At 60.6% G+C, this 54259-nt stretch carries 67 protein-coding genes and 1 tRNA gene (2 of these 68 running past the window's edge); 57 read left to right on the top strand and 11 right to left on the bottom strand.

Annotation, left to right across the window (positions count from 1 at the left end; all coding sequences use genetic code 11):
• The 32 genes from fusA to bfr all read left to right on the top strand — a co-directional run.
• Positions 1 to 2038: the 3' portion of an elongation factor G gene (gene fusA / locus B2J77_RS18765; RefSeq protein WP_058606003.1), read on the top strand. 107 nt of this gene lie to the left of the window's left edge; the window shows 2038 of its 2145 coding nt (coding positions 108-2145); its start codon lies beyond the left edge, outside the window; its stop codon occupies positions 2036 to 2038.
• A gap of 31 nt (positions 2039 to 2069) precedes the next feature.
• Positions 2070 to 3263 (top strand): elongation factor Tu, encoded by a 1194-nt coding sequence (tuf, locus tag B2J77_RS18760; RefSeq protein WP_078479202.1) that lies wholly within the window; start codon positions 2070 to 2072, stop codon positions 3261 to 3263.
• Between the two features lie 142 nt (positions 3264 to 3405).
• On the top strand, positions 3406 to 3717 hold the full coding sequence (rpsJ, locus tag B2J77_RS18755; protein ID WP_003186070.1) for a 30S ribosomal protein S10: 312 nt from the start codon (positions 3406 to 3408) through the stop codon (positions 3715 to 3717).
• 80 nt (positions 3718 to 3797) lie between these two features.
• Positions 3798 to 4433 (top strand): 50S ribosomal protein L3, encoded by a 636-nt coding sequence (gene rplC, locus B2J77_RS18750; protein WP_003257089.1) that lies wholly within the window; start codon positions 3798 to 3800, stop codon positions 4431 to 4433.
• A gap of 12 nt (positions 4434 to 4445) precedes the next feature.
• The gene (rplD, locus tag B2J77_RS18745) at positions 4446 to 5048 is read left to right on the top strand and encodes a 50S ribosomal protein L4 (protein ID WP_003255485.1); all 603 of its coding nucleotides are present in this window, start codon (positions 4446 to 4448) and stop codon (positions 5046 to 5048) included.
• On the top strand, positions 5045 to 5344 hold the full coding sequence (gene rplW / locus B2J77_RS18740; RefSeq protein ID WP_003255484.1) for a 50S ribosomal protein L23: 300 nt from the start codon (positions 5045 to 5047) through the stop codon (positions 5342 to 5344). Before rplD ends, rplW begins: the two co-directional genes overlap by 4 nt.
• A gap of 14 nt (positions 5345 to 5358) precedes the next feature.
• Positions 5359 to 6183: a 50S ribosomal protein L2 gene (gene rplB, locus B2J77_RS18735; protein WP_027915105.1), complete on the top strand. Its 825-nt coding sequence runs from the start codon at positions 5359 to 5361 to the stop codon at positions 6181 to 6183.
• A gap of 16 nt (positions 6184 to 6199) precedes the next feature.
• On the top strand, positions 6200 to 6475 hold the full coding sequence (rpsS, locus tag B2J77_RS18730; protein WP_003255482.1) for a 30S ribosomal protein S19: 276 nt from the start codon (positions 6200 to 6202) through the stop codon (positions 6473 to 6475).
• A gap of 11 nt (positions 6476 to 6486) precedes the next feature.
• Positions 6487 to 6819, top strand: coding sequence for a 50S ribosomal protein L22 (gene rplV / locus B2J77_RS18725; protein ID WP_003103908.1), 333 nt, complete (start codon positions 6487 to 6489; stop codon positions 6817 to 6819).
• Between the two features lie 13 nt (positions 6820 to 6832).
• Positions 6833 to 7519, top strand: coding sequence for a 30S ribosomal protein S3 (gene rpsC, locus B2J77_RS18720; RefSeq protein ID WP_003255481.1), 687 nt, complete (start codon positions 6833 to 6835; stop codon positions 7517 to 7519).
• 12 nt (positions 7520 to 7531) lie between these two features.
• Positions 7532 to 7945 carry a 50S ribosomal protein L16 gene (gene rplP / locus B2J77_RS18715; RefSeq protein ID WP_003255479.1) on the top strand — a complete coding sequence of 138 codons (414 nt, stop codon included), beginning with the start codon at positions 7532 to 7534 and terminating at the stop codon, positions 7943 to 7945.
• Positions 7945 to 8136 (top strand): 50S ribosomal protein L29, encoded by a 192-nt coding sequence (rpmC, locus tag B2J77_RS18710; RefSeq protein ID WP_002555481.1) that lies wholly within the window; start codon positions 7945 to 7947, stop codon positions 8134 to 8136. Before rplP ends, rpmC begins: the two co-directional genes overlap by 1 nt.
• A gap of 2 nt (positions 8137 to 8138) precedes the next feature.
• A complete protein-coding gene (rpsQ, locus tag B2J77_RS18705) occupies positions 8139 to 8405 on the top strand; it encodes a 30S ribosomal protein S17 (RefSeq protein WP_023534981.1) in 267 nt (88 codons plus the stop codon).
• Between the two features lie 23 nt (positions 8406 to 8428).
• Positions 8429 to 8797: a 50S ribosomal protein L14 gene (gene rplN, locus B2J77_RS18700; RefSeq protein WP_002555479.1), complete on the top strand. Its 369-nt coding sequence runs from the start codon at positions 8429 to 8431 to the stop codon at positions 8795 to 8797.
• An 11-nt stretch (positions 8798 to 8808) separates the two neighbouring features.
• A complete protein-coding gene (gene rplX, locus B2J77_RS18695; protein WP_003255476.1) occupies positions 8809 to 9123 on the top strand; it encodes a 50S ribosomal protein L24 in 315 nt (104 codons plus the stop codon).
• Positions 9124 to 9143: 20 nt separating this feature from the next.
• Positions 9144 to 9683 (top strand): 50S ribosomal protein L5, encoded by a 540-nt coding sequence (rplE, locus tag B2J77_RS18690; protein ID WP_023535025.1) that lies wholly within the window; start codon positions 9144 to 9146, stop codon positions 9681 to 9683.
• A 13-nt stretch (positions 9684 to 9696) separates the two neighbouring features.
• Positions 9697 to 10002 (top strand): 30S ribosomal protein S14, encoded by a 306-nt coding sequence (rpsN, locus tag B2J77_RS18685; protein ID WP_023534988.1) that lies wholly within the window; start codon positions 9697 to 9699, stop codon positions 10000 to 10002.
• Between the two features lie 209 nt (positions 10003 to 10211).
• Positions 10212 to 10604, top strand: a complete 393-nt coding sequence (gene rpsH, locus B2J77_RS18680) for a 30S ribosomal protein S8 (RefSeq protein WP_008089805.1) — start codon at positions 10212 to 10214, stop codon at positions 10602 to 10604.
• Between the two features lie 12 nt (positions 10605 to 10616).
• Positions 10617 to 11150 carry a 50S ribosomal protein L6 gene (gene rplF / locus B2J77_RS18675; RefSeq protein ID WP_009681972.1) on the top strand — a complete coding sequence of 178 codons (534 nt, stop codon included), beginning with the start codon at positions 10617 to 10619 and terminating at the stop codon, positions 11148 to 11150.
• 10 nt (positions 11151 to 11160) lie between these two features.
• Positions 11161 to 11511 carry a 50S ribosomal protein L18 gene (gene rplR / locus B2J77_RS18670; RefSeq protein ID WP_008089801.1) on the top strand — a complete coding sequence of 117 codons (351 nt, stop codon included), beginning with the start codon at positions 11161 to 11163 and terminating at the stop codon, positions 11509 to 11511.
• Between the two features lie 3 nt (positions 11512 to 11514).
• A complete protein-coding gene (rpsE, locus tag B2J77_RS18665) occupies positions 11515 to 12015 on the top strand; it encodes a 30S ribosomal protein S5 (protein WP_003255465.1) in 501 nt (166 codons plus the stop codon).
• 2 nt (positions 12016 to 12017) lie between these two features.
• Positions 12018 to 12194 carry a 50S ribosomal protein L30 gene (gene rpmD / locus B2J77_RS18660; protein ID WP_023535007.1) on the top strand — a complete coding sequence of 59 codons (177 nt, stop codon included), beginning with the start codon at positions 12018 to 12020 and terminating at the stop codon, positions 12192 to 12194.
• A gap of 3 nt (positions 12195 to 12197) precedes the next feature.
• Positions 12198 to 12632 carry a 50S ribosomal protein L15 gene (rplO, locus tag B2J77_RS18655; protein WP_023535012.1) on the top strand — a complete coding sequence of 145 codons (435 nt, stop codon included), beginning with the start codon at positions 12198 to 12200 and terminating at the stop codon, positions 12630 to 12632.
• Entirely contained in the window at positions 12633 to 13964 is a 1332-nt protein-coding gene (gene secY / locus B2J77_RS18650; protein WP_003257108.1) for a preprotein translocase subunit SecY, read from the top strand.
• Positions 13965 to 13992: 28 nt separating this feature from the next.
• Positions 13993 to 14109, top strand: coding sequence for a 50S ribosomal protein L36 (gene rpmJ, locus B2J77_RS18645; protein WP_002555468.1), 117 nt, complete (start codon positions 13993 to 13995; stop codon positions 14107 to 14109).
• Positions 14110 to 14240: 131 nt separating this feature from the next.
• Entirely contained in the window at positions 14241 to 14597 is a 357-nt protein-coding gene (rpsM, locus tag B2J77_RS18640; RefSeq protein ID WP_009681976.1) for a 30S ribosomal protein S13, read from the top strand.
• An 18-nt stretch (positions 14598 to 14615) separates the two neighbouring features.
• Positions 14616 to 15005, top strand: a complete 390-nt coding sequence (gene rpsK / locus B2J77_RS18635) for a 30S ribosomal protein S11 (RefSeq protein ID WP_003255454.1) — start codon at positions 14616 to 14618, stop codon at positions 15003 to 15005.
• A 15-nt stretch (positions 15006 to 15020) separates the two neighbouring features.
• Complete coding sequence (gene rpsD / locus B2J77_RS18630; RefSeq protein ID WP_003257114.1) at positions 15021 to 15641, top strand: 30S ribosomal protein S4; 621 nt, start codon at positions 15021 to 15023, stop codon at positions 15639 to 15641.
• 22 nt (positions 15642 to 15663) lie between these two features.
• Complete coding sequence (locus B2J77_RS18625; RefSeq protein ID WP_003255452.1) at positions 15664 to 16665, top strand: DNA-directed RNA polymerase subunit alpha; 1002 nt, start codon at positions 15664 to 15666, stop codon at positions 16663 to 16665.
• A gap of 42 nt (positions 16666 to 16707) precedes the next feature.
• A complete protein-coding gene (gene rplQ / locus B2J77_RS18620) occupies positions 16708 to 17094 on the top strand; it encodes a 50S ribosomal protein L17 (protein WP_003255451.1) in 387 nt (128 codons plus the stop codon).
• A gap of 171 nt (positions 17095 to 17265) precedes the next feature.
• Positions 17266 to 18705 carry a catalase gene (locus B2J77_RS18615; protein WP_078479201.1) on the top strand — a complete coding sequence of 480 codons (1440 nt, stop codon included), beginning with the start codon at positions 17266 to 17268 and terminating at the stop codon, positions 18703 to 18705.
• 163 nt (positions 18706 to 18868) lie between these two features.
• Positions 18869 to 19333 carry a bacterioferritin gene (gene bfr, locus B2J77_RS18610; protein WP_078479200.1) on the top strand — a complete coding sequence of 155 codons (465 nt, stop codon included), beginning with the start codon at positions 18869 to 18871 and terminating at the stop codon, positions 19331 to 19333.
• Between the two features lie 95 nt (positions 19334 to 19428).
• Here bfr and uvrA read toward each other — a convergent pair whose 3' ends face one another.
• A complete protein-coding gene (gene uvrA / locus B2J77_RS18605) occupies positions 19429 to 22263 on the bottom strand; it encodes an excinuclease ABC subunit UvrA (protein ID WP_078479199.1) in 2835 nt (944 codons plus the stop codon).
• 129 nt (positions 22264 to 22392) lie between these two features.
• On the opposite strand from uvrA, the gene B2J77_RS18600 reads away from it, so the two are divergent.
• From B2J77_RS18600 to B2J77_RS18555, 9 genes are all read left to right on the top strand, one after another.
• A complete protein-coding gene (locus B2J77_RS18600) occupies positions 22393 to 23787 on the top strand; it encodes an MFS transporter (protein ID WP_058603951.1) in 1395 nt (464 codons plus the stop codon).
• 9 nt (positions 23788 to 23796) lie between these two features.
• Positions 23797 to 24345: a single-stranded DNA-binding protein gene (locus B2J77_RS18595; RefSeq protein WP_058638686.1), complete on the top strand. Its 549-nt coding sequence runs from the start codon at positions 23797 to 23799 to the stop codon at positions 24343 to 24345.
• 254 nt (positions 24346 to 24599) lie between these two features.
• The gene (gene fdnG / locus B2J77_RS18585; protein WP_153302521.1) at positions 24600 to 27668 is read left to right on the top strand and encodes a formate dehydrogenase-N subunit alpha; all 3069 of its coding nucleotides are present in this window, start codon (positions 24600 to 24602) and stop codon (positions 27666 to 27668) included.
• Positions 27668 to 28618 carry a formate dehydrogenase subunit beta gene (fdxH, locus tag B2J77_RS18580; protein ID WP_078479197.1) on the top strand — a complete coding sequence of 317 codons (951 nt, stop codon included), beginning with the start codon at positions 27668 to 27670 and terminating at the stop codon, positions 28616 to 28618. Before fdnG ends, fdxH begins: the two co-directional genes overlap by 1 nt.
• Positions 28615 to 29271, top strand: coding sequence for a formate dehydrogenase subunit gamma (locus B2J77_RS18575; RefSeq protein ID WP_058638684.1), 657 nt, complete (start codon positions 28615 to 28617; stop codon positions 29269 to 29271). Before fdxH ends, B2J77_RS18575 begins: the two co-directional genes overlap by 4 nt.
• A gap of 4 nt (positions 29272 to 29275) precedes the next feature.
• Positions 29276 to 30196, top strand: a complete 921-nt coding sequence (gene fdhE / locus B2J77_RS18570; protein ID WP_078479196.1) for a formate dehydrogenase accessory protein FdhE — start codon at positions 29276 to 29278, stop codon at positions 30194 to 30196.
• Positions 30197 to 30351: 155 nt separating this feature from the next.
• The gene (selA, locus tag B2J77_RS18565) at positions 30352 to 31779 is read left to right on the top strand and encodes an L-seryl-tRNA(Sec) selenium transferase (protein ID WP_058638682.1); all 1428 of its coding nucleotides are present in this window, start codon (positions 30352 to 30354) and stop codon (positions 31777 to 31779) included.
• Positions 31776 to 33683 (top strand): selenocysteine-specific translation elongation factor, encoded by a 1908-nt coding sequence (gene selB / locus B2J77_RS18560; protein ID WP_058638691.1) that lies wholly within the window; start codon positions 31776 to 31778, stop codon positions 33681 to 33683. Before selA ends, selB begins: the two co-directional genes overlap by 4 nt.
• A 21-nt stretch (positions 33684 to 33704) precedes the next feature.
• A tRNA-Sec gene (locus tag B2J77_RS18555) sits at positions 33705 to 33800 on the top strand.
• Between the two features lie 3 nt (positions 33801 to 33803).
• Here the strand turns inward: B2J77_RS18555 and B2J77_RS18550 are convergent.
• Both B2J77_RS18550 and B2J77_RS18545 read right to left on the bottom strand, forming a co-directional pair.
• Positions 33804 to 34790: an asparaginase gene (locus tag B2J77_RS18550; RefSeq protein WP_058638681.1), complete on the bottom strand. Its 987-nt coding sequence runs from the start codon at positions 34788 to 34790 to the stop codon at positions 33804 to 33806.
• 134 nt (positions 34791 to 34924) lie between these two features.
• The gene (locus tag B2J77_RS18545; RefSeq protein ID WP_058638680.1) at positions 34925 to 36367 is read right to left on the bottom strand and encodes an alanine/glycine:cation symporter family protein; all 1443 of its coding nucleotides are present in this window, start codon (positions 36365 to 36367) and stop codon (positions 34925 to 34927) included.
• 178 nt (positions 36368 to 36545) lie between these two features.
• Between B2J77_RS18545 and B2J77_RS18540 the strand changes: the two genes are divergently transcribed.
• The 3 genes from B2J77_RS18540 to B2J77_RS18530 all read left to right on the top strand — a co-directional run bounded on the left by B2J77_RS18540 (position 36546) and on the right by B2J77_RS18530 (position 39316).
• Positions 36546 to 37355 carry a helix-turn-helix domain-containing protein gene (locus B2J77_RS18540; protein WP_058638679.1) on the top strand — a complete coding sequence of 270 codons (810 nt, stop codon included), beginning with the start codon at positions 36546 to 36548 and terminating at the stop codon, positions 37353 to 37355.
• Positions 37356 to 37503: 148 nt separating this feature from the next.
• Positions 37504 to 38388 carry a sugar nucleotide-binding protein gene (locus B2J77_RS18535; protein WP_058638678.1) on the top strand — a complete coding sequence of 295 codons (885 nt, stop codon included), beginning with the start codon at positions 37504 to 37506 and terminating at the stop codon, positions 38386 to 38388.
• Entirely contained in the window at positions 38381 to 39316 is a 936-nt protein-coding gene (locus B2J77_RS18530) for an NAD-dependent epimerase/dehydratase family protein (RefSeq protein WP_058603962.1), read from the top strand. The genes B2J77_RS18535 and B2J77_RS18530 overlap by 8 nt, the downstream gene beginning before the upstream one ends.
• 87 nt (positions 39317 to 39403) lie before the next feature.
• Here B2J77_RS18530 and B2J77_RS18525 read toward each other — a convergent pair whose 3' ends face one another.
• The 5 genes from B2J77_RS18525 to B2J77_RS18505 all read right to left on the bottom strand — a co-directional run bounded on the left by B2J77_RS18525 (position 39404) and on the right by B2J77_RS18505 (position 43371).
• Entirely contained in the window at positions 39404 to 40087 is a 684-nt protein-coding gene (locus B2J77_RS18525) for an OmpW/AlkL family protein (protein WP_078479195.1), read from the bottom strand.
• Between the two features lie 108 nt (positions 40088 to 40195).
• The gene (locus B2J77_RS18520) at positions 40196 to 40681 is read right to left on the bottom strand and encodes a DUF3299 domain-containing protein (RefSeq protein ID WP_416231928.1); all 486 of its coding nucleotides are present in this window, start codon (positions 40679 to 40681) and stop codon (positions 40196 to 40198) included.
• A 135-nt stretch (positions 40682 to 40816) separates the two neighbouring features.
• A complete protein-coding gene (locus B2J77_RS18515) occupies positions 40817 to 42082 on the bottom strand; it encodes an ABC transporter permease (protein WP_078479193.1) in 1266 nt (421 codons plus the stop codon).
• Positions 42082 to 42792, bottom strand: coding sequence for an ABC transporter ATP-binding protein (locus B2J77_RS18510; protein WP_058638674.1), 711 nt, complete (start codon positions 42790 to 42792; stop codon positions 42082 to 42084). Before B2J77_RS18510 ends, B2J77_RS18515 begins: the two co-directional genes overlap by 1 nt.
• A complete protein-coding gene (locus B2J77_RS18505) occupies positions 42793 to 43371 on the bottom strand; it encodes a DUF2796 domain-containing protein (protein WP_058638673.1) in 579 nt (192 codons plus the stop codon).
• Positions 43372 to 43497: 126 nt separating this feature from the next.
• On the opposite strand from B2J77_RS18505, the gene B2J77_RS18500 reads away from it, so the two are divergent.
• Positions 43498 to 43857: a hypothetical protein gene (locus B2J77_RS18500; protein WP_058638672.1), complete on the top strand. Its 360-nt coding sequence runs from the start codon at positions 43498 to 43500 to the stop codon at positions 43855 to 43857.
• Positions 43858 to 44037: 180 nt separating this feature from the next.
• Here the strand turns inward: B2J77_RS18500 and trxA are convergent, their stop codons facing one another.
• Genes trxA through B2J77_RS18485 form a run of 3 tightly spaced genes read right to left on the bottom strand, consistent with a single transcriptional unit; the run spans position 44038 to position 46054 of the window.
• Positions 44038 to 44910, bottom strand: coding sequence for a thioredoxin (gene trxA / locus B2J77_RS18495; protein ID WP_058603969.1), 873 nt, complete (start codon positions 44908 to 44910; stop codon positions 44038 to 44040).
• 31 nt (positions 44911 to 44941) lie between these two features.
• Positions 44942 to 45601: a class I SAM-dependent methyltransferase gene (locus B2J77_RS18490; protein ID WP_078479192.1), complete on the bottom strand. Its 660-nt coding sequence runs from the start codon at positions 45599 to 45601 to the stop codon at positions 44942 to 44944.
• Positions 45602 to 46054: a YbaY family lipoprotein gene (locus B2J77_RS18485; protein ID WP_058638671.1), complete on the bottom strand. Its 453-nt coding sequence runs from the start codon at positions 46052 to 46054 to the stop codon at positions 45602 to 45604.
• Positions 46055 to 46159: 105 nt separating this feature from the next.
• On the opposite strand from B2J77_RS18485, the gene nrdR reads away from it, so the two are divergent.
• From nrdR to B2J77_RS18425, 12 genes are all read left to right on the top strand, one after another.
• On the top strand, positions 46160 to 46624 hold the full coding sequence (gene nrdR, locus B2J77_RS18480) for a transcriptional regulator NrdR (RefSeq protein WP_027915127.1): 465 nt from the start codon (positions 46160 to 46162) through the stop codon (positions 46622 to 46624).
• Between the two features lie 2 nt (positions 46625 to 46626).
• The gene (gene ribD, locus B2J77_RS18475; RefSeq protein ID WP_058638670.1) at positions 46627 to 47757 is read left to right on the top strand and encodes a bifunctional diaminohydroxyphosphoribosylaminopyrimidine deaminase/5-amino-6-(5-phosphoribosylamino)uracil reductase RibD; all 1131 of its coding nucleotides are present in this window, start codon (positions 46627 to 46629) and stop codon (positions 47755 to 47757) included.
• Between the two features lie 40 nt (positions 47758 to 47797).
• Positions 47798 to 48463 carry a riboflavin synthase gene (locus tag B2J77_RS18470; protein ID WP_078479190.1) on the top strand — a complete coding sequence of 222 codons (666 nt, stop codon included), beginning with the start codon at positions 47798 to 47800 and terminating at the stop codon, positions 48461 to 48463.
• A gap of 18 nt (positions 48464 to 48481) precedes the next feature.
• On the top strand, positions 48482 to 49573 hold the full coding sequence (gene ribBA, locus B2J77_RS18465; RefSeq protein ID WP_023535004.1) for a bifunctional 3,4-dihydroxy-2-butanone-4-phosphate synthase/GTP cyclohydrolase II: 1092 nt from the start codon (positions 48482 to 48484) through the stop codon (positions 49571 to 49573).
• A gap of 92 nt (positions 49574 to 49665) precedes the next feature.
• Complete coding sequence (gene ribE, locus B2J77_RS18460) at positions 49666 to 50142, top strand: 6,7-dimethyl-8-ribityllumazine synthase (RefSeq protein WP_023534949.1); 477 nt, start codon at positions 49666 to 49668, stop codon at positions 50140 to 50142.
• A complete protein-coding gene (gene nusB / locus B2J77_RS18455) occupies positions 50139 to 50639 on the top strand; it encodes a transcription antitermination factor NusB (RefSeq protein ID WP_058603973.1) in 501 nt (166 codons plus the stop codon). The genes ribE and nusB overlap by 4 nt, the downstream gene beginning before the upstream one ends.
• 18 nt (positions 50640 to 50657) lie before the next feature.
• Positions 50658 to 51632: a thiamine-phosphate kinase gene (thiL, locus tag B2J77_RS18450; RefSeq protein WP_058638690.1), complete on the top strand. Its 975-nt coding sequence runs from the start codon at positions 50658 to 50660 to the stop codon at positions 51630 to 51632.
• The gene (locus B2J77_RS18445; RefSeq protein ID WP_023535011.1) at positions 51629 to 52132 is read left to right on the top strand and encodes a phosphatidylglycerophosphatase A; all 504 of its coding nucleotides are present in this window, start codon (positions 51629 to 51631) and stop codon (positions 52130 to 52132) included. Before thiL ends, B2J77_RS18445 begins: the two co-directional genes overlap by 4 nt.
• Before the next feature lie 13 nt (positions 52133 to 52145).
• Positions 52146 to 52886, top strand: coding sequence for a substrate-binding periplasmic protein (locus B2J77_RS18440; RefSeq protein ID WP_058603974.1), 741 nt, complete (start codon positions 52146 to 52148; stop codon positions 52884 to 52886).
• A gap of 133 nt (positions 52887 to 53019) precedes the next feature.
• Positions 53020 to 53637 (top strand): GTP cyclohydrolase II, encoded by a 618-nt coding sequence (gene ribA, locus B2J77_RS18435; protein ID WP_023534989.1) that lies wholly within the window; start codon positions 53020 to 53022, stop codon positions 53635 to 53637.
• A complete protein-coding gene (locus tag B2J77_RS18430) occupies positions 53634 to 54053 on the top strand; it encodes a hypothetical protein (protein ID WP_058603975.1) in 420 nt (139 codons plus the stop codon). The genes ribA and B2J77_RS18430 overlap by 4 nt, the downstream gene beginning before the upstream one ends.
• Positions 54053 to 54259 carry the start of a cobalamin-binding protein gene (locus tag B2J77_RS18425; protein WP_078479189.1) on the top strand. It continues 612 nt past the right edge of the window, so only the first 207 of its 819 coding nucleotides appear in the window; it begins with the start codon at positions 54053 to 54055; its stop codon lies beyond the right edge, outside the window. Before B2J77_RS18430 ends, B2J77_RS18425 begins: the two co-directional genes overlap by 1 nt.

Below are 54259 nucleotides of genomic sequence, written 5' to 3'. Positions count from 1 at the left end.
GAGCCACAAGATGGGCGAGGTGCATGATGGCGCCGCGACCACCGACTGGATGGTGCAGGAGCAGGAGCGCGGTATCACCATTACCTCCGCTGCCGTTACCACCTTCTGGAAAGGTTCCGTTGGTCAGTACGACAACTACCGCGTAAACGTCATCGATACCCCCGGCCACGTTGACTTCACCATTGAAGTAGAACGTTCGCTGCGCGTACTCGACGGCGCGGTCGTTGTGTTCTGCGGCACCTCCGGTGTCGAGCCTCAGTCCGAAACCGTATGGCGTCAGGCCAACAAGTACGGTGTTCCACGTGTTGTTTACGTGAACAAGATGGACCGTGCCGGTGCCAACTTCCTGCGTGTCGTAGGTCAGATCAAGAACCGTCTGGGCCACACCCCGGTTCCGGTTCAGCTGGCCATCGGTTCGGAAGATAACTTCCAGGGTCAGGTCGACCTGATCAAGATGAAGGCTATCTACTGGAACGACGACGACAAGGGCACCACCTACCGCGAGGAAGAAATTCCTGCGGACATGCTTGAGCTGGCTCAAGAGTGGCGCAACAACATGGTTGAAGCTGCTGCTGAAGCCAACGAAGAGTTGATGAACAAGTACCTGGAAGGCGGTGAGCTCACCGTTGACGAGATCAAGGCAGGCCTGCGCGCGCGCACCCTGGCCAGCGAGATCGTTCCAGCTGTTTGCGGTTCGTCGTTCAAGAACAAGGGTGTTCCCCTGGTTCTCGACGCCGTCATCGACTACCTGCCTGCTCCTACCGAGATTCCTGCCATCCAGGGTATCAACCCGGACGACAAGGATCTGGACAAGGAAGACCCGGCTGTTCGTAAAGACGAGCGTCACGCTGACGACAACGAACCCTTCTCGGCCCTGGCGTTCAAGATCGCGACCGACCCGTTCGTAGGTACTCTGACCTTCGTTCGTGTCTACTCGGGTGTTCTGAGCTCCGGCGACTCCGTGATCAACTCGGTCAAAGGCAAGAAAGAGCGCGTTGGTCGTATGGTGCAGATGCACGCCAACCAGCGTGAAGAGATCAAGGAAGTGCGCGCTGGTGACATCGCCGCCCTGATCGGTATGAAAGACGTGACCACCGGTGAAACCCTGTGCAACGCCGATCATCCAATCATCCTTGAGCGTATGGACTTCCCTGAGCCGGTAATCTCCCTGTCCGTCGAGCCGAAAACCAAGGCCGACCAGGAGAAGATGGGTATCGCACTGGGCAAGCTGGCCCAGGAAGACCCGTCGTTCCGCGTCAAGACCGACGAAGAAACCGGCCAGACCATCATCTCCGGTATGGGTGAGCTGCACCTGGACATCCTCGTTGACCGCATGAAGCGCGAATTCAACGTCGAAGCCAACATCGGTAAGCCTCAGGTTTCGTACCGCGAGAAGATCACCAAGTCCAACGTCGAGATCGAAGGCAAGTTCGTTCGTCAGTCGGGTGGTCGTGGTCAGTTCGGTCACTGCTGGATCCGTTTCTCGGAGCCGGAAGTGGACGAAAAAGGCAATATCACCGAAGGTCTGGTGTTTACCAACGAAGTCGTTGGTGGTGTGATTCCGAAGGAGTTCATCGCCCCGATCCAGAAGGGTATCGAAGAGCAGATGAAGAACGGCGTTGTTGCCGGCTATCCTCTGATCGGCCTGAAGGCCACGGTATTCGACGGTTCGTACCACGACGTCGACTCCAACGAAATGGCGTTCAAGATCGCTGCATCGATGGCAACCAAGCAGCTGGCCCAGAAGGGTGGCGGCGTGGTTCTCGAGCCGATCATGAAGGTCGAAGTTGTAACCCCGGAAGACTACCTGGGTGACGTGATGGGTGACCTGAACCGTCGTCGTGGTCTGGTACAGGGTATGGATGAGTCGGTCTCTGGCCGCGTCGTCCGCGCTGAAGTTCCGCTCGGGGAAATGTTCGGTTACGCGACCGACGTTCGTTCCATGTCTCAGGGTCGCGCAAGCTACTCCATGGAATTCTCCAAGTACGCTGAAGCTCCGTCGAACATCGTCGAAGCTCTCATTAAAAAACAAGGCTGATTCAGCCCCTTTAGGCTAGGAGTTCACTGTCGTGGCTAAAGAAAAATTTGATCGTACCCTTCCCCACGTTAACGTCGGCACTATCGGCCACGTTGACCACGGTAAGACCACTCTGACCGCAGCTCTGACTCGCGTCTGCTCCGAAGTATTCGGTTCGGCAGTCGTTGAGTTCGACAAGATCGACTCGGCTCCGGAAGAAAAAGCGCGCGGTATCACCATCAACACCGCTCACGTTGAGTACAACTCGACCATTCGTCACTACGCTCACGTTGACTGCCCAGGTCACGCTGACTACGTGAAGAACATGATCACCGGTGCTGCCCAGATGGACGGCGCGATCCTGGTTTGCTCGGCCGCCGATGGTCCGATGCCACAAACCCGTGAGCACATCCTGCTGTCCCGTCAGGTAGGCGTTCCGTACATCGTGGTCTTCCTGAACAAGGCTGACCTGGTAGACGACGCTGAGCTGCTGGAACTGGTCGAGATGGAAGTTCGCGACCTGCTGTCCACCTACGACTTCCCAGGCGACGACACTCCGATCATCATCGGTTCCGCTCGTATGGCCCTGGAAGGCAAAGACGACAACGAAATGGGTACTACCGCTGTCAAGAAGCTGGTAGAAACTCTGGATGCCTACATCCCTGAGCCAGTTCGTGCCGTTGATCAGCCGTTCCTGATGCCGATCGAAGACGTATTCTCGATCTCGGGTCGTGGTACCGTTGTGACCGGTCGTATCGAGCGTGGTATCGTTCGCGTTCAAGATCCACTGGAAATCGTTGGTCTGCGTGACACCACCACCACCACCTGCACCGGTGTTGAGATGTTCCGCAAGCTGCTGGACGAAGGCCGTGCTGGCGAGAACTGCGGCGTTCTGCTGCGTGGTACCAAGCGTGACGACGTTGAGCGTGGCCAGGTTCTGGTCAAGCCAGGTTCGGTCAAGCCGCACACCAAGTTCACCGCAGAAGTCTACGTTCTGTCGAAAGAAGAAGGCGGTCGTCACACTCCGTTCTTCAAAGGCTACCGTCCTCAGTTCTACTTCCGTACCACTGACGTGACCGGTAACTGCGAACTGCCGGAAGGCGTTGAAATGGTAATGCCAGGTGACAACATTCAGATGACTGTTACCCTGATCAAGACCATCGCAATGGAAGACGGTCTGCGCTTCGCTATCCGTGAAGGCGGTCGTACCGTCGGCGCCGGCGTCGTAGCCAAAATCATCGAGTAATCACTCGACCGATTGAAAAAGGCCCCCGCTCAGCGGGGGCTTTTTTTATTGGGTTGACACTAATTGGGGGCGTCTATAGAATCACGCCTCCTTTTAGCGGGCGTAGTGCGCCCGTTGGGAACAGCCTGGAGTCTGAAATCCAATGCAAAATCAGCAAATCCGTATCAGGTTGAAGGCTTTCGACCATCGCCTGATCGACCAATCCACCCAGGAAATCGTGGAAACCGCGAAACGTACTGGTGCACAAGTGCGTGGTCCAATTCCACTGCCTACCCGCAAAGAGCGTTTCACCGTTCTGGTCTCCCCGCACGTCAACAAAGACGCGCGTGATCAGTACGAGATTCGCACTCATAAGCGTGTTCTGGACATCGTCCAGCCAACGGATAAAACCGTTGATGCGCTGATGAAGCTTGATCTGGCGGCAGGTGTGGAAGTACAGATCAGCCTCGGCTAAGACTTCGGTCTGGTCGTGTAACGCTCTGAAATGGGCGGCCATAGCGGGTGAAAGCCCCGTACACTCATGAGGTTTACAACATGACTATTGGTGTAATCGGTCGCAAGTGCGGTATGACCCGCATTTTCACCGAAGAAGGTGTCTCCATTCCGGTCACGGTCATTGAGATCGAGCCGAATCGCGTCACCCAGTTCAAAACTGAAGAAACCGATGGCTACCGTGCAGTGCAAGTCACTGTCGGCGAGCGTCGTGCTTCGCGTGTGACTGCCGCTCAGGCAGGCCACTTCGCCAAGGCCAACGTTGCCGCTGGTCGCGGTGTTTGGGAGTTCCGTCTTGAAGAAGGCGATTTCCAGGCTGGCGATCTGATCAAAGCTGAACTCTTCACTGCAGGCCAGCTGGTAGACGTTACTGGTCAGTCCAAAGGTAAAGGCTTCGCCGGTACCATCAAGCGCTGGAACTTCCGTGGCCAGGACAACACCCACGGTAACTCCGTGTCGCACCGTGTCCCAGGTTCCATCGGCCAGTGCCAGACTCCTGGTCGTGTGTTCAAGGGCAAGAAGATGTCCGGTCACATGGGCGCCGAGCGCGTGACTGTTCAGTCCCTGGAAGTTGTTCGCGTAGACGCTGAGCGCAACCTGCTGCTGGTCAAGGGTGCCGTTCCAGGCGCTACTGGCGGCGACGTGGTTGTACGTCCAGCTGTCAAGGCTCGCGGTTAAGGGGAAACTGACATGCAACTTAATGTAAATGACGCTCAGGCGATCGAAGTTTCCGAACTGACTTTCGGTGGCGAATTCAACGAGACGCTGGTACACCAAGCAGTCGTGGCCTACATGGCCGGCGGCCGTCAGGGCACGAAGCAGCAAAAGACCCGTTCCGACGTGGCTGGTGGCGGTAAGCGCCCATGGCGTCAGAAGGGTACTGGCCGTGCTCGTGCTGGTACCACTCGTGGTCCGATCTGGCGTGGCGGTGGTGTAACCTTCGCAGCTCGCCCTCAAGATCACTCGCAGAAGCTCAACAAGAAGATGTACCGCGCAGCTCTGCGCTCCATCCTCGCTGAGCTGGTGCGTAGCGACCGTCTGGTCGTGGTTCAGGACTTCGCTGTTGAAGCGCCGAAAACCAAAGATCTGCTGAACAAGCTGAACGGCATGGGTCTGAGCGATGTGTTGATCGTTTCCGACGCTGTTGATCAGAACCTGTACCTGGCTGCTCGTAACCTGCCGCACGTCGACGTTCGTGACGTACAAGGTTCCGACCCGGTCAGTCTGATCGCATACGAGAAAGTGTTGATCACTGTCTCGGCCGTGAAGAAATTCGAGGAGCTGCTGGGATGAACCAGGAACGCGTATTCAAAGTCCTCCTTGGCCCGCACGTTTCCGAGAAGGCTACCGTTCTGGCTGAGAAAAAAGGCCAGTTCGTATTCAAGGTTGCTACTGACGCAACCAAGCTGGAAATCAAGAAAGCTGTCGAAGGCCTGTTCAACGTAAAAGTTGAAAACGTGTCGACCGTTAACGTTCTGGGTAAAACCAAGCGTACCGCACGTGGTCTGGGCAAGCGTAATGACTGGAAGAAGGCGATCGTCTCCCTTCAGCCAGGCCAAGATCTCGATTTCAGCAGCAGTGCTGAGTAAGGAAGGGGTGCATCATGGCAATCGTTAAATGCAAACCGACTTCCCCTGGCCGCCGTTTCGTGGTCAAGGTGGTCAACAAGGAGCTGCATAAAGGCGCTCCTCACGCACCGCTGCTCGAGAAAAAATCGAAGTCTGGTGGTCGTAACAACAATGGCCGCATCACTACGCGTCACGTAGGTGGTGGTCATAAGCAGCATTACCGTCTGGTCGACTTCCGTCGCAACGACAAAGATGGCATCCCAGCCACTGTCGAGCGTATCGAATACGATCCAAACCGTACTGCTCACATCGCCCTGCTGTGCTACGCAGACGGTGAGCGTCGCTACATTATCGCCCCTAAAGGCGTGAGCGCTGGCGACCAGCTGATCGCAGGTGCCCTGGCCCCAATCAAGGCCGGTAACTCCCTGCAGCTGCGCAACATTCCAGTAGGTAGCACCATTCACGGCATCGAACTGAAGCCGGGTAAAGGTGCACAGATCGCTCGTTCCGCTGGTGCTTCGGCTCAGCTGATCGCTCGCGAAGGTGTCTACGTGACCCTGCGTCTGCGCTCTGGTGAAATGCGTAAAGTCCTGGCTGAGTGCCGTGCGACCCTGGGTGAAGTCTCGAACTCCGAGCACAGCCTGCGTTCGCTGGGTAAAGCTGGTGCCAAACGCTGGCGCGGCGTTCGCCCAACCGTTCGTGGTGTTGCCATGAACCCGGTTGACCACCCGCATGGTGGTGGTGAAGGTCGTACCTCCGGTGGTCGTCATCCGGTATCGCCATGGGGCTTCCCAACCAAGGGTGCTAAAACCCGTGGTAATAAGCGTACCGACAACATGATCGTCCGTCGTCGCAAGTAACTAGAGGGATACGACAGTGCCACGTTCTCTGAAAAAAGGTCCTTTTATCGATCTTCACCTCTTGAAGAAGGTCGAAGTGGCGGTGGAGAAGAACGATCGCAAACCAGTTAAAACCTGGTCGCGTCGCTCGATGATCCTGCCACAAATGGTCGGTCTGACCATCGCGGTTCACAACGGTCGCCAGCATGTCCCAGTTCTCGTGAACGAAGACATGGTCGGCCACAAACTGGGCGAGTTCGCCGGTACCCGCACCTATCGCGGGCACGTGGCTGACAAGAAAGCCAAGCGTTAAGGGGTAAGGAAATGGAAGTAGCCGCTAAGTTGTCGGGCGCTCGAATCTCCGCCCAGAAAGCCCGCTTGGTCGCCGACCAGATCCGCGGGAAGAAGGTGGGCGAAGCGCTCAACCTGTTGGCCTTCAGCAGCAAAAAAGCCGCTGAAATCATGAAGAAAGTCCTCGAGTCGGCCGTAGCCAACGCCGAACACAACGAAGGCGCAGACGTTGATGACCTGAAGGTCTCTACCGTCTTCGTCAACGAAGGGCGTTCGCTGAAGCGCATCATGCCACGTGCCAAAGGCCGTGCTGATCGCATCGTCAAGCGGTCTTGCCATATCACTGTCAAGGTTGCGGACAAGTAACGGAGTCGATCAGATGGGTCAGAAAGTACATCCCACTGGCATTCGCCTGGGAATCGTCAAGGAGCACACCTCCGTCTGGTACGCAGACGGTGCTACTTACGCAGATTACCTGTTGAAGGATCTGAAAACGCGTGAGTACCTCCAAGACAAACTAAAAAGCGCGTCCGTAAGCCGTATCGATATTCATCGTCCGGCTCAAACTGCACGCATCACCATCCACACCGCTCGTCCAGGTATCGTTATCGGGAAGAAGGGTGAGGATGTCGAGAAGCTGCGCCAGGACCTGACCAAGCAGATGGGTGTGCCTGTGCACATCAACATCGAAGAGATCCGCAAGCCGGAACTCGACGCTATGCTGGTTGCGCAAAGCGTAGCTCAGCAGCTGGAACGCCGCGTTATGTTCCGTCGCGCCATGAAGCGCGCCGTACAGAACGCCATGCGTATTGGTGCCAAGGGCATCAAGATCCAGGTGAGCGGTCGTCTCGGCGGCGCTGAGATTGCTCGTACCGAGTGGTATCGCGAAGGTCGTGTGCCTCTGCACACCCTGCGTGCCGATATCGACTACAACACCTACGAAGCTCACACCACTTACGGTGTGATCGGTGTGAAGGTTTGGATTTTCAAAGGCGAAGTTATTGGTGGTCGCCAAGAAGAACTGAAACCACAAGCACCAGCGCCTCGTAAAAAAGCTGCTAAGTAAGGGGTACGCCAAATGTTGCAACCTAAGCGTACAAAATTCCGCAAGCAGATGACTGGCCACAACCGTGGTCTGGCACTGCGCGGTAGCAAAGTCAGCTTCGGCGAGTTCGCCCTGAAAGCTGTTGCTCGCGGTCGCCTCACCGCTCGCCAGATCGAGTCCGCACGTCGTGCGCTGACCCGTCACGTAAAACGTGGCGGCAAGATCTGGATCCGTGTATTCCCGGACAAGCCGATCTCCAAGAAACCTCTCGAGGTTCGTATGGGTAAAGGTAAGGGTTCCGTTGAGTACTGGGTTGCCCAGATCCAGCCAGGCAAAGTCCTGTACGAGATCGAGGGTGTTTCTGAAGAGCTGGCGCGCGAAGCTTTCGCTCTGGCCGCTGCGAAGCTGCCTCTCGCCACCTCCTTTGTTAAGCGGACGGTGATGTGATGAAAGCGAATGAACTTCGTGAAAAATCCGCACAGCAACTGAACGAGCAACTGCTCGGCTTGCTGCGCGACCAGTTCAATCTGCGTATGCAGAAAGCAACTGGCCAGTTGGGGCAGTCGCACCTGCTCTCGCAAGTCAAGCGTGACATCGCTCGCGTGAAGACTGTGCTCAACCAGCAGGCAGGTAAGTGATCATGGCTGAAGCTGAAAAAACCGTCCGTACGCTGACTGGCCGTGTCGTCAGCGACAAAATGGACAAGACCATCACCGTTCTGATCGAGCGTCGCGTAAAGCACCCGATCTACGGTAAATACGTTAAGCGTTCGACTAAGCTGCACGCGCACGACGAAACCAATCAGTGCAAGATCGGCGACAAGGTTTCCATTACCGAAACCCGTCCGCTGGCCAAGACCAAGTCCTGGGCACTGGTTGAAGTCCTCGAACGCGCTGTTGAAGTCTAAGGGCTAGGGGTCGGAGAAATTTTATGATTCAGACTCAATCCATGCTCGATGTGGCCGATAACAGCGGCGCTCGTCGCGTCATGTGCATCAAGGTGCTCGGCGGTTCTCACCGCCGCTACGCCGGCATCGGTGACATCATCAAAGTTACCGTCAAGGAAGCGATTCCACGCGGTAAGGTCAAAAAAGGCCAAGTGATGACTGCTGTTGTCGTGCGCACCCGTCACGGTGTTCGTCGCGCTGACGGTTCCATCATTCGTTTCGACGGCAACGCTGCTGTTCTGCTGAACAACAAGCAAGAGCCGATCGGCACTCGCATCTTCGGGCCAGTGACCCGTGAACTTCGTACTGAGAAGTTCATGAAGATCGTCTCGCTCGCCCCTGAAGTGCTGTAAGGAGATCCGACATGCAAAAGATTCGTCGTGACGACGAGATCATCGTGATCGCCGGCAAAGACAAAGGTAAGCGCGGTAAGGTGCTGAAGGTTCTCGCTGACGACCGTCTGGTCATCGGTGGTGTGAACCTGGTCAAGCGTCATACCAAGCCTAACCCGATGGCGGGCGTTCAGGGCGGTATCGTCGAAAAAGAAGCGCCTCTGCACGCTTCCAACGTTGCCATCTTCAACGGTGAAACCAACAAGGCTGACCGCGTTGGTTTCAAAGTAGAAGACGGTAAGAAAATTCGTGTCTTCAAGTCGACCCAAAAAGCGGTTGATGCTTGAACACTGCTAGGTAGAAGACCATGGCACGACTGAAAGAGATTTACCGGAACGAGATCGCTCCTAAGCTTAAGGATGAACTTAAGCTGTCGAACGTGATGGAAGTTCCGCGCGTTACCAAAATCACCCTGAACATGGGTCTGGGCGAAGCGATCGGCGACAAGAAAGTCATCGAGCACGCTGTTGCCGACCTGGAAAAGATCACCGGTCAAAAGCCGGTCGTGACTTTCGCTCGCAAATCCATCGCTGGCTTCAAAGTCCGTGAAGGCTGGCCGATCGGCGTCAAGGTGACCCTGCGTAGCGACAAGATGTACGAATTCCTGGACCGCCTGCTGGCGATCTCCCTGCCTCGGGTTCGCGACTTCCGCGGCCTGAATGCCAAGTCCTTCGACGGTCGTGGCAACTACAGCATGGGCGTGAAAGAGCAGATCATCTTCCCGGAAATCGACTACGACAAGATCGATGCTCTGCGCGGTTTGGACATTACCCTGACCACCACTGCTCGTTCGGACGACGAAGGCCGCGCTCTGCTGCGTGCTTTCAAGTTCCCGTTCCGTAACTGATTGGAGTAGGAAAATGGCCAAGAAGAGCATGAAAAACCGTGAGCTGAAGCGTCAGCAAACGGTAGCTAAGTACGCTAAAAAGCGCGCTGAGCTGAAAGCGACCATCGTCAATCTGAACGCCTCTCCTGAAGAGCGTTTCGCTGCCGTTGTCGCTCTGCAGAAGCAGCCGCGCGATGCTAGCGCTGCTCGCCTGCGCAACCGTTGCCGCCTGACCGGTCGTCCTCACGGTGTATACCGTAAGTTCGGCCTGGGCCGTAACATGCTGCGCCAAGCGGCAATGCGTGGCGACGTACCAGGTCTGGTCAAGGCCTCCTGGTAATCGCTGCAGGTTGAGTCATCGGCGTACGTGGTTAATCTTCCGACCGCCGGTGACTCTTCCCTCGAACAAGCCCCTACATGGGGCTTGTTTCGTTTCTGGCTTGTGTCTAGAATGACCGGCTCACCTGAGCCTGGGCTTCGTGCTCTGCCTGTTTAGGTGGTTGTGATAGCCGCAAGGCTAATAATTCTTGTATCAGGAGCATCTAGCCCATGAGTATGCAGGACCCGTTAGCGGACATGCTAACTCGCATCCGTAATGCCCAGATGGCTGAAAAGTCCGTCGTAAGCATGCCTTCCTCCACCCTGAAGGTCGCGGTTGCCAAAGTTCTGAAAGATGAAGGTTACATCGCTGGTTACCAGGTAACCGGTGAGGCCAAGCCTTCCCTGTCGATCGAACTGAAGTACTTCGAAGGCCGTCCGGTCATCGAGGAACTGAAGCGCTCCAGCCGTCCAGGCCTGCGCCAGTACAAGTCCGTCACAGATCTGCCGAAAGTACGTGGCGGCCTGGGCGTGTCTATCGTCTCCACCAACAAAGGTGTGATGACTGACCGCGCTGCGCGCGCTGCCGGTGTCGGCGGCGAAGTTCTGTGCACAGTGTTCTAAGGGGAGATAGGCATGTCTCGCGTCGCTAAGAACCCCGTTAAGCTGCCAGCAGGCGTCGAAGTAAAATTCGCCGGCCAGCAGCTTTCGGTGAAGGGTGCCAAGGGCACTCTCGAACTGAACGTTCACTCGTCTGTTGAAGTTACCGAAGAGTCCGGCGAACTGCGCTTCGTCGCTCGCAACGGTGATCAGCAAGCTCGCGCCATGGCCGGTACTACCCGCGCTCTGGTGAACAACATGGTCCAAGGCGTAAGCCAAGGCTTCGAGCGCAAGCTCCAGCTGGTCGGTGTTGGTTACAAGGCACAGGCAAAAGGCACCGTCCTGAACCTGGCTCTGGGCTTCTCGCATCCAGTGGACTACGAACTGCCAGCCGGTATCACCGCAGAAACCCCAAGCCAGACCGACATCCTGATCAAGGGTATCGATAAGCAGCTGGTGGGTCAGGTGGCCGCTGAAATCCGCGATTTCCGTCCGCCAGAGCCTTACAAAGGCAAAGGTGTGCGTTACGCGGACGAAGTAGTCCGTCGTAAAGAAGCCAAGAAGAAGTAGGGCCTAGCAAATGACCGACAAAAAAGTTACTCGACTGCGTCGCGCTCGCAAAGCACGTCTCAAGATGCACGAACTCGAAGTCGTGCGCCTGTGCGTGTTCCGCTCCTCGCAGCACATCTACGCCCAGGTCATTTCGGCCGACGGCAGCAAGGTTCTGGCAAGCGCCTCGACCTTGGACAAAGACCTGCGTGATGGCGCCACTGGCAACATCGACGCGGCCACTAAGGTTGGCAAGCTGGTAGCTGAGCGCGCGAAAGCCGCCGGTGTATCTCAAGTTGCCTTTGACCGTTCCGGCTTCAAGTACCATGGCCGCGTCAAAGCGCTGGCTGATGCTGCTCGTGAAGGCGGGCTGGAGTTCTAAGTTATGGCAAATAACGATCAAAAGCGCGACGAAGGCTACATCGAGAAGCTGGTTCAAGTTAACCGCGTTGCCAAAACCGTAAAAGGCGGCCGTATCTTCACCTTCACCGCGCTGACCGTGGTGGGTGATGGCAAGGGTCGTGTTGGCTTTGGCCGTGGCAAGTCGCGCGAAGTACCTGCCGCGATCCAGAAAGCCATGGAAGCTGCTCGCCGCAACATGATTCAGGTTGACCTGAAGGGCACCACCCTGCAGTACGCCACCAAGGCTGCCCACGGCGCCTCGAAGGTTTACATGCAGCCTGCCTCGGAAGGTACCGGTATCATCGCCGGTGGCGCAATGCGTGCTGTCCTGGAAGTTGCTGGCGTTCAGAACGTTCTGGCCAAGTGCTACGGTTCGACCAACCCAGTGAACGTGGTTTACGCCACCTTCAAGGGTCTGAAAGCCATGCAATCTCCTGAATCCATTGCTGCCAAGCGCGGCAAGAGCGTCGAGGAGATCTTCTGATCATGGCAACCGTTAAAGTAACGCTGATCAAGAGCACCGCCGGCCGTCTGCCTAACCACATTCTGTGCGTTAAAGGCCTGGGTCTGCGTCGCATCGGTCACACTGTAGAAGTCCAGGATACTCCCGAGAACCGCGGGATGATCAACAAGGCTTACTACATGCTGAAGGTCGAGGGTTAATCGATGAAACTCAATGATCTGAGTCCAGCGCCGGGTTCCCGTCGCGAGAAGCATCGTCCGGGCCGTGGTATCGGTAGCGGTTTGGGTAAGACTGGTGGCCGCGGTCACAAAGGTCAGACCTCCCGTTCCGGTGGCACCATCGCTCCGGGCTTTGAAGGCGGTCAACAGCCGCTGCACCGTCGTCTGCCGAAGTTCGGCTTCGTTTCCCTGAAAGCCATGGACCGCGCAGAAGTGCGTCTGTCCGAGTTGGCCAAAGTGGACGGCGACGTGATCTCCGTGCAATCCCTGAAGGATGCCAACGTGATCGGCCAGAACGTACAGCGTGTGAAAATCATGCTGTCTGGCGAAGTCACTCGCGCAGTCACCATCAAGGGTATCGCAGCCACCAAGGGTGCGCGTGCGGCTATCGAAGCAGCTGGCGGCAAGTTCGAGGAATAAATGGCTAAGCAAGGTGCTCTCTCTTCGCTCGGTAAGGGCGGGATGTCGGAACTCTGGGCTCGTCTGCGCTTTCTGTTCATGGCGATCATCGTCTATCGGATAGGTGCACATATCCCGGTTCCCGGCATCAATCCGGACCGTCTGGCGGATCTGTTTCGGCAGAATGAGGGGACCATTCTTAGCTTGTTCAACATGTTTTCCGGTGGCGCGCTCGAGCGCATGAGCATCTTTGCATTGGGGATCATGCCGTACATTTCGGCATCGATCATCATGCAGCTGATGACTGCGGTCAGCCCGCAACTGGAGCAGTTGAAGAAGGAAGGTGAAGCTGGCCGTCGCAAGATCAGCCAGTACACCCGCTACGGCACCGTTATCCTGGCGCTGGTTCAAGCCATTGGCATGTCCATTGGCCTGGCCAACCAGGGCGTGGCGTTTTCTGTAGGCCTCGGCTTCCATGTCGTTGCCGTCTCCACTTTCGTGGCAGGCGCGATGTTCATGATGTGGCTGGGTGAGCAGATCACCGAGCGCGGTGTGGGCAACGGTATCTCGATGTTGATCTTCGCAGGTATCGTTGCCGGTCTTCCGAGAGCAATCGGGCAGTCTTTCGAGTCTGCGCGTACGGGTGATATCAACATTTTCGCCCTGGTCGCTATCGGTTTGCTTGCAGTAGCGATCATCGGTTTTGTGGTGTTTATTGAACGTGGTCAGCGGCGTATCGCCGTTCATTACGCCAAGCGTCAGCAGGGCCGCAAGGTCTTCGCTGCGCAAACCAGCCACTTGCCGCTGAAGGTGAACATGGCAGGGGTAATCCCGGCCATTTTCGCGAGCAGCATCTTGCTGTTCCCGGCTTCGCTGGGTGCCTGGTTCGGTCAGTCCGAAGGTATGGGCTGGCTGCAGGACATCTCGCAGTCGATCGCTCCTGGTCAGCCGTTGAACATTCTGCTGTTTAGTGCAGGGATCATTTTCTTCTGCTTCTTCTACACAGCGTTGATGTTCAATCCGAAAGACGTAGCGGAAAACCTGAAGAAGTCCGGTGCCTTTATTCCGGGTATCCGTCCTGGTGAGCAGTCGGCGCGCTACATTGATGGCGTCCTGACTCGTCTGACCATGTTCGGTGCTCTTTACATGATGGCCGTCTGCCTTCTGCCCCAGTTCCTGGTGGTGGCAGCAAATGTGCCGTTCTACCTTGGCGGGACCTCGTTGCTGATTGTGGTAGTGGTTGTGATGGACTTCATGTCCCAAGTACAATCGCACCTCGTTTCGCACCAGTACGAATCCCTGATGAAGAAAGCCAACCTGAAAGGCTACGGTGGCAGCGGTTTGCTGCGCTGATACGCCCCTAAGGTTCGAGGAGTCGGTAATGAAAGTTCGTGCATCGGTGAAAAAGCTGTGCCGCAACTGCAAGATCATCCGTCGCGAAGGCGTCGTACGAGTGATCTGCAGCGCGGAACCGCGTCACAAACAGCGCCAAGGCTGAGTGTGATTCGCGCTTCAAACCCAGCAGCTAGTGTGCTGCTGGGTTGATTATTTGTTTCTACAGCGATATTATCTCGCGCCCTATTTCTTGGCTTCCGGGGCGTAGGTAGCTGTCAATTGGAGTCCCACTGAATGGCCCGTATTGCAGGCGTCAACATTCCAGATAACAAGCATACTGTTATCTCGCTGACCTACATCTATGGTGTCGGTCGCACTACTGCACAGAAAATCTGTGTGGATGCTGGTGTAAATCCAGCCGCTAAGATCAAGGATCTGAGCGACGAGCAAATCGAAACCCTGCGTGGCGAAGTCGCGAAGTTCACCACTGAAGGTGACCTGCGCCGTGACGTAAACATGAAGATCAAGCGCTTGATGGACCTGGGTTGCTACCGCGGCCTGCGTCATCGTAAAGGTCTGCCGGTTCGCGGTCAGCGCACCAAGACCAACGCACGCACCCGTAAGGGCCCGCGTAAGCCGATCCGCAAGTAATCGCCCAGGAATATAGACATGGCAAAACCTGCTGCTCGTCCTCGTAAAAAAGTCAAAAAGACAGTGGTTGATGGCATCGCCCACATCCACGCTTCTTTTAACAACACCATCGTGACCATCACCGACCGTCAGGGCAATGCTTTGTCCTGGGCGACCTCCGGTGGTTCGGGTTTCCGTGGTTCGCGCAAATCCACCCCGTTCGCAGCTCAGATCGCTGCTGAGCGTGCTGGTCAAGCTGCGCTGGAATATGGTCTGAAGAACCTCGACGTAAACGTCAAGGGTCCAGGTCCAGGTCGTGAGTCCGCCGTTCGTGCATTGAACAGCTGCGGCTACAAGATCGCCAGCATCACCGACGTGACGCCAATCCCGCATAACGGGTGCCGTCCGCCGAAGAAGCGTCGCGTGTAATCAGGAGACAGATAAATGGCACGTTACATTGGTCCAAAATGCAAACTGTCTCGTCGTGAAGGCACCGATCTGTTCCTGAAGAGCGGCGTTCGCGCTCTGGAATCGAAGTGCAACATCGAAGCAGCCCCAGGTATCCACGGCCAGCGCCGTGGCCGTCAGTCCGACTACGGTACCCAGCTGCGCGAGAAACAAAAAGTCCGTCGTATCTACGGTGTTCTGGAGCGTCAGTTCCGCGGTTACTACCAAGCTGCTGCCTCGAAAAAAGGCGCAACCGGTGAAAACCTGCTTCAACTGCTCGAGTGCCGTCTGGATAACGTCGTTTACCGTATGGGCTTCGGCTCGACTCGTTCCGAGTCCCGTCAGCTGGTTTCGCACAAAGCGATCAGCGTCAACGGTAAGACTGTAAACATTCCATCCTACCAAGTTCGTCCGGGTGACGTGGTCGCGGTTCGTGAGAAGTCGCTGAACCAGCTGCGCATTGTTCAAGCCCTTGAACTGTGTGCCCAGCGTGGCCGCGTTGAGTGGGTTGATGTGGATGCTGCCAAAAAGTCGGGCGTTTTCAAGAACGTTCCTGCTCGCAGCGACCTGTCTGCCGACATCAACGAAAACCTGATTGTCGAGCTCTACTCCAAGTAAGGGCTAGAAAATAGGTGCATCCATGCAGATTTCGGTAAATGAGTTCCTGACTCCCCGCCACATTGATGTGCAGGTAGTCAGTCCGACCCGCGCCAAGATCACGCTCGAGCCTCTCGAGCGTGGCTTCGGCCATACCCTGGGCAACGCGCTGCGCCGCATCCTGTTGTCCTCCATGCCTGGCTGTGCAGTAGTCGAGGCCGAGATCGATGGCGTACTCCACGAGTACTCCGCGATCGAAGGTGTACAGGAAGATGTCATTGAAATCCTGTTGAACCTGAAAGGCCTGGCTATCAAACTGCATGGTCGTGACGAAGTTACGCTGACCTTGTCGAAAAAGGGTTCGGGGGTGGTTACCGCTGCCGATATTCAGCTGGATCACGATGTCGAGATCGTCAACCCCGATCACGTAATCGCGAACCTGGCGTCGAATGGCGCCCTGAACATGAAGCTCACTGTAGCTCGTGGTCGCGGTTACGAGCCGGCCGACTCCCGTCAGACCGACGAAGACGAAAGCCGTAGCATTGGCCGTCTGCAGTTGGACGCTTCGTTCAGCCCTGTGCGTCGTATCGCCTATGTGGTCGAAAACGCACGTGTTGAACAGCGTACCAACTTGGACAAGCTGGTCATTGATCTGGAAACCAACGGCACCCTGGATCCTGAAGAGGCTATCCGCCGCGCCGCGACCATCCTGCAACAGCAGCTGGCCGCGTTCGTCGACCTCAAAGGTGACAGTGAGCCTGTCGTAGTCGAGCAGGAAGACGAGATCGATCCGATCCTGCTACGTCCGGTTGACGACCTGGAACTGACTGTACGTTCGGCCAACTGCCTGAAGGCGGAGAACATCTACTACATCGGCGACCTGATTCAGCGTACCGAAGTGGAGCTGTTGAAGACTCCTAACCTCGGCAAGAAGTCCCTGACTGAAATCAAGGACGTCCTGGCCTCTCGTGGTCTGTCTCTCGGCATGCGCCTCGACAACTGGCCGCCTGCAAGTCTTAAGAAAGACGACAAGGCGACCGCCTGATCGTCGTAATCACCGAACGTAGTGTTTGGTAAGGAATGAATCATGCGTCATCGTAAAAGTGGACGTCACCTGAGCCGTACCAGCTCTCACCGCAAGGCTATGTTCCAGAACATGGCAGTGTCGTTGATCGAGCACGAGCTGATCAAAACCACCCTGCCGAAAGCCAAGGAACTGCGTCGCGTTGCCGAGCCGCTGATCACCCTGGCCAAGGAAGACAGCGTTGCCAACCGTCGTCTGGCCTTCGACCGTACCCGTTCGAAGTCCGCTGTTGGTAAACTGTTCAACGATCTGGGCAAGCGCTACGCCACCCGTCAGGGCGGCTACCTGCGCATCCTGAAGTGCGGTTTCCGCGCTGGCGACAATGCGCCAATGGCGTACGTCGAGCTGGTTGATCGTCCAGTCGGTGGTGCTGTAGAAGCTGCCGAGTAAGACGTTTTGTCTGCTACAAAGAACCGGGCCTAGTGCCCGGTTTTTTGTGTTTCAGGCCATTAACAATCTCTATTGCAGTCAGTAATTCAATGAATTTGTCGTTGATTGCGATCCTGCTGATAATTCTCCCAAGCCGACATACAGGCATTTGAGACTGATCGAGGAAAGCTCATGAGCAAAACGCTTACTACCGCCAGCGGTGCCCCTGTTGCGGATAACCAGAATTCCCGTACCGCAGGCCCACGCGGCCCCCTGCTGCTCGACGACTTCCACCTGATCGAGAAGCTCGCGCATTTCAACCGCGAAAATATCCCCGAACGACGTGTGCATGCCAAAGGCTCTGGTGCCTACGGCACGTTCACGGTGACGCGCGACATCACCCACCTCACCCGTGCGAAACTGTTCGAGCAGGTTGGCAAGCAGACCGAAACGTTTCTGCGATTCTCCACTGTAGGTGGAGAGCGCGGCTCGGCCGATACAGAGCGTGACCCACGAGGTTTCGCGGTCAAGTTCTATACCGAAGAAGGCAACTGGGACATCGTCGGCAACAACACGCCGGTGTTTTTCATCCGTGATCCACTGAAGTTTCCAGACTTCATTCACACGCAAAAACGCCACCCCCAGACCAACTTGAAGAGTGCCCAGATGATGTGGGACTTCTGGTCTCATTCGCCGGAAGCGCTGCACCAGGTCACGATCTTGTTTTCGGACCGCGGCATTCCTGACGGCTATCGGCATATGCACGGCTTCGGTAGCCACACCTACAGCTTGATCAGCGCCGACGGTCAGCGTACATGGGTCAAATGGCACTTCAAGACTCAGCAGGGCATCAAGAATCTGGCGCCCGCTGAAGCTGCGCGTTTGGCCGGTACCGATCCGGACTACGCCCAGCGCGACCTGTACGAGGCAATCGAGCGTGGCGACCACCCACGCTGGACTGTATGCATCCAGGTCATGAGTGAAGCTGAGGCTGCGAACCGCCCCGAGAATCCGTTCGATGTGACCAAGACCTGGTCGCAGAAAGATTATCCGCTGATTGAAGTAGGCGTACTGGAGCTCAACCGCAACCCGCTGAACTACTTCGCTGAAGTTGAGCAGGCTGCCTTCGGGCCAAGCAATATGGTCCCTGGGGTGGGGCTGTCACCTGATCGCATGCTGCAAGGCCGGGTATTTGCTTATGCCGATGCCCACCGCTATCGGGTAGGCACCAACCATCAGCAATTGCCGGTGAACGCGCCCCGCTGTGCGGTCAATAGCTACCAGCGCGATGGCTCGATGGCGATGGGTGCCTACGGAGGAGCACCCAATTATGAGCCCAACAGCTACGCCGATGCTCCCAAGCAATCGCCGCGTCATGCAGAGCCCGGGCTTGCGCTTAGCGGTTTGGCCGATCGGTATGACCATCGCGAGGACACTGATTACTTCAGCCACGCGGGCGCCCTGTTCCGGTTGATGAGCCAGGCGCAGCAGGAGCTGCTGGTCAGCAACATCGCCGGGGCAATGGCCGGCGTGACCGACGATGTGATCCAGCGTCAATTGCAGTACTTCTTCAAAGCCGATCCCGCTTACGGGGCAGGTGTCGCTAAGGCGCTTGGAATCAATATCGCCTAAGTCGAAGTGATAAGAATAACCGCCCTCATTTGGGCGGTTTTTCAATGAATATCACCACCGTTTGCCCGATTTTTTGCATCGAGTCGCGCGTTTTTCAGTGACCAGGCGCACAACGTGGTTCACACTATGCGGCATACACGCTTCCATATGGAGAACCCCGGCGATGCAAGGCCACCCAGACGTCATCAATTACCTCGTCATGCTGTTGAAGGGCGAACTGGCCGCACGTGACCAGTACTTCATTCACTCACGCATGTACGAAGACTGGGGCCTTGCCAAGCTCTACGAGCGCATCAACCATGAGATGGAGGAAGAGGCTCAGCATGCTGACGCCTTGATGCGCCGCATTCTCATGCTCGAGGGCACCCCAGACATGCGGGCCGATGACCTCGAAGTCGGCACCACCGTCCCTGAAATGATCGAAGCTGATTTAAAGCTGGAATACAAAGTGCGAGCGGCGCTTTGCAAGGGGATCGAGTTGTGCGAACTGCACAAGGATTATGTGAGCCGTGACATTCTGCGCGCGCAACTGGCCGATACCGAGGAAGACCACACCTATTGGCTTGAGAAGCAGCAAGGCCTGATCAAGGCAATCGGTCTGCAGAATTACCTGCAATCACAGATGTAACGCTTTTATTGCTGTATGCTTGGGTCGTGTGTTGGCTCTAGCACAAGGGCTACAAGCCGATGAAAAATGGGCGCCGAGGCGCCCCTTCGCGTTCATCACGCCCGGTCTCGCTCCAACAGGGGCTTAAGGTAATGCCCGGTGTAGGATTGTTTCATCTTGCTCAGTTCCTCGGGCGTACCACACGCGATGATCTGCCCGCCCTTTGAACCGCCCTCCGGTCCAAGGTCCACCAGCCAATCGGCAGTCTTGATAACGTCCAAGTTGTGCTCGATGACCACCACGGTGTTGCCGTGGTCACGAAGCCGGTGCAGAACGTCCAGCAGCTGCTGGATATCGGCGAAGTGCAGGCCCGTAGTAGGCTCGTCCAGGATATACAAGGTCTTCCCGGTATCGCGCTTGGACAGCTCGCGTGACAGCTTCACACGCTGTGCTTCGCCCCCAGACAGCGTGGTCGCCGATTGACCGAGCTTGATGTAGGAAAGGCCCACGTCCATCAGGGTCTGGAGCTTGCGTGCCAACGCAGGCACCGCATCGAAGAACTCACGCGCATCCTCGATGGTCATTTCCAGCACCTCGTGAATGTTCTTGCCCTTGTACTTGATCTCCAGGGTTTCGCGGTTGTAGCGCTTGCTCTTGCACACATCGCACGGCACGTAGATGTCCGGGAGGAAATGCATTTCCACCTTGATCAGGCCGTCGCCCTGGCACGCCTCGCAACGTCCGCCTTTCACGTTGAACGAGAACCGGCCCGGGCCATACCCGCGTGAACGAGATTCAGGCACCCCGGAGAACAGCTCGCGGATCGGCGTGAAGATCCCGGTGTAGGTGGCGGGGTTGGAGCGGGGAGTGCGGCCAATGGGGCTCTGGTCGATATCCACCACCTTGTCCAGGTGCTGCAACCCATCCATGCTGGCATGCGGCGCCGCTTCCAGGCTGCTTGCGCCATTCAGGGCCGTGGCCGCAAGGGGGAACAGGGTGTTGTTGATGAGCGTGGACTTGCCGGAGCCTGAGACGCCGGTCACGCAGGTTAGCAACCCGATGGGGATTTCCAGGTCAACGTTCTGCAGGTTGTTGCCGCGTGCGCCCTTAAGCTTGAGCTGCAGCTTCTTGTCGCGCGGGGTGCGCTTGGCAGGGACCACGATCTTTCTACGGCCGGACAGGTACTGGCCGGTTACCGAGTCCGGGTGGTCCATGACTTCCTGAGGCGTGCCCTCAGCGACGATCTTGCCACCATGCACGCCAGCCCCTGGCCCAATGTCCACGACGTAGTCCGCCAGGCGGATTGCGTCCTCGTCATGCTCGACGACGATTACCGTATTGCCCAGATCGCGAAGGTGATTGAGGGTGGCAAGCAGACGATCGTTGTCGCGCTGATGAAGGCCGATGGACGGCTCGTCCAAGATGTACATCACCCCCACCAGACCCGCGCCGATCTGGCTGGCGAGGCGAATCCGCTGGGCTTCACCACCGGACAGGGTTTCTGCGCTGCGGTCCAGCGTGAGGTAATCCAGGCCCACGTTCACCAGGAACTGCAGCCGCTCGCAGATCTCCTTGAGAATCTTGGCCGCGATCTCGCCTCGGCGACCGGACAATGTAAGCGCGCTGAAGTAGCCACTGGCGTCACCAATCGGCATGTTGGCGACCGCCGGAAGCGTCTTCTCGCCAACCCACACGTGACGTGCCTCGCGCCGCAGCCGCGTGCCGCGGCAGTCCGGGCACGGTTGGGTGCCCAGGTACTTGGCCAGTTCCTCGCGTACGGTATTGGACTCGGTTTCGCGATAGCGACGTTCCAGGTTGGGGATGATCCCTTCGAACGGGTGCGAGCGCTTGACGATGTCACCCCGGTCGTTGAGGTACTTGAAATCCACGCTGTGCTTGCCGCTGCCTTGCAGGATCACCTTCTGATGCTCCGGCGCGAGCTCGCCGAATGCTTCGTCCAGGCTGAAGCCGTAATGCGCAGCCAGCGACCCTAGCATCTGGAAGTAGTAGACGTTACGGCGATCCCACCCGCGAATGGCGCCTTCGGCCAGGGTGAGTTGCGCATTGACCAGGCGTTTGGTGTCGAAATACTGCTTAACGCCCAGGCCATCACAAGTCGGGCAGGCACCGGCCGGGTTGTTGAACGAGAACAGCTTGGGTTCCAGTTCGCTGATTGCATGACCACAGATAGGGCAGGCAAAGCGGGCCGAAAAAATGGTCTCTTCGCCTTTCTCGTCGTCCATGGGCGCGATCAGCGCGATACCGTCCGCCAGCTTCAACGCGGTTTCGAACGATTCGGCCAAGCGCTGCTGAAGATCAGCACGCACTTTGAAACGATCGACTACTACATCGATGCTGTGCTTTTTCTGCTTGTCCAGCTTGGGCAACTCGTCCAGTTCGTAGAGCTTGCCGTTGACGCGGGCGCGCACGAAGCCCTGGGCGCGCAGCTCGTCGAACACCGCCAGGTGCTCACCCTTGCGCTCACGGATGACCGGAGCCAGCAGCATCAACTTGCTACCTTCCGGGCGCTCCAGCACCAGGTCGACCATCTGGCTGACCGTTTGCGCCTCCAGCGGTATGTCATGGTCTGGGCAGCGGGGTGTCCCGACCCTGGCGTACAGCAGGCGCAAGTAGTCGTAGATCTCGGTGATGGTGCCAACGGTGGAGCGGGGGTTGTGCGAGGTGGATTTCTGTTCGATGGAAATCGCCGGTGACAGCCCTTCGATGGTGTCGACATCAGGCTTTTCCATCATCGACAGGAACTGGCGGGCATACGCCGACAGCGATTCCACATAACGACGCTGGCCCTCGGCGTAAAGCGTATCGAAGGCCAGGGATGACTTGCCCGAGCCCGACAGGCCGGTAATGACGATGAGCTTGTCCCGGGGCAGGGTCAGGTCGATGTTCTTCAGGTTGTGGGTACGTGCCCCACGTATCAGGATCTTGTCCACTGCGGCCTCGCTCGGCGGGCATAAACGAAAAATTATACGGCGCCCTGCCAGTACGCGGCAAAGCGTCGCGTAGATGCCGTCAAGCTGTCGGACTGATAGAATCGCCGCCGGTTCACACGAGATTAATCCATGCACGACACCCACAACGAGCGCATGAGCGGCAATGAAACCCGCGCCGCCGGCGGTCTGGCTCTGGTCTTCGCTTTTCGTATGCTGGGCATGTTCATGGTCTTGCCGGTCCTGGCCACCTACGGCATGGACCTGGCCGGCGCCACGCCCGCGCTGATTGGCCTGGCCATCGGCGCCTACGGCCTCACCCAGGCCGTGTTGCAGATTCCCTTTGGGATGATTTCCGACCGCATCGGCCGCCGGCCCGTCATTTACCTGGGCTTGATCGTGTTCGCGCTGGGTAGCGTCCTGGCAGCCCAGGCCGATTCCATCTGGGGGGTTATCGCAGGGCGCATCCTGCAAGGGGCGGGCGCCATTTCGGCAGCGGTGATGGCGCTGCTTTCGGATCTGACCCGGGAACAGCACCGCACCAAGGCGATGGCCATGATCGGGATGAGCATTGGCCTTTCCTTCGCAGTGGCAATGGTCGTCGGGCCTTTGCTGACAAGTGCCTTTGGCTTGTCAGGATTGTTCCTTGCAACGGCCGGCTTGGCATTGGTTGGCATCGCGTTGATTGCCTTCGTAGTACCTGCCACGCACAACATTTTGCAGCATCGCGAATCGGGTGTTGCCCGTCAGGCCATTGGCCCGACCCTGCGTCATCCGGACCTTCTACGGCTGGATGTGAGCATCTTCATCCTGCATGCCATTCTCATGGCCAGCTTCGTGGCGCTGCCCCTGGCCTTCGTCGAACGTGGCGGACTGCCCAAGGAACAACATTGGTGGGTCTACCTGACCGCGCTGTTCGTCTCATTTTTTGCAATGGTACCGTTCATCATCTACGGCGAAAAAAAGCGCAAGATGAAACGCGTGCTGGCCGGGGCCGTCAGCGTATTGCTGCTGGTCGAGCTATTCTTCTGGCAGTGGGCTGACGGTTTGCGCGGACTGGTGATCGGCACCGTGGTATTCTTCACCGCATTCAACCTGCTGGAGGCTTCGTTGCCTTCGCTGGTCAGCAAGGTGTCGCCAGCAGGTGGTAAGGGAACGGCGATGGGGGTGTACTCCACCAGCCAGTTTCTCGGTGCTGCGCTAGGGGGCATCCTGGGTGGCTGGCTGTTCCAGCATGGTGGGCTGAACACCGTGTTCCTTGGTTGCGCGATACTGTGCGCCATCTGGTTGGCCGTTGCCTTGAGCATGAACGAGCCACCGTATGTGACCAGCTTGCGCATGCCCTTGTCGCCGGAGGCTACCAAGGATGCTGGCCTGGCTGCACGGTTGATGGCCGTGCCCGGCGTGACCGACGCTGTTGTGGTCTCGGAAGAGTCAGCTGTCTATATCAAACTGGATACGAAAATTTTGGACCGCACGACCCTGGAGCGCCTGATCAATCCGGCCTCAGCGGCGTGCGAAGCCTAGGAGAACGTTATGGCCCGTGGGGTTAACAAAGTCATTCTGGTCGGTACTTGTGGCCAGGATCCCGAAGTCCGCTACCTGCCCAACGGTAATGCCGTGACCAACCTGAGCCTGGCAACCAGCGAGCAATGGACCGACAAACAGTCGGGCCAGAAGGTCGAGCGTACTGAATGGCACCGTGTGTCGCTGTTCGGCAAGGTTGCCGAGATTGCCGGCGAGTACCTGCGCAAAGGTTCGCAGTGCTACATCGAAGGCAAGCTGCAGACCCGTGAGTGGGAAAAAGACGGCATCAAGCGCTACACCACTGAAATCATCGTTGACATCAACGGCACCATGCAGCTGCTGGGCGGCCGTCCGCAGAACCAGCAAGGCGGCGGCGATCCGTATAACCAGGGTGGCGGTAACAACTACAACCAAGGTGGTGGTCAGCAGCAGTACAACCAGCAGCCGGCCCGTCAGCAGGCTCCGCGCCCGCAGCAGCAACAGCGCCCGGCGCCGCAGCAGCCAGCGCCACAACCGGCGGCTGACTTCGACAGCTTTGACGACGATATTCCGTTCTGATCGAACGTTAAGCGTTTCCCCACCGAAACCCAGGGTTCATACCCCTGGGTTTTTTTTGGCTTGCATTTACTGATTCTACAAGTGCATCAGACCCGTCTTACAAAATTTTCAATCACACCCGATTGATCCACGTCATCGCACCTTTTCGATTCCTTGCTAGTCTTACCTGTTGGCGGTCCTCAAACCGCCGTCACCGTGACTACCAAGAGGCGCCGGCCATGTTCCGTGCGCCCAAATCTGATCAGGAGTGCACGATGGATCTCAACCGTCGGCAATTCTTCAAGGTCGCCGCCGTCGGCCTTGGAGGCTCGAGCCTTGCGGCGCTGGGCATGGCCCCTACGCCTGCGTTCGCCGAGCAAGTGCGCCACTTCAAGCTGGCGCATACCAAGGAAACCCGTAACACCTGCCCTTACTGCTCGGTCGGCTGCGGCTTGATCCTGTACAGCCAGGGCGATGCGGGCAAGAACGTCAAGCAGAACATCATCCACATCGAAGGTGACGCCGACCATCCGGTGAACCGCGGCACCCTTTGCCCCAAAGGCGCGGGTCTGCTCGACTTCATCCATAGCCCCAGCCGCCTCAAGTACCCAGAAGTACGCAAGCCGGGTAGCAACGAGTGGGTACGCGTCAGCTGGGACGAAGCGCTCGATCGCGTGGCCACCTTGATGAAGGAAGACCGCGACGCGAACTTCATTGAGAAAAACGCCCAGGGGCAGACGGTCAACCGCTGGCTCACCACCGGTTTTCTTGCCGCTTCCGCCGCCTCCAGCGAGGCCGGCTACCTGACTCACAAGGTCGTTCGCGCAACAGGCATGCTGGGGTTCGATAACCAAGCACGTGTCTGACATGGCCCGACGGTGGCAAGTCTTGCCCCGACGTACGGCCGTGGCGCCATGACCAACCACTGGTCCGATATCGCTAATGCGAATCTGGTCCTGGTGATGGGTGGCAACGCAGCAGAAGCGCACCCGTGCGGCTTCAAATGGGTGACCGAGGCCAAAGCGCACAACAAGGCGCGGCTGATCGTGGTCGACCCAAGGTTTACCCGTACCGCTTCGGTGGCCGATTACTACGCGCCTATCCGTACCGGCACCGACATCGCGTTCATGGGTGGGTTGATCAATTACCTGCTGAGCAATGACAAGATCCAGCACGAGTATGTGCGCAACTACACTGACGTATCCTTCATCGTCAAGGACACCTATGGCTTCGAGGATGGCCTGTTCAGCGGCTATGACGAGAGCAAGCGCATCTATGCCGACAAGTCTGGCTGGGGTTACGAGCTGGGCGAGGACGGTTTTGCCAAGGTAGACCCGACACTGCAGCACCCACGCTGTGTATTCCAGCTGATGAAGCAGCACTACAGCCGCTACACCCCGGAATTGGCGAGCATGACCTGTGGCATGCCGCAGGACGCCATGATGAAGGTGTGGGAAGAAATCGCGACATGCTCGGCGCCGGGCAAGACCATGACGATCCTGTATGCGCTGGGGTGGACGCAGCATTCGATCGGCGCGCAGATCATCCGTAGCGCGGCGATGGTGCAGCTGTTGCTGGGCAACGTCGGCATGCCAGGCGGGGGCGTGAATGCCTTGCGTGGTCACTCCAACATTCAGGGCTTGACTGACCTGGGGTTGCTATCCAACTCGCTGCCGGGTTACTTGACGCTTGCCGGCGACGCCGAGCAGGACTACGCCGCGTTCATCGACAAGCGTGCATCCAAGCCGCTGCGCCCGGGGCAGCTGTCCTACTGGCAGAACTACGGCAAGTTCCACGTCAGCCTCATGAAAGCCTGGTACGGCCCCAACGCCACCGCCGAGAACAACTGGGGCTACGATTGGCTGCCCAAGCTCGACGTGCCTGCCTACGACGTGCTGCGCATGTTCGAAATGATGAGCCAAGGCAAGGTCAACGGCTACATGTGCCAGGGTTTCAACCCGATTGCCGCCCTCCCTGACAAGAACCGCGTGACCGCGGCACTGGCCAAGCTCAAGTGGCTGGTGGTCATGGACCCGTTGGCCACCGAGACATCCGAGTTCTGGCGCAACGTGGGGCCGTTCAACGATGTGGACACGGCCGGTATTCAGACCGAGGTGATCCGCCTGCCCACCACCTGCTTCGCCGAAGAGGATGGCTCGCTGGTCAACAGCAGCCGCTGGCTGCAATGGCACTGGAAAGGCGCCGACGGCCCGGGTGAAACCCGCACTGACGTGCAGATCATGAGCGAGCTGTTCCTGCGCTTGCGGCAGCGGTACCAGAAGGAAGGGGGGGCCTACCCCGAGCCACTGCTGAACATCCACTGGCCGTACAAGATCGCCGAAGAGCCGTCGCCTGAGGAACTGGCGAAGGAGATGAACGGCTGGGCCGTGACGGACTTCACCGACCCGACCGGTGCGACCGTCAAGTCCGGTCAGCAACTGTCGGGCTTCGGCCAGCTCAAGGACGACGGCAGCACGGCTTCTGGTTGCTGGATCTTCGCCGGCTGCTGGACCGAGCAGGGCAACCAGATGGCGCGCCGCGACAACAGCGACCCCTATGGCATGCATCAGGTGCAGAACTGGGCATGGGCGTGGCCGGCCAACCGACGCATTCTCTATAACCGTGCTTCCAGCGACCCGCAAGGCAAGCCCTGGGATCCGGAGAAGAAGCGTCTGGTCTGGTGGAACGGCAAGGCATGGGGCGGGACCGACGTGCCTGATTTCAAGGTCGATTCGCCGCCGGAAGCGGGCATGAACCCGTTCATCATGAACCCCGAGGGTGTGGCGCGTTTCTTCGCCATCGACAAGATGGCCGAAGGGCCGTTCCCCGAGCACTATGAGCCTTTCGAAACACCGATTGGCATCAACCCCCTGCACCCGAACAACAAGAAGGTGGTCAGCAACCCGGCAGGGCGCATCTTCGATTCAGTGTGGGACACCTTGGGTACACATGATGAATTCCCATACGCGGCCACCACCTACCGCCTGACCGAGCATTTCCACTTCTGGAGCAAGCATTGCCGGCTCAACGCCATTGCCCAGCCTGAGCAGTTCGTCGAGATTGGTGAAGTACTGGCCAATGAAAAAGGCATCAAGGCGGGCGACAGGGTGCGTGTGTCGAGCAAGCGCGGGCATATCGATGCCGTTGCGGTGGTGACCAAGCGGATACGTCCGCTGCAGGTCAACAACCAGACGGTGCATCAGATCGGCATCCCGCTGCACTGGGGCTTTACCGGGTCCACGCGGCACGGGTACCTGACCAACACCCTGGTACCGTTCCTGGGCGATGGCAATACCCAGACACCGGAGTCCAAGTCGTTCCTCGTCAAAGTGGAGAAACTCTGATGGCCAGCCAAGACATCATCGCCCGGTCGGCCACCACCACAGTGCCGCCTTCGGTACGCGAGCAGGAGCAGGTTGCCAAGCTGATCGACACCACCAAGTGCATCGGCTGCAAGGCCTGCCAGGTGGCGTGTTCGGAATGGAACGAGTTGCGCGACGAGGTAGGCCACAACCACGGGACCTACGACAACCCTCAGGACCTGAGCGCCGAAACCTGGACATTGATGCGCTTTACCGAGCACGAGCGCGACGACGGCAACCTGGAGTGGCTCATCCGCAAGGATGGCTGCATGCACTGCGCAGACCCCGGTTGCCTGAAGGCGTGCCCAAGCCCCGGTGCAATCATCAAGCACGCCAACGGCATCGTCGACTTCAACCAGGACCATTGCATAGGCTGCGGCTACTGCATCACCGGGTGCCCGTTCAATATCCCGCGCATTTCGCAAAAGGACCACAAGGCCTACAAGTGCACCCTGTGTTCCGACCGCGTCAGCGTAGGACTGGAGCCAGCCTGCGTGAAAACCTGCCCGACCGGCGCCATCGTCTTCGGCAGCAAGGACGAGATGAAGGTGCATGCCGATGAACGCATCGTCGACCTCAAGTCCCGAGGCTACGAGAACGCTGGGCTGTACGACCCTGATGGCGTAGGGGGGACCCATGTGATGTACGTACTGCACCATGCCGATACACCCAAGCTGTATGCCGGGCTGCCGGACCAGCCGGTGATCAGCCCGCTGGTGGGGTTGTGGAAGGGCTTCACCAAGCCTCTAGCCTTGCTGGCCATGGGGGCTGCGGTACTGGCCGGCTTCTTCCACTACGTACGGGTCGGGCCGCAGCGTGTCGAGGAGGACGAGCAACCTGCAGCGTCCGACACCAGCGTGCACCAGGTAGACCCGGCAGTGCATGTGTTCGACCCGAACAGGCCCGATGGGCAAGGGGAGCAGCGGCCATGAACGACAACAAGCCTATCCTGCGTTACAACGCCAACGAGCGCAGCAACCACTGGATAGTGGCGATCCTGTTCTTTCTGGCGGGCCTGTCGGGGCTGGCGCTGTTTCACCCCGCCTTGTTCTGGCTGAGCAATCTGTTCGGCGGCGGGCCATGGACGCGCATCCTGCACCCTTTCCTGGGTGTGGCGATGTTCGTGTTCTTCCTGGGCCTGGTGGTGCGTTTCTGGCGTGCCAACTTCATTACCGCCAACGACCGCCTGTGGTTGCGAAGAATCGATCGAGTCATGCGCAACCAGGAGGAAGGGGTGCCTGCCATCGGCAAGTACAATGCCGGGCAGAAGCTGCTGTTCTGGACGCTGCTGGTGTGCATGCTGGTCCTGATGGTCAGTGGGGTGGTGATCTGGCGCGCTTACTTCAGTCACTTCTTCGACATCGGCGCCATACGCCTGGCCACCTTGCTGCATGCCTTCGCAGCGTTCGTGCTGGTGCTCAGCATCATCGTGCACATCTATGCCGGTATCTGGATCAAGGGGTCGGTAGGCGCCATGCTGCATGGCTGGGTCAGCCGGGCTTGGGCGCGCAAGCATCATGAACTGTGGTATCGCGACGTGACCGGTGACAAAACGCCAACCGAGCACCGACGAAAAGAAGGATGAACGATTGAGTACCGTACTTGAACCTGGGCAGATCGAAGCATCGGCCGTCATGCCGCCGTTTCTGCACCTGCCGCCAGGCAACCTCTTCGACGTGCGGTCGGCTCGCCTGGAGCGCCTGGCCCAGGGCCATGCCATGGGCGACTATTTGCTGTTGATCGCGCGGCTATGCCGAATCCAGCAGCAGCTTGTGGATAACCCGCCTAGCGCGCTGCCTGTTGCCCAGGAGCGCCAACGCCTGTGCATAAGTCACGGGCTACCGCCCCTGGCGGCTGACAGCCTTGTGCGCGAAGGCGCATGGCTGGGTTGGTTGCAGGCGCTGCTCGATCATTTCGATGAGCCGGGCCAAGGCCCGCTGCAAGAAGCACTGCACACGCTGCGCATCAGTGACGATACCCAGCGCAAGGGTTGGGCAATTGCCCTGCTCAGCGGCCAGTACGATGCCGTGCCCCCTGCACTGGTGCCGTTCGTGGGCGCAGCCCTGCAGGCTGCCTGGTCAAGCTGGTTGCTGGCACTGCCAAGTACCGAACTCAAGCCCGCTGCCAGCCTTGCCCAATGCCCGGCATGCGGTTCGCCGGCCATGGCGGGCGTGGTACGTAACCGTGGCAAGCACAACGGCTTGCGTTACCTTGCCTGTTCGTTGTGCGCCTGCGAGTGGCACGTGGTGCGGGTCAAGTGCGTGTATTGCGACTCCAGCAAAGACCTGCGCTACAGCGCGCTCGACGATGACCGTCACGGGCCCGGCAAAGCGCCGCTGCGCGCCGAGTGTTGCCCAGGGTGCAACAGCTACCTCAAGCAACACTATCTGGAAAATGACGCAGCAGCCGAAGCCTTGGCCGACGACCTGGCCAGCCTGGCCCTGGACATGCGCCTGGACGAGGAGGGGTACCATCGTCTGGCACCCAACCTGATGGTCTCGCCCGGCTAGCGGTTGATTGTCTACACTGTGAGACCGAGTTGCCTTGCGCTGGCAAGCGCCCTTGACACGGATTTCGAAGGTTCTCGAACCTGCGGATGTCTGCGTTACCGTCGCTTGCCTTCCACAAGGCCAGCAGACAATGGACCCGTCCAAGGTAGTACCGCATGTCCTCCAGCTTAGCCAGCGTCACGCCTCGCCTGCCTTCCATCGATACACTCCTGCGCCACCCGGCTTGTCTAGCGCTGATCGAGCGTTACGGCCGTGAAGCTGTTCTGTCGACCTTGCGGCACTTGCTGGACGATTTGCGCGACCTTGTCCGCAATGGCCAGCTCGGTGCTGCCGAGGTGGCGCCCGAGGTACTGCTGGGCCGCGCCGGCGAACGCCTCGATGTCAACCAGCGCAGCCAGGTTCGCCGCGTGTTCAACCTCACTGGCACGGTGTTACACACCAACCTGGGCCGCGCCTTGCTGCCTGAAGAAGCCATCGAGGCCATGGAGTGCGCAGCGCGCTACCCGCTGAACCTCGAGTTTGACTTGAGCACGGGCAAGCGCGGTGATCGCGATGACCTGATCGAGGGGTTGATCCGCGAACTGACCGGCGCCGAGGCCGTCACCGTGGTGAACAACAATGCAGCCGCTGTGTTGCTGGCGCTCAACAGCCTGGGCGCCCGCAAGGAAGGCATCATCTCCCGTGGCGAACTGATCGAGATCGGTGGCGCCTTCCGGATACCCGACATCATGGCCCGGGCTGGCGTCAGGTTGCATGAGATCGGCACCACCAACCGCACCCACGCCCGCGACTACGAGGCCGCCATCAGCCCGCGCACCGGGTTGCTGATGCGCGTGCACTGCAGCAACTACAGCATCCAGGGCTTCACCACCCAGGTACCCACCACGGAGCTGGCCCGTATTGCCCGCCAGCACGGCCTGCCGCTACTCGAGGACCTGGGCAGTGGCAGCCTGCTGGACCTCACGCGCTGGGGACTACCGGCCGAACCGACGGTGCGCCAGGCATTGAGCGATGGCGCCGACATTGTCACCTTCAGTGGCGACAAGCTGCTGGGCGGCCCGCAAGCGGGGATCATCGTCGGGCGCAAGGACTTGATCGCCAGGATCAAGAAGAACCCGCTCAAGCGCGCCTTGCGCGTGGATAAGATCACCCTAGCCGCCCTGGAGGCCGTACTGGCGCTGTACCGCAACCCTGATCGCCTGGCCGAGCGCCTGCCCAGCCTGCGCCTGCTCACGCGTGCCCAGGCAGAGATTCATACCCAGGCCCTGCGCGTGGCGCCAGCGTTGCAAACCTGCCTGGGCGAGCAGTGGTGCGTCAGCGTACAGCCGACGCTGGGCATGATCGGCAGCGGCAGTCAGCCTGTCGCACGCTTGCCCAGCGCCGCCTTGTGCGTGCGTGCGCAGGTGTCCAAGCGTCTGCGCGGGCGCAGCCTGCATGCCTTGGAGCGCGCGCTGCGCGAGTTGCCGGTGCCGGTGCTTGGGCGCATCGACGACGATGCACTGTGGCTGGACCTGCGCCAGCTGGACGATGAACCCCAATGGCTGGCGCAGCTGCCAGGCCTGCAATTGGGGGCCTTGCAGTGATTGTCGGGACCGCCGGGCACATCGATCACGGCAAGACGGCGCTGCTGCAAGCGCTTACGGGCCAGGCCGGGGACCACCGCCAGGAGGAACAGGCCCGTGGCATGACCATCGACCTGGGTTATCGCTACGCGTCGCTGGCCGAGCAGGCGCCACTGACTGGCTTCATCGACGTGCCGGGCCATGAGCGATTTATCCACAACATGCTGGCCGGTGCCCACGGTATAGACCTGGTGCTGCTGGTGGTGGCGGCAGACGATGGGGTCATGCCGCAGACCCGCGAGCACCTGGCGATCATCGAACTGTTGGGCATTCCCCAGGCGCTGGTGGCCATCAGCAAGTGCGACCGGGTCGAGCCCGCACGCGTGGAAGCGGTGAAGCAGCAAGTCAGCCAACTGCTGGCGCCTGGCCCGTATGCCGACGCGCCGCAATTTCCCGTATCCAGTACCGCGGGCACCGGTATCGACGCCTTGCGCCAAGCCCTGCTGGCGGCAGCGCCCCATGCCCGCCGTCGCAGTGTGGCCGGAGGCTTTCGCCTTGCCGTGGACCGGGCGTTCGCCGTCACGGGCGCGGGGGTAGTGGTGACTGGCACGGCGCTGGCAGGGCGGATCACCGCTGGCGACACGTTGCTGCTGGGCAAGGCCGGCAGGCCGGTGAGGGTGCGCGGTTTGCATGCCCAGAATCAGCCCGCGCTGGTGGCGGAGGCAGGGCAGCGTGTGGCGCTCAACATAGCCGCCGAGCGCCTGGCGGTGGACCAGATACGCCGAGGAGATTGGCTGGTGCCGCAGTGGTTGCACGCGCCCAGCACCCGCATCGATATTGACTTGAGCCTGCTGCCCGGCCAAGCCCGTGCCTTCGAGCATTTCAGTGCGGTGCACGTGCACCTGGGTACCCAGGACGTAACTGCCAGGGTGGCTTTACTCGAAGGGCAGAGCTTGGCGGCGGGGCAGCGCATGTTCGCACAGTTGCTGCTCAACGCCCCCTTGCAAGCGGTGCATGGCGACCGCCTGGTGCTGCGCGATCAGCGCGCTCAATACACGCTTGGCGGCGGCACGGTCCTGGACCCGTTCGCCCCCAGTCGACAACGCCGCAGCGCCGAAAGGCTGCAACAGTTGCAGGTGCTGCGCGACTGTGCGGGCCTTGAGCAGGCCTTGCCGGGTTTGCTTGCCAGCGCACCGGGTGGGCTGGACCCACAGCGCTTGGAGCGACAGTTCAATCGCCTGCGTGACAGCTGGCAATTACCCGACGACGTACTCGTGATCGCCACCCGCCAAGGCCAGTTGCTGTTCGCCGCAAGGCAATGGCAGGCGCTCAAGCAACGTGTGCTGGCCCAATTGGCGGCCTTTCATGAGCAGGAGCCTGATCAATTGGGCCCGGACCGTGACAGACTGCGCCGTTTCGCGGCGTTGCCATTGGACAGGCCGGGGTTCGTCAGTTTACTTGAGCAGTTGCTGGCCGAGGGCGCAGTGGCCAGCAGCGGCCCCTGGCTGCACTTGCCTGATCATCAGGTCCAGCTCAGTGCCGCAGATGAGGCGCTCTGGGCCCGCCTGCAGCCCAGACTGCTGGCCGCAGCCTACGATCCGCCTTGGGTCAGGACGTTGGCGAGCGAGGAAAAGTGCGCTGAGGCCGATGTACGCCTGCTACTGCGCAAGCTCGCACGCCTGGGGCTGCTGCACCAGGTGGTGCGGGACCTGTTCTACCCAGAACCGACTCTACAGCGTATGGCAGAGCTGCTGCAGCGTCACATGGGTGACACGCCGGTAGTGCAGGTTGCTGCATTTCGCGATATGTTGGGCATCGGTCGCAAGCGCAGTGTACAGATCCTGGAGTATTTCGACCGGATCGGCCTGACCCGCAGGGTCGGCGATCAGCGGTACATCCGCAGTGACAGTGCCCTGGCCCGCTAGAAGGCCAGGCACCCACTTCAAGGAAGGCAATCGCGCCCGGTGGCGCGGCCGGGCTTCAAACCCGGTTGGGGACGGCATCCGTTCCCGGGCAGGTTCGACTCCCGCTGCCTTCCGCCACTTCTAGCGTTCGCCGCACAGGTCCAGGGCAAACCACTGCTCGGCCTCATCCACGTCCAGCCCGGCACCCAACAGCGCGAACATCTTGCCAAGGGCCGCCTCCCGCGTCATGCCGCCCCCGCTGACCAGGCCTGCTGCCCGCAGGCGGCTACCGGCGGCATAGGTATCAAAGACCACGTCGCCTTCCGGGCACTGGGAAATGGCCACCAACATGACCCCACGCTCGCGTGCTGCACGCAAAGTGTCGAGCAGCGCCTGATCATCGGACGGCCCAGTGCCGCTGCCATAGCATTCCAGCAACAAGCCCTGCACGCCGCTGCCGAGCAAAGCGTCCAGATGACCGGCCTGCAAACCAGGGAACACCGGCACCACCGCAAGGTTTACGCGCTGACGGGGCTGCTGGTAACCCAAGTGTGCCGGCAAGGGGGCTACGTGCTCGCTCTGGCGGTGGCGCGGCAGGGCTGCAAAGGCATCGAACGCTTCGCTGCGCAGCTTCGAGGCGCGGCAACCGTGCAGCAGCTTCCCCGCGAAGTACAGCTGCACGCCCGCTTCAAGGGGATGATCGAACTGGCGCAGTGCACCGCACAGGTTGTCCCAGGCATCGCTGCCAGGTGCGCCCGCCGGCAGCATCGAGCCGGTCAGCAGGATGGGAACCGGCAGCCCCAGCAACAGGAACGACAGTGCCGCTGCACTGTAGGCCAGGGTGTCGGTGCCATGCAGTACCAGTACCGCATCATGGTCACGGACCCGCACGGCATCGACGATCGCATCACGCATCGCCAGCCAGTTGTGCTGCTGCATGTTGGCACTGTCGAGCAGTGGGTCCAGTTCCTGGAGCGTCCAGGTGACTTCGGGGGCGTCGGCCATCACGGCGAAATGATCGCGCATGCGGGACTCGAAGCCGCCGGATGGGGCGAGGCCTTCCGGGGTTTCGAGCATGCCGATGGTGCCACCGGTGTAGAGCACGAGGAGGTTCTTTACTGCGCGCATGGAAAGCGTCCGTAGCGATGAACGGGAAAGAAGAGCCGCGCTTTGGAGGGAAGGCTAGTGGGGCCGCAATGCGGCCCCTGGTGACTCAAACAACTGGCACAACCCTCGCTAGGGCGGCTGGCGATGTCAGCCTATCAGCGCAGCGGCTGAGCCTGGCCGACAGCTTTGTCAGCGGCTGTTTCCACCTGCGGGTTGGCAGGCCATGCATTGCGGTCCAGGTCCAGGTCGGCGAACTTGGCCGAATCGAACACGGGCTGCTTGATGCCAGCCTTGCGCTGGTCATCGTAGTCGCGCATCACACGCAGGCCAACCTTGAACAGCAAGGCCAGGGCCATCAGGTTGACGAAGGCCAGGCACGTCATGGTTATGTCGGCGAAGGCGAACACGGTGGTCAGGTCCTGCATCGAGCCCCACACGACCAATGCCAGTACCAGGGCACGGAAGCCCATCAATACAGCCCGGTTACGGCTGAGGAACTGCAGGCTGTTCTCGCCCAGGTAGTAGTTGTAGAGGATGCAGGTGAACACGAACAGCGACAGCGCCACGCTCACGAAGATACGGCCCCAGTCGCCTACCACGGCTGCCAGCGAGTTCTGGGTCAGGACAATGCCGTCACCCTCGAAACCAGGGGTGTAGAAGCCCGACAGCAGGATCAGCAGCGCGGTGCAGGTGCAGATCACGAACGTATCGAGGAACACGCTGAACGCCTGTACCACGCCCTGGGCACCTGGGTGCTTCACGGCTGCGACGGCGGCCACGTTCGGTGCACTGCCAAGGCCCGCTTCGTTGGCGAATACGCCACGCTTCACGCCCATGACGATGGCGCTGCCCAGCAGGCCGCCGAACGCGGGGTCAAGACCGAAAGCGCTCTTGAAGATGGTCTCGAGCATGGCCGGCACGTGTTCGATCTGGGTGCCGATCACGTACAGGGTCACGCCGATGTAGGCCAAGGTCTTGATCGGTACGAGCAGGTCGGACACCGCCGCGATGCGCTTGATGCCACCAATGAAGGTGATGGCCAGCAGCACTGCCAGCACGATGCCGGTGTGGCGCGGATCGAAGTGGAAGGCGTTTTGCAGCGAGTGGGTCACGGTGTACGACTGCAGGCCGATGAAGGCGAAGCCATAGGTGACCAGCAGCAGGATCGAGAAGACGATCGCCATGCCCTTGTACTTCAGGCCATGCTGAATGTAGTAGGCCGGGCCGCCACGGTACAGGCCATCGCCGTCGGCGCGCTTGTACACCTGAGCCAAGGTACATTCGAAGAAGCTGCTCGACATGCCCACCAGCGCGGTGACCCACATCCAGAACACGGCACCTGGGCCGCCCAGGGTCACGGCGATGCCGACACCGGCAATGTTACCGGCGCCCACTCGGCCGGCCAGGCTCAGCATCAGGGCCTGGAATGAACTCAGTTGGCCTGCCTGGCCACGCAGCGATTCCTTGAACACACCGAACATGTGTGCGAAGTGGCGGAACTGGACGAACCGGGAACGGAGGGTGAAGTAGCTACCCAGCCCCACGATCAGCACGATGAGCAGTTTCCCCGAAAGGAAATCGTTGAGTACTTCGAGCATTGGAAAATGACCTCGATTCTTATTCTTCGTGTGGAAAGACCAGCGGCCGGCAGGCGCACCGCTATTCGTTGGGGCGCATGGTTGGCCATGACAAGAGTCGTTACAATTTCGCGGCTTGGTCTTAATTGATGCGACTTGATGCTAAACTGGCGCCATTCGCGTCACGTAGGCCATTGTCATGAGCGAGCATTTCGCTACCAATCTCAAGCTGGCTTGCAGCCACTACCGCTCTATCTCCGAAGTTTGCCGGCAACTGTCGATCAATCGCGCCCAGTTCAACAAATACCTGAGCGGGCAAAGCCGTCCGACGGCTTACAACCTCAAACGCATTGGCGATTTCTTCGGGGTGGAGGAATACGAGCTTGACCTGCCCGCCGATCAGTTTTCACGCTTGATCGGCGCGCGAGTACCGTCCTCGGTCGAGCAAATCGGCGATCCGATCAGCGAGCTGTTTCGGCCTCTGCATGATCACGCGGGCAACCTGTCGCGTTACTGCGGGTATTACTTCGAGTACTCCAATTGCATGTCGGTGCCGGGTACGGTCCTGGTATCACTGGTGCATCTGTGGGAGGAGGGCGGGCGCTTTCTGTTCGAGCGCCAGGAGCGGCAGGAGCGGTCGAGCGCAACGGACCAGCATGCCGAAGTGCGTTGTCGGTACCTGGGGGCTGCTTTTCAGTTGCAGGACCGGGTGTTCCTGATCGACTACGAATCGCTTACCTACAACGAGATGAGCCAGACCATTCTCATCCCCAGCTTCAAAAGCCGTATCACCCGCCTCAACGGCCTCAAGGCCGGCGTGTCCAGCGGCGACCGGCGCAATCCCGCCTGTACCCGAGTGGTGTGGGAGTACCTGGGGCAGGAGATCAATCGCATCAACGCCTACCGCCAGGTAAAACTGTACCGGCCTGATGACCCCCGCATAGATGAAGACATCCGCGAGCGATTGGATGTGGGCCCGCTCAGGAATGGGTTGTTTGAAGTCGAGTAGGTGGTCGCGTCATGTGTGCTCGAGGAAAAAGTTGGCCACGGGGCAACCTTCTCCCGCAGCAATGCCCATACGGCCCCACGTTGGACTTCCCCGCCCGGAAACCGCAAAATGGCCGCTTTCCCTTACAACCTCCGGATCTGCTGACTCTATGCGTATGCGCCTAATGCTGTTGGGTGGTGGCAATGCCCTCGGGCAAGCGCTGATTCGTCTTGGGGCCGAGGAGGACATCGCTTTCATGGCGCCGCGCCCTCCAGAGGAGGGCTGGGCGCCTGCCAGCCTTACCCAGTTGCTCGACGATCATCGTCCCGACGCCGTGGTCAACCTGGCGTATTACTTCGACTGGTTCCAGGCCGAGTCGGTCAGCGAGCAGCGTCTGGCGCTTCAGGAACGCGCCGTGGAGCGGCTGGCAGAGTTGTGCCAGCACCACCAGATCACGCTGGTCCAGCCCTCGAGCTACCGCGTGTTCGATGGCTCGCGTGCCACCGCCTACAGCGAAAAGGACGAGCCATTGCCGCTTGGCCTGCGCGGGCAGGCGCTCTGGCGTATCGAACAAAGCGTGCGTGCGGCCTGCCCGCAACATGTGCTGTTGCGGTTCGGCTGGGTGCTGGACGAAAGTATCGATGGCCTGCTTGGCCGTTTCCTGACGCGCGCCGAGCTACCCCAGGAATTGCTGCTGGCCGATGATCGGCGTGGCAACCCGACACCCGTCGACGATGCGGCCAGGGTCATTCTCTCGGTGCTCAAGCAACTGGACTGCAATTCGCCGTTGTGGGGTACCTACCACTACGCCGGGAACGAAGCGACCACGCCTGTGGCGCTAGGCCAGGCGATCCTCGCCGAGGCCGGCCAGCATCGACAGCTCGCGGTGCAGACGCCAACGCCGCAGGCCCATGCCGCGCGCCCGGATGCCTGCGAAGAGCCGCAGAACGCAGTGCTGGCGTGCAAGAAAATCCTTCACACCTTCGGTATCAAGCCCCGTGCCTGGCGTGCAGGCTTGCCGCCTCTTCTGGACCGGTTCTATCGCCATGGCTGATGCCCCCATCCTGATCACCGGCGGTGCCGGCTTCATCGGCTCTCACCTGAGCGACGCCTTGCTGGCGCGTGGCTACGCCGTGCGCATTGTCGACGACCTCTCCACGGGCAAGCGCGACAACCTGCAACTGGGCCACCCCCTGCTTGAGCTTGTCGAGGGGGACGTTGCCGACGCCGAATTGGTCCAACGCGCAGCGGCAGGCTGCCAGGCCGTGGTGCACTTGGCTGCGGTGGCCTCGGTGCAGGCTTCGGTCGACGATCCGGTGCGCACGCACCAGAGCAATTTCATCGGCACGCTCAACGTGTGCGAAGCCATGCGTGTTCACGGGGTGCGTCGCGTGTTGTTCGCGTCCAGTGCAGCGGTCTATGGCAACAACGGTGAAGGCCAGTCCATTGCCGAAGATACGCCCAAGGCGCCGCTGACACCGTATGCCGTGGACAAGCTGGCCAGCGAGCAGTACCTGGACTTCTACCGGCGCCAGCATGGGCTTGAGCCTGTGATATTCCGGTTCTTCAACATCTTCGGGCCGCGGCAGGACCCTTCCTCGCCTTATTCGGGCGTCATCAGCATCTTCAGCGAGCGTGCACTGCAAGGTCAGCCAATCACCGTGTTCGGTGACGGCGAACAGACGCGGGACTTCCTGTATGTGGGTGACCTGGTACAGGTCATGGTGCAAGCGCTCGAGCAAGCGCAGGTCGAGGAGGGGGCCGTGAACATCGGTCTCAACCAGGCCACGTCACTGAACCAGATGCTCGCTGCGCTCCAGCAGGTGGTGGGCAGCTTGCCCGCAGTCAGCTATACCACGCCGCGCTCGGGCGACATCCGCCATTCGCGTGCGGACAACAGGCGGTTGCTGGCTCGCTTCGACTTCAAGCGGGCCACCTCGATGGTGGAGGGGCTGTCCCGGTTGTTGGGCAAGCTCCGTTAGCGACCGATGGGCGCCCAGTCCGGCGCTCAGTACGACAGTAACGAAACGGGGCGGCCTTGGCCGCCCCGTGTGTTTTACAGCGCTCGATCAGAACTTGTAGCCCAGGCCGACCATGTAGACCCAAGGGTCCACGTCCACGTCGACCTTGGTCTTGCTATAGCCCAAGGCGCTCGGGCCGTTCACGCTGGCCTTGGTGTCGATGTCCACATACCAGACAGCGGCGTTGACCAGCAGGTTGTCGGTGATCATGTAGTCCATGCCCAGCTGGCCGGCGAACCCGACCGAATCCTGCAGTTTCAGGTTGCTGAACCCTTGTTGCTTGCGGTTGCTGCTCAGGTCTTCATCGAAGAACAAGGTGTAGTTGATGCCCACGCCCGCATAGGGTTGGAACTTCGACGACGCCTCCATCGGGTAGTACTGCAACGAAAGGGTTGGCGGCAGTTGCTTGATGTCGGCCAGCTTGCCATCCAGCCCACCGCCCAGCCCTTTCGCCCCTACCGTGTGCTTGAACGGCGTGGCTGCCAGCAATTCCAGACCAATGTGGTCGGTGAGCATGTAGGCGAATGCCAGACCCAGCTGGGTATCGCTGTCCAGGGTCGCCTTGGTGCCTGCCACTTTGTTGCCGTCGAACTTCAGGTCGCTGCTGCTCTCGTTGGGCGCAGTGGTGATGGCGCCAGCACGTACGATGAAATCACCGGGTTGATAAGCGTGCGCAGCCGGGGCGGTGAGTGCCAGGGCCACGAGTGAGGCACCGAGCAAGGACTTGTTCATGGAAGCTCCCAAAGGACGTTGATAATCGTGTAGTCCAATGGTACGGATGCAACTAAACAGAAAGTTTGACCCAGCTCAAAGAAGCGTCTGCACCGGCCTTCGGAATGCTCATCTGAGTTCGTAGGCGTAGATCTTCTCGGCTTCCATCTGGTAACCCGCCTCAGCCAGTTCGCTGCTCGAGAGTTTGACATGCATCGTGCCCTCTATCCAGTAGGGCTGATACAGATCTTCGACCCTTACGCCCATTTCACTGACGATGTGCACAATCTGGTTCGACGGGGGCGGGGGCACGTGGATGCACGCACCGTAGTACGGCACCAGCAGAAATTCGGTGGTGCGGCCTTGCTCATTGACCTCCAGCGGCACGATGTAGCCCGGCAGCTTGATCTGCTGGCCATCGAGGCTGTTCACCACGGGTGCAGCAGGCGCCTGCTGGCGCGCGGCCGGGGCGGACTCGGCAGACAGTGCATCGCTGAGCTGCGACATGTCATGCAGGGGCGCCAGTTGCGGCGCGACGACCGGTGCGCCTTCGGGGATCAGGGCGGGCCAGTCGAGCTCTCTGGGCTGCGATGCCCATGCAGGAACCGCAAGCATCACGAGCAGCGAAAAAAGCAGGCGCCGGGCGGGGCTACCGGTTGGCAGGCGGGCCCCCATACGGCATGTCCATGCGCTTGCAAGCGCATGGAGAGCCCCGAGGCAGGCAGTGAGAAATCGGATCATCACAGGCTCTCAAAGGTGGATCGACAAACCATCTGCCAACGACTGCCGATAGGCTCGCCATGCCGGAACGCTGCCCATCAACAGCGCTGCGCCAAGGATGATAGCCAGCAACGACCATTCATGCGTGCTGGGCCAGGCCAATGGCAGGTACAAGCCATAGTTGGCCTGCACGTAACCCTGGGCCAGGGCGATGCCGGCGTACAGCAGGCCAAGCCCGGCAACGATCCCGGCCGTTGCCAGAGCCAGAGCCTCAAGTACCAGCAGCCCGGCGATGTGCCATGGTCGTGCACCTACCGAGCGCAGGATCGCCATTTCCCGGCGGCGCTCGTTCAGACTGGTAAGAATCGCCGTGAGCATGCCGATCAGCCCGGTCAGCACAACGAACAGCGAGACCACGAACAGGGCTTGTTCGGCAGTGCCCATCAGGCTCCACAACTCCTGCAACGCCACACCCGGCAAAATCGCCAACAGCGGCTCGCTGCGGTATTCATTGATTTCGCGCTGCAGGCTGAAGGTGGCGATCTTGTTGTTCAAGCCCAGCATGAACGCCGTGATCGCAGCGGGTTGCAGGTCCATGACACGCGCCTGTTCTGCACTGATGCGTCCCGCACCTCGGGCCGGCACCCCGTTGTGCCAGTCGATATGGATCGCCTCCATGCCGGCCAGGCTGATGTGCAAGGTGCGGTCAACCGGCGTGCCGGTGCGCTTGAGTACACCGACCACGGTAAATGGTTTGTCGTCGTGCTTGACCAGGCTGATCGCCGCCACGCCATGGGCCAGCACCAGTTTGTCGCCCAGCTTGTAGTGCAAGGCGTCGGCAACCTCCGCGCCCAGTACCACTTCGAAAGGATCGTCGGCAAATTCCCGGCCCTCGCGCAACGCCAGGTGCTGCTTGCGCCCGTACTGATAGTGGTCGAAATAGGCGCCGGTGGTGCCCATCACCCGGTAGCCGCGGTGCGAGTCGCCCAGCGAGATGGGGATCGCCCACTTCACCCGTGGGTCCTGGGCGTAGTGCTGGTAGCTGTCCCAGCGTATGTTGTTGGTGGCATTGCCGATGCGAAACACCGAGTACAGCAGCAGGTTCACCGAACCTGAACGCGCACCGACAATCAGGTCAGTACCACTGATGGTGCTGGCAAAGCTGGCGCGGGCTTCGGTGCGCACCCGTTCGACAGCCAGCAGCAGACAAACCGACAAGGCGATGGCAAACGCGGTCAGAAAGGCGGTGAAGCGGCGGTTGGCCAGGCTGGCCAGGGCAAGGCGAAGCAGGTACATCATGCCTCCCGGGGCTTGGCGGCACGATTGAGCTCGGCCAGGGACAGGTGTCGGTCGAACAGCGGGGCCAGGCTCTGGTCATGACTGACGAACAGCAAGCTAGAGCCTGCCGCGCGGCATTCATCGAACAGCAACGCGATGAACGCTTCGCGGGTATCGGCATCCAGCGCTGATGTGGGTTCATCGGCGATCACCAGCTCGGGTTGGCCGATCAAGGCGCGGGCGGCGGCGACGCGTTGCTGCTGGCCGATCGACAGGCTGTCGGCTCGCCGCGTGAGCAACTGCGGATCGCCCAGGCCCAGGTGGGCAAGCAATTCGCGGGCGGCCTGGTCGACGCTACCGTGGCGCTCGACGGCACGCTGGGCGCGGCTGCGCGAGAAACGACAGGGCAGCTCGACATTTTCCCGCACCGAGAGAAACGGCAGCAGGTTGAATTGCTGGAAGATGTAGCCGGTGTGGTCCACACGGAAACGGTCGCGGGCACCTTGGCCGAGTAGGGCCAAGTCCTGTCCAAGCAGTTGGATTCGCCCACGGCCTGGCCGGTTGACCCCGCCGAGCAGGCCCAGCAGGGTGGTCTTGCCACTGCCGCTTGGGCCCTTGAGAAACACGGCTTCACCGGCTTGCAGTTCAAAGGCCGGGATATCCAGCAACGGCGGTTGTCCCGGCCAGGCGAACGCCAGGTCTTGCAGGTGGATCAGCGGCTGGTTCATTCAGAGTGTGACCACAGCCTTGGTTGGCGAGGTTTCCACCCCCTTCTGGCCGTTCGGGCCGATCAATTGCACATTGATTTTCTGCGTGGCGGGGAAGGCCTTGAACAGCGGCGACAGGTCGATCTGAGTGAGTTTTTCGGGCGCTGTGCAGGTGAGTTGGTAATGGGCGTTGATGTCGCTGTGAACGTGGCCTTTTTCGTGCTCGTCGGCATCATCGTCCGCCTTGGCGGCATCCCCAAACAGCGGGCTTTGCAGTTCTTGCTGGTCTGGTGTGCAACCCGCGGCCGCCGTCAAGGCGAACAACTTCAGGGGCTGTTCCAACTGCTGACGCACCGCGGCCACCTTGGCCTTGTCGGCATCGCTGCTGGCCATGTGCTCGAAGCCGACCAGGTTCATCGCCGGGCTGTCCAGCTCAAGCTCCAGGGTATTGCCGTCAAGCACGGCATTGAGCTTGGCCACGCCATGCTCATGGGCGGCAAGCGTGCCATGGCCGTGATCATGCTCATGTTCTCCGTGGGCATGGGCCGTCATGGCCAATGGCAAGCAGGCGAAGGGCAAGGCGAGCAGCAGACGACGCATGGGCGACTCCAGGAGCGGATTGTAGGATTAGTTATGTTATAACGATTGTTTGGCAGGCCGCCAGCCTCGTGGCTCAGGTTTCATGTTGCGGTAGCATGGCGACAATGACTTGAGCGAGGACCTACAGTGAGAATTCGTGGAACGATCGGTAAGTGGCCGGTGGACTTGACCATCGAGCTTGATCCCCAGGAATGGGCGCAGTTGGCACGGCCAGCCGAACAGCTCCCCGCTTCGACACCCCAGCCAGCTGCCGCGGTGCCTCCCGCAGCAGCAAAGGATGATGGGCCGTGGCGGGTAGCCTGCGAATTATTGCGCACGGCTGGCCGGATGGAGGGGCCTGAGCTGCTTGAGCATTTGCAGGGCCTCACGGGGGACTTTGGCGCAGCCAAGCGGTTGCTGGTGCGGTTGCGGCACCATGGGCAAGTGCGGGTGTTCAGTGAGGGCGAAACGCCGGTGTATGTGTGGCAGGCCGGCGAAAAGGCGTAGACGACCTCGAACGGCGTGACAAGCGTGTCAGTGGCCGGCTCACGGGGCAAGGCGGAGCAACCCAGGCAACAGGTGCTGGGCCTGATCAGTACCGAGCCGCTCGTATCCCAGAGCAGAGTTTGAGCACTAGGGCATGAGCAGGGTGGCGTACCTTGCTCATGCCTCCACGCCTGATAAGCGTCAGTACATCGCTGCAAACAGCTTACGGCGATACGTACCCACCAGCGGATGGGCACTGCCGAGCAACTCGAACACCTGTAGCAATGCCTTGTGTGGCAGCCCGTTTTCGTAACCGCGATTGCGCTGGAACAGCTTGAGCAGGCTTTCGAGCGCGGGCTCGTACTGCTGGCGTGCCAGCTGCTGAATGCACAATTGGTACGTGGCTTCGTCATCCTGTGGATTCTGCGCCAGGCGACTTTTCAGGTCGGCAACCTCCGGCAGGCTGGCGGCCTGGCGCAGGAACGTCAGTTGCGCCTTGGCGCCGGCCAGAGCGGCCTTGTGGTCCTCTGTCTTGACCGCATCCAGCACCACCTGGGCTTCGCCCAGTTCACCGCGCTCGGCCAGACAGCGGGCGTACAGAATCAGGCCTTCGGCGTTGCTGTTGTCTTCGGCAAGCAATTGCTGCAGCACGGCTTCGGCTTCGCCAAAACGGCTTTCGGCGAACAGCGCCTGCGCCTGTTCCAGCGGCGAAGCGGTGGGTGGCGCCGGCAGCTGCACATGCGGCTCGAGCATGGCGCGAATCGCCGATTCCGGCTGGGCGCCGGCAAAGCCGTCGACCGGCTGGCCATCCTTGAACAGCACCACGGTCGGCAGGCTGCGGATGCCGAATTGCGCCACTACCTGCTGCTCGACGTCGCAGTTGATCTTGGCCAGCAGCAGTTCGCCCTGGTACTCCTCGGCAATTTTCGCCAGAAGCGGCATTAGAGCCTTGCACGGCGCGCACCATTCGGCCCAGAAATCGACCAGCACCGGCTTGTGGAATGAGTTCTCGATCACCAACTGCTGGAAGGTAGCATCGGTGGCATCGAAGATGTATGGGGTGTCCTGGCTCATCGCGACTCTCGCAAATCCGTGAATGACACCACTATAAAGGCTCGCGGCTGGCGTGGTACAGGCTGACCCGGCGGAATTCGTGCGGCTCGGCCAGGTCCGGAAGGGTCAAGGCGTCGAGCACCCCGAGCGATCGGTACAAAGGGTGGCTGAAGTCCCGCACGCGCGAGTCGGCTACCAGTACCTGTCGGCCCCGGTCGAGGAAGGCATCGAGCAGCGGCAGGTTGGCGCGGTCGTAGAGCACATCGGCCACCAGGATCAGGTCAAAACGGTCATCTTCGGCAAAAAAGTCGCTGCTGTAGCCCAGTTCTACCTCGTTAAGGGCGGCGTTGGCACGGCAGGCGTCCAAGGCGAGCGGATCAAGGTCGCAGGCCACGACCTCCAGCGCACCTGCACGGGCGGCGGCAATGCCGGCGATGCCGGAACCGGCGCCAAAATCGAGCACCCGCTTGCCGGCTACCCACTCCCGGTGCTCGGCCAGGTAGCGCGCCATGGCCAGGCCACTGGCCCAGCAGAAGCTCCAGTACGGCGGGTCTTCGAGAATGCGCCGGGTTTCTTCACTGCTGAAGGCGCGGTCCATGTTCTGGTCATCGATCAGCCATAGTTTCAACGTGCAGCCGGGCAGGTCGCTGATCACCAGCCGTGCTTCGCCAATCAGGCCGCTCAGGGCCTGTTGCAATGCCACTGGCGCCACTTACGGTGCCTTTTCGAACTGCAGCGGGCCGGTGGCCTGGGTCTGTGCCTGGGTGATGCGCAGCGGCGGCAAGTGCATGATCAACTGGCCAGAGCGGCTGGCTCGTCCGCGCAGCTCCACCCTGGCGCCGGCCGGAAATGCCTCGGGATTGAAGCGCAGCTGGTAGGGCAAGGCCTGTCCGGTACCCGGCAGGGTGCTACTGGCCAGCAGCTGTTGCGGCCGATCGCGCTCATCGATCACCAGCAGGGCAAGTTCCACCTCTGCGCCTGCGGGGATTCCCAGCAACGTGCCGCTCAGCTCGCGCTGATAAGCCGGCAAGGGGCCAAGCGGCTGGGCCTTTTTGGCCACCTTGGCGGGCGCCGGGGCAGGCGGTTGTTCGGTCTTGGGCCGGTCACTGCCGCAGGCGGTGAGCAGGGCGGCGCAGCACAGCACGGCAAGCGCGCGAAGAGGCATGGGGTAGTCCTTCAGGGGCAGAATTGCATGGATGTTAACCCCTTTGGCTTGTCTTGCCAGTGGGATGCGCTACCATGGCCCTCCCTTTTTTTGTTGCCTGCCACCATGCACTGTCCGTTTTGCGGTGCCAACGACACCAAGGTCATCGACTCGCGCCTGGTCGCCGAGGGCGAGCAAGTGCGGCGCCGTCGCGAATGCGTCGCCTGCGGCGAGCGCTTCACCACCTTCGAAACCGCCGAGCTGGTACTACCCCGGCTGATCAAGCAGGACGGTACTCGCCAGCCCTTCGACGAAGACAAGTTGCGGGCCGGCATGCAGCGTGCGCTGGAAAAACGCCCTGTCAGTGTCGAGCGCCTCGAAGCCGCCCTGGCCCACATCAAGAGTCGGCTGCGGGCCACCGGTGAGCGCGAGGTCAAGTCGCTGGTGGTGGGCGAGCTGGTGATGGGCGAGTTGCGCAAGCTCGATGAAGTGGCCTACATCCGCTTCGCCTCGGTTTATCGGCGCTTCCAGGACCTTGACGAATTCCGCGAAGAAATCGACCGCCTGGCCCGTGAGCCAGCCAAAGAGTGAGCATGCAAACCCCCGCAGCTGTGCTTGACGCCCATTACATGGCCCGCGCGCTTGAGTTGGCGCGCAAGGGGCTCTACACCACCCACCCCAACCCGCGTGTGGGCTGCGTCATCGTCCGCGATGGCGAGGTGGTGGGCGAGGGCTGGCATGTACGCGCCGGGGAGCCACACGCCGAGGTGCATGCGCTTGCCCAGGCAGGCGAGCGTGCGCGGGGCGGCTGTGCCTATGTCACCCTCGAACCCTGCAGCCACCATGGCCGTACGCCGCCGTGTGCCGAAGCCTTGGTCAAGGCCGGTGTGGCGCGGGTGGTGGCCGCCATGCAGGACCCGAATCCCCAGGTGGCCGGGCAAGGCCTGCAGCGGCTTGCCCAGGCCGGTATCGACGTGGCCAGCGGGGTGCTCGAAGCGCAGGCACGGGCACTCAACCCTGGGTTTCTCAAGCGCATGGAGCAGGGGTTGCCGTTCGTGCGCGCCAAGCTGGCCATGAGCCTGGATGGTCGTACCGCCATGGCCAGCGGCGAAAGCCAGTGGATCACCGGCCCTGCGGCGCGTTCTGCCGTGCAGCGCCTGCGGGCGCGCTCAAGCGTGGTGCTGACCAGTGCAAGCAGCGTGCTGGCTGACGGTGCACGCATGACGGTGCGTGGCGCCGAGTTGGGCCTGGACGCCGAAACCACCGCGCTTGCCCTGAGCCGGGCACCGCTGCGGGTGCTGGTCGATGGCCGTTTGCGCTTGCCCTTGCAGGCACCATTCTTCCAGGCCGGCTCGGCGCTGGTGGTGACCGCCGTCGCAGATGACCCACGTTATGCCGCTGCCGGCCATGAACTGCTTAGCCTTCCGGGTGACAATGGCCATGTCGACCTGCGTGCCCTGCTTCAAGCCCTGGCCGCCCGTGGCGTCAACGAAATCCTGCTGGAAGCCGGCGCAGGTCTGGTGGGTGCCTTCGCCCAGCAAGGCCTTGTCGACGAGTACCAGCTGTTCATGGCCGGCACCTTCCTGGGCTCAAGCGCACGTCCCCTGCTGGACTGGCCACTGAACCGCATGAGCGAGGCACCGCGGCTGCAGATCACCGACATGCGCGCAGTAGGCGATGACTGGCGGGTCACAGCCGTACCGCTGCCTGCTCCCGGCGTATAATGCGCGGCTTGCCCCGCGCACACCGTTTTGAGGAAGACCCATGTTCACCGGCATCATCGAATCCATCGGCACCATCCGCAGCCTGACGCCCAAAGGCGGCGACGTGCGCGTGCACGTCGACACCGGCAAGCTCGACCTGGGTGACGTCAAGCTTGGCGACAGCATCGCCGTCAATGGCGTGTGCCTGACGGCAGTGGAATTGCCAGGCAACGGCTTCTGGGCCGATGTCAGCGTAGAGACCCTCAAGCGCACGGCCTTCGTCGACCTGAAAAGTGGCAGCAAGGTCAACCTTGAAAAAGCGCTGACGCCCACCACCCGCCTGGGGGGGCACCTGGTCAGCGGCCACGTCGACGGTGTAGGTGAAATCATCTCGCGCAGCGATAACGCTCGCGCCATCCAGTTTCGCGTGCGTGCGCCGCGAGAACTGGCCAAGTACATCGCCCACAAGGGTTCGATCACCGTCGATGGCACCAGCCTGACGGTCAACGAGGTCAATGGCGCCGAATTCGAGCTGACCATCGTCCCGCACACCCTGTCCGAAACCATCATGGCCGACTACCGCGCAGGGTGTCGGGTAAACCTTGAGGTCGACCTGCTGGCCCGTTACCTGGAGCGCTTGCTGCTGGGCGACAAGGCGGCCGAGCCGAGCAAGGGCAGTGGCATCACCGAAAGTTTCCTGGCCGCCAACGGCTTCTTGAAATCCTGATTGAGAAGGGGGTGCCGCGTGGCGCTCAACAGCATCGAAGAACTGGTCGAAGACATCCGCCAGGGCAAAATGGTCATCCTGATGGATGACGAAGACCGCGAGAACGAAGGCGATATCATCATGGCAGCCGAATGCTGCCAGCCCGAGCACATCAACTTCATGGCCAAGCACGCCCGTGGCCTGATCTGCATGCCAATGACCCGCGAACGTTGCGAAACCCTCAAGCTGCCGCTGATGGCGCCGCGCAATGGTTCGGGTTTCGGCACCAAGTTCACCGTTTCGATCGAGGCGGCCGAAGGGGTCACCACCGGCATCTCCGCCGCCGACCGTGCCCGCACCGTGCAAGCGGCTGCCGCCCGGGACGCCAAGGCTGAAGACATCGTCAGCCCCGGGCATATCTTCCCGCTCATGGCTCAGCCAGGCGGTACGCTGGCACGCGCCGGGCACACCGAGGCAGCCTGCGACCTGGCACGCATGGCCGGGTTCGAACCCAGCGGCGTGATCTGCGAGGTGATGAACGACGACGGCACCATGTCGCGCCGCGCCGAACTGGAAGTGTTCGCGGCCGAGCACGGCCTGAAGATCGGCACCATCGCCGATCTCATTCACTACCGCATGATCCACGAGCGCACCGTGCAGCGGGTTTCCGAGCAGTCGGTGGAAAGCGAGCTGGGCGAGTTCAACCTGGTCACCTACCGCGATGCGGTGGAAGGTGACGTGCACATGGCCTTGACCCTGGGCACCATCTGCGCCGAAGAGCCCACCCTGGTGCGGGTGCACAACATGGACCCGCTGCGTGACCTGCTGCTGGTCAAGCAGCCGGGCCGCTGGAGCCTGCGCGCCGCCATGGCCGCCGTGGCCGAAGCCGGAAGCGGTGTGGTGCTGCTGCTGGGGCACCCGCTTGATGGCGACGTGCTGCTCGCGCATATCCGCGAAAGCGCAGGCGATGCACCGGCCAAGACCCCGACCACCTACAGCACCGTGGGTGCCGGTTCGCAGATCCTGCGTGACCTGGGTGTGCGCAAGATGCGCCTGATGAGTTCGCCGATGAAGTTCAATGCGATATCCGGATTCGACCTGGAAGTTGTAGAATACGTGCCCTCCGAGTGACTTGAGGCGGCAATGACGCCCTGCAGCTCGAGTCCATACCCCTGTCGAGGCCGCCAGCAAGCGGCCTTGCGTTTGAAGATGAGAATATCGCAATGACCCTGAAGACCATCGAAGGTACCTTCATTGCCCCCAAAGGTCGCTATGCTTTGGTGGTTGGCCGCTTCAACAGCTTCGTTGTCGAAAGCCTGGTAAGTGGTGCCGTTGATGCCCTGGTACGCCATGGCGTCAGCGAAAACGACATCACCATCATCCGTGCGCCTGGCGCGTTCGAGATTCCGCTGGTTGCCCAGAAGGTCGCCCAGCAGGGTGCTTACGACGCGATCATCGCACTGGGCGCTGTGATCCGTGGCGGCACCCCGCACTTTGAATACGTGGCGGGCGAGTGCACCAAGGGCCTGGCCCAGGTGTCCATGGAGTTCGGTGTCCCTGTGGCGTTCGGCGTACTGACCGTCGACTCCATCGAGCAGGCCATCGAGCGTTCCGGCACCAAAGCCGGCAACAAAGGTGCAGAAGCCGCCCTGTCTGCCCTGGAAATGGTAAGCCTGCTGGCGCAGTTGGAGGCCAAGTGATTAGCGACGAAAGCGATCGTTTCAACCCGCGCGATCCCAAACCTGCGGATGCCGGCAAGCCATCGAAGAGCGCCAAGCGCCGTGAAGCCCGCAAGCTCGCGACCCAAGCGCTGTATCAATGGCACATGGCGCAGCATTCGTTGAACGAGATCGAAGCGCAGTTTCGGGTCGATAACGATTTTGCGGATGTCGACGGCGCCTACTTCCGTGAAATCCTGCATGGCGTTCCGGCCATCAAGGACGAAATCGACAGTGCGCTCAAGCCCTGCCTGGACCTGAGCCTCGACGAGCTCGACCCGGTCGAACTGGCCGTGTTGCGTCTGTCCACTTGGGAATTCATCAAGCGCATCGACGTGCCTTATCGCGTTGTGATCAACGAAGGCGTCGAGCTGGCCAAGGTCTTCGGCGCCACCGACGGTCACAAGTTCGTCAACGGCGTGCTCGACAAACTGGCACCGACGCTGCGCGAAGTCGAAGTCAAGGCGAACAAGCGCTAATTGCGGCGCAGCCTGGCCATGGGTGAGTTCGAGCTGATCAACCGTTACTTCGCCTCCGCGCACTGTGCAGTGCACGGCGAGGGCGAAGGGGTGGCGCTGGGCATCGGTGACGACTGTGCCCTGTTGGATCTCCCTCCCGGTGAGCAGTTGGCCGTCTCGACCGACACCCTGGTAGCCGGCGTGCATTTCCCTGCCGTCTGCGACCCGAAGCTGCTGGGGCAGCGCTGCCTGGCCGTCGCTGTCAGTGATCTGGCCGCCATGGGCGCCACTGCGATCGGCTTCACGCTGGCCCTTACCCTGCCTGACGTCAGCCACGATTGGTTGGAGGAGTTTTCGGCAGGGCTCAGCCGCATGGCACACCGTTGCCGCATGAGCCTGATTGGCGGTGACACGACCCGGGGTCCGTTGAGCATCACCGTGACGGTGTTCGGCCGTGTGCCCACCGGGCAGGCATTACGACGCACTGGCGCCCAGCCAGGCGACCTGCTGTATGTCGGTGGCTCGCTGGGCAAGGCCGCTGGCGCCTTGCCCCTGGTGCTCGGGCAGCGCCAGGCACCGCCGGCCGTGGCAGCGCCGCTGCTGGCCCACTATTGGGCGCCCATGCCGCAGCTCACCCTCGGTGCCTTGCTCAGAGGGCACGCTACGGCGGCACTCGATATTTCCGATGGCTTGCTAGCCGATTGCGGTCATATCGCCAAGGCCTCTGGCGTGGCGCTCGAGGTGAACCTGGCGCAGGTGCCGGTGTCCCCCGAAGTGGAGGCGTTCCTGGGGCGCGAGGCGGCCGTGCAGGCAGCGCTCGCCGGTGGTGACGACTACATCCTGGCGTTCACGGCACCCCCGGACGCCTTGACGCACCTTGCGCACTTTGGCTTCATCCAGGTCTACCCCATTGGCCGCGTACTGCAAGGGCAGGGCGTGTCCCTGCGCGACGCGCACGGTCAGGACATCACGCCTCGGCAGCGGGGCTACCAACACTTTAGGGAGATACCGTGACCGACCACCCCAATCAGGTGCCTGCGGAGTTCGTTCCGCCATCGGTCTGGCGCAACCCTTGGCACTTCATCGCGTTCGGGTTCGGCTCCGGCACCTTGCCCAAGGCGCCTGGCACCTGGGGCTCGCTGGTGGCGATACCCTTCATTCCGCTCTGGCAGATGCTGCCCGATTGGGGCTACTGGCTGGTACTGGGTATCACCATGCTGTTCGGCTTTTGGCTGTGCGGCAAGGTGGCCAATGACTTGCGCGTGCATGATCATGAAGGCATCGTCTGGGACGAAATGGTCGGCATGTGGATTACGCTGTGGCTGGTGCCCGATGGCTGGCAGTGGCTGTTGGCGGGCTTTCTGATGTTCCGCTTCTTCGACATCCTCAAGCCTTGGCCCATCCGTTGGATTGATCGTCACGTCCATGGCGGCGTCGGCATCATGCTCGATGACGTGCTGGCCGGCGTCTTCGCCTGGTTGGGCATGCAGGTTCTGGTATGGGCTGTCGCATAGAACGGGGGCTGCCATGGTGCTGAAGGGTATGCTGCTGGCATTACTGATGGTCGCGGCCCCGTGGGCGACTGCCGGCGACAGCCAACCTGACCAGGTTCACCTGGTCAGCGAGGAGTGGGCCGACTACACCAACGCAGATGGCACCGGTGTGGCCTGGGACGTGATGCGTAAGGTGTTCCAGCCCGCAGGGATCGAGGTCGTGCCGCAGAGTGCGCCCTACAGCCGTGCCATTGGCCTGGTCAAACGTGGCGAGGCTGATGCCTGGGTCGGCTCCTACAAGAACGAAAGTGAAGACAACCTCTACCCTCGCTGGCATTTCGACGTCGACCATGTCTACGCCCTCGGGCTTGCCAGCAAGCCGGCCCCCACACTGGCAACCATAGGCGACTATCGCCTGGCCTGGGTGCGTGGCTATGCCTATGGCAAATACTTGCCCCGCGTGCGGGAGTACCGTGAAATCCAGCGGCGCGAAGGCATTCTGCCCATGCTTGAGCATGACCGGGTGGACTTCTATGTCGACGCCATGACCGAAGTGGACTACGTCATTGGGCAAAGCTCGCAACCTGATCGATTCCGGCGTACCCACGTGGTCGAGCTGCCCATGTACCTGGCGTTCGCCCGCAGTGAACGGGGTGAGGCACTGCGTGATGTGTTCGACAAACGCATGGCCGAACTGGTGCGCAGCGGCGAACTCAGGCCGATATTCGAGCGTTGGAAACAGCCTTATCCTTTCGATACCAGCGCCAAGCCGTAGCGCGTTGCGTATAACCGCACCTGCCACGCATCGAGGTTTTCGATAATAACCGGCGGTATACTGCCGGAGCACTGCTCGTAAGCTGCTGATACAATCGGTCCATTGAAATTCCCACTTATCCCAGGAGCACAACGTGCCCGTCGTCTTTGTTGCAGCCTCTAAACTCCCGACGCCTTTCGCGACTTTCACCATGCACGGCTTTCTGGATGAAGCCACCGGCCGCGAGCACGTGGTGCTCAGCCTGGGTGATATCGCCGATGGGCAGCCGGTATTGGGGCGCCTGCATTCCGAGTGCCTGACCGGCGACGCCTTGTTCAGTCAACGCTGTGATTGCGGGTCGCAACTCGAAGCTGCCCTCCAGGCGATCGCCCGAGAAGGCCGTGGCGTGCTGCTTTACCTGCGCCAGGAAGGCCGTGGCATTGGCCTGCTGAACAAGATCCGCGCCTATGAACTGCAGGACGGCGGGGCGGACACGGTCGAAGCCAATGAGCGCCTCGGGTTTGCCGCCGACCAACGCGACTACGCCATCTGCCTGCCAATGCTCGAGCACCTGGGAGTCAAGGCGTTGCGCTTGATGACCAACAACCCGCGCAAGGTCAAGGCCCTGACCGACATGGATATCGTGGTGGCCGAGCGTGTGCCGCTGCATACCGGGCACAACCCGCACAACAGCCATTACCTGGCGACCAAGGCCGGCAAGCTGGGCCATATGCTGGGCAACGAACACCAGGGCGAGGTGCCCCAGGCGTGACCCGTGCCGAGGTCAAGCGGCGTCTTGCCCTGGCCTGGTGGCAATACCTGGCGGTGGGCCTCGTGCCGCTGCCGGTCATGGCCTGGGCCTTTGGCGGTGGCGAGGCGATGATTCCCATGTTGGCCATGCCGCTGTTCATCGCTGGCGCAGCCACATTGTTTCTCACCTTGCCGCGCTTCGGGGCCTACAAGCGCGCGCTGATTGCCACCTCCAAGGCCCTCGGTACCGAAGCCGAGCCTGCTGCGTGGATCGAACTGGCTCGCGTGCGGCGCCTGGCCATGACCTATGCCTGCTTCCCCGCCTGGGTAGCCGCGGTGTCGGTGCTGGTAGGGCTGGAGACCGTCCCGCAGGTGCTGCTGGCCTTGTCCACCGTGGTGTTGCTGTACCTGTACCGCCTGCCGCCTCAGCTCGGCTGATGCGCCGGCTCATTGCGGGGCTGGCGCTTCTGGCCTGTAGCCTGGCGAGCGCTGGGCCAGTGCGCGTCGTCAGCCTGGCGCCGTCGATGACGGACATCATGCTCGAACTTCAGGCAGGCGATCTGCTGGTGGGGGTGCTCGATGGAGGGGAACGGCCCCCTGCGCTGCGAGCGCTCCCCTCGGTGGGGCGCTATGGCCAGCTGGAT

This window comes from Pseudomonas parafulva, from assembly GCF_002021815.1.
Classification (GTDB): Bacteria; Pseudomonadota; Gammaproteobacteria; order Pseudomonadales; family Pseudomonadaceae; genus Aquipseudomonas; species Aquipseudomonas parafulva_B.
The sequence above is the reverse complement of the archived record's forward strand: the minus strand, read 5'-3'. Positions and strand labels throughout refer to the sequence as shown.

Bases quoted from the DNA above. Each gene is read 5' to 3' on its own strand.
- B2J77_RS18625 (WP_003255452.1), top strand. From the start codon at position 15,664: ATGCAGATTTCGGTAAATGAGTTCCTGACTCCCCGCCACATTGATGTG.
- rpmD (WP_023535007.1), top strand. From the start codon at position 12,018: ATGGCAACCGTTAAAGTAACGCTGATCAAGAGCACCGCCGGCCGTCTG.
- B2J77_RS18540 (WP_058638679.1), top strand. From the start codon at position 36,546: ATGAGCGAGCATTTCGCTACCAATCTCAAGCTGGCTTGCAGCCACTAC.
- B2J77_RS18530 (WP_058603962.1), top strand. From the start codon at position 38,381: ATGGCTGATGCCCCCATCCTGATCACCGGCGGTGCCGGCTTCATCGGC.
- rplW (WP_003255484.1), top strand. From the start codon at position 5,045: ATGAACCAGGAACGCGTATTCAAAGTCCTCCTTGGCCCGCACGTTTCC.
- B2J77_RS18520 (WP_416231928.1), bottom strand. From the start codon at position 40,681: ATGCTTGCGGTTCCTGCATGGGCATCGCAGCCCAGAGAGCTCGACTGG.
- rplE (WP_023535025.1), top strand. From the start codon at position 9,144: ATGGCACGACTGAAAGAGATTTACCGGAACGAGATCGCTCCTAAGCTT.
- B2J77_RS18615 (WP_078479201.1), top strand. From the start codon at position 17,266: ATGAGCAAAACGCTTACTACCGCCAGCGGTGCCCCTGTTGCGGATAAC.
- B2J77_RS18575 (WP_058638684.1), top strand. From the start codon at position 28,615: ATGAACGACAACAAGCCTATCCTGCGTTACAACGCCAACGAGCGCAGC.
- rplX (WP_003255476.1), top strand. From the start codon at position 8,809: ATGCAAAAGATTCGTCGTGACGACGAGATCATCGTGATCGCCGGCAAA.
- rplC (WP_003257089.1), top strand. From the start codon at position 3,798: ATGACTATTGGTGTAATCGGTCGCAAGTGCGGTATGACCCGCATTTTC.
- rplF (WP_009681972.1), top strand. From the start codon at position 10,617: ATGTCTCGCGTCGCTAAGAACCCCGTTAAGCTGCCAGCAGGCGTCGAA.
- rpmJ (WP_002555468.1), top strand. From the start codon at position 13,993: ATGAAAGTTCGTGCATCGGTGAAAAAGCTGTGCCGCAACTGCAAGATC.
- bfr (WP_078479200.1), top strand. From the start codon at position 18,869: ATGCAAGGCCACCCAGACGTCATCAATTACCTCGTCATGCTGTTGAAG.
- nrdR (WP_027915127.1), top strand. From the start codon at position 46,160: ATGCACTGTCCGTTTTGCGGTGCCAACGACACCAAGGTCATCGACTCG.
- rplO (WP_023535012.1), top strand. From the start codon at position 12,198: ATGAAACTCAATGATCTGAGTCCAGCGCCGGGTTCCCGTCGCGAGAAG.
- ribE (WP_023534949.1), top strand. From the start codon at position 49,666: ATGACCCTGAAGACCATCGAAGGTACCTTCATTGCCCCCAAAGGTCGC.
- rpsD (WP_003257114.1), top strand. From the start codon at position 15,021: ATGGCACGTTACATTGGTCCAAAATGCAAACTGTCTCGTCGTGAAGGC.
- B2J77_RS18510 (WP_058638674.1), bottom strand. From the start codon at position 42,792: ATGAACCAGCCGCTGATCCACCTGCAAGACCTGGCGTTCGCCTGGCCG.
- rplN (WP_002555479.1), top strand. From the start codon at position 8,429: ATGATTCAGACTCAATCCATGCTCGATGTGGCCGATAACAGCGGCGCT.
- ribD (WP_058638670.1), top strand. From the start codon at position 46,627: ATGCAAACCCCCGCAGCTGTGCTTGACGCCCATTACATGGCCCGCGCG.
- rpsH (WP_008089805.1), top strand. From the start codon at position 10,212: ATGAGTATGCAGGACCCGTTAGCGGACATGCTAACTCGCATCCGTAAT.
- rplB (WP_027915105.1), top strand. From the start codon at position 5,359: ATGGCAATCGTTAAATGCAAACCGACTTCCCCTGGCCGCCGTTTCGTG.
- fdxH (WP_078479197.1), top strand. From the start codon at position 27,668: ATGGCCAGCCAAGACATCATCGCCCGGTCGGCCACCACCACAGTGCCG.
- rpsM (WP_009681976.1), top strand. From the start codon at position 14,241: ATGGCCCGTATTGCAGGCGTCAACATTCCAGATAACAAGCATACTGTT.
- rplR (WP_008089801.1), top strand. From the start codon at position 11,161: ATGACCGACAAAAAAGTTACTCGACTGCGTCGCGCTCGCAAAGCACGT.
- rpsK (WP_003255454.1), top strand. From the start codon at position 14,616: ATGGCAAAACCTGCTGCTCGTCCTCGTAAAAAAGTCAAAAAGACAGTG.
- rpsJ (WP_003186070.1), top strand. From the start codon at position 3,406: ATGCAAAATCAGCAAATCCGTATCAGGTTGAAGGCTTTCGACCATCGC.
- B2J77_RS18440 (WP_058603974.1), top strand. From the start codon at position 52,146: ATGGTGCTGAAGGGTATGCTGCTGGCATTACTGATGGTCGCGGCCCCG.
- rplP (WP_003255479.1), top strand. From the start codon at position 7,532: ATGTTGCAACCTAAGCGTACAAAATTCCGCAAGCAGATGACTGGCCAC.
- rplD (WP_003255485.1), top strand. From the start codon at position 4,446: ATGCAACTTAATGTAAATGACGCTCAGGCGATCGAAGTTTCCGAACTG.
- rpsN (WP_023534988.1), top strand. From the start codon at position 9,697: ATGGCCAAGAAGAGCATGAAAAACCGTGAGCTGAAGCGTCAGCAAACG.
- B2J77_RS18550 (WP_058638681.1), bottom strand. From the start codon at position 34,790: ATGCGCGCAGTAAAGAACCTCCTCGTGCTCTACACCGGTGGCACCATC.
- secY (WP_003257108.1), top strand. From the start codon at position 12,633: ATGGCTAAGCAAGGTGCTCTCTCTTCGCTCGGTAAGGGCGGGATGTCG.
- B2J77_RS18470 (WP_078479190.1), top strand. From the start codon at position 47,798: ATGTTCACCGGCATCATCGAATCCATCGGCACCATCCGCAGCCTGACG.
- thiL (WP_058638690.1), top strand. From the start codon at position 50,658: ATGGGTGAGTTCGAGCTGATCAACCGTTACTTCGCCTCCGCGCACTGT.
- B2J77_RS18485 (WP_058638671.1), bottom strand. From the start codon at position 46,054: ATGCCTCTTCGCGCGCTTGCCGTGCTGTGCTGCGCCGCCCTGCTCACC.
- B2J77_RS18595 (WP_058638686.1), top strand. From the start codon at position 23,797: ATGGCCCGTGGGGTTAACAAAGTCATTCTGGTCGGTACTTGTGGCCAG.
- B2J77_RS18515 (WP_078479193.1), bottom strand. From the start codon at position 42,082: ATGTACCTGCTTCGCCTTGCCCTGGCCAGCCTGGCCAACCGCCGCTTC.
- rpsE (WP_003255465.1), top strand. From the start codon at position 11,515: ATGGCAAATAACGATCAAAAGCGCGACGAAGGCTACATCGAGAAGCTG.
- selA (WP_058638682.1), top strand. From the start codon at position 30,352: ATGTCCTCCAGCTTAGCCAGCGTCACGCCTCGCCTGCCTTCCATCGAT.
- B2J77_RS18600 (WP_058603951.1), top strand. From the start codon at position 22,393: ATGCACGACACCCACAACGAGCGCATGAGCGGCAATGAAACCCGCGCC.
- rpsQ (WP_023534981.1), top strand. From the start codon at position 8,139: ATGGCTGAAGCTGAAAAAACCGTCCGTACGCTGACTGGCCGTGTCGTC.
- B2J77_RS18505 (WP_058638673.1), bottom strand. From the start codon at position 43,371: ATGCGTCGTCTGCTGCTCGCCTTGCCCTTCGCCTGCTTGCCATTGGCC.
- rpsC (WP_003255481.1), top strand. From the start codon at position 6,833: ATGGGTCAGAAAGTACATCCCACTGGCATTCGCCTGGGAATCGTCAAG.
- B2J77_RS18545 (WP_058638680.1), bottom strand. From the start codon at position 36,367: ATGCTCGAAGTACTCAACGATTTCCTTTCGGGGAAACTGCTCATCGTG.
- B2J77_RS18525 (WP_078479195.1), bottom strand. From the start codon at position 40,087: ATGAACAAGTCCTTGCTCGGTGCCTCACTCGTGGCCCTGGCACTCACC.
- rpmC (WP_002555481.1), top strand. From the start codon at position 7,945: ATGAAAGCGAATGAACTTCGTGAAAAATCCGCACAGCAACTGAACGAG.
- rplV (WP_003103908.1), top strand. From the start codon at position 6,487: ATGGAAGTAGCCGCTAAGTTGTCGGGCGCTCGAATCTCCGCCCAGAAA.
- rplQ (WP_003255451.1), top strand. From the start codon at position 16,708: ATGCGTCATCGTAAAAGTGGACGTCACCTGAGCCGTACCAGCTCTCAC.
- B2J77_RS18535 (WP_058638678.1), top strand. From the start codon at position 37,504: ATGCGTATGCGCCTAATGCTGTTGGGTGGTGGCAATGCCCTCGGGCAA.
- trxA (WP_058603969.1), bottom strand. From the start codon at position 44,910: ATGAGCCAGGACACCCCATACATCTTCGATGCCACCGATGCTACCTTC.